Source organism: Tsukamurella sp. DT100, assembly GCF_049844855.1.
Classification (GTDB): domain Bacteria; phylum Actinomycetota; class Actinomycetes; order Mycobacteriales; family Mycobacteriaceae; genus Tsukamurella.
In genome coordinates, this window is record NZ_JBNCLV010000012.1 from 1 (window position 1) to 56,285 (window position 56,285).

The 56,285-nt window shown below is 70.1% G+C and carries 53 protein-coding genes and 1 pseudogene (1 of these 54 running past the window's edge); 31 read left to right on the top strand and 23 right to left on the bottom strand.

What is annotated here, in order from left to right; genetic code table 11:
* Positions 1-240 precede the first annotated feature (240 nt).
* From ACLQ3K_RS23485 to dnaB, 4 genes are all read right to left on the bottom strand, one after another.
* Positions 241-1,344, bottom strand: coding sequence for an AAA family ATPase (locus ACLQ3K_RS23485; RefSeq protein WP_019201592.1), 1,104 nt, complete (start codon positions 1,342-1,344; stop codon positions 241-243).
* The gene (locus ACLQ3K_RS23490) at positions 1,341-3,449 is read right to left on the bottom strand and encodes a helix-turn-helix domain-containing protein (RefSeq protein ID WP_068526171.1); all 2,109 of its coding nucleotides are present in this window, start codon (positions 3,447-3,449) and stop codon (positions 1,341-1,343) included. The genes ACLQ3K_RS23485 and ACLQ3K_RS23490 overlap by 4 nt, the downstream gene beginning before the upstream one ends.
* A 35-nt stretch (positions 3,450-3,484) precedes the next feature.
* On the bottom strand, positions 3,485-4,219 hold the full coding sequence (locus ACLQ3K_RS23495; RefSeq protein ID WP_225536084.1) for a TnsA-like heteromeric transposase endonuclease subunit: 735 nt from the start codon (positions 4,217-4,219) through the stop codon (positions 3,485-3,487).
* Between the two features lie 136 nt (positions 4,220-4,355).
* Positions 4,356-5,723: a replicative DNA helicase gene (gene dnaB, locus ACLQ3K_RS23500; protein ID WP_224645676.1), complete on the bottom strand. Its 1,368-nt coding sequence runs from the start codon at positions 5,721-5,723 to the stop codon at positions 4,356-4,358.
* Positions 5,724-6,310: 587 nt separating this feature from the next.
* Between dnaB and ACLQ3K_RS23505 the strand changes: the two genes are divergently transcribed.
* Positions 6,311-6,811: a hypothetical protein gene (locus ACLQ3K_RS23505; protein WP_224645574.1), complete on the top strand. Its 501-nt coding sequence runs from the start codon at positions 6,311-6,313 to the stop codon at positions 6,809-6,811.
* A gap of 64 nt (positions 6,812-6,875) precedes the next feature.
* On the opposite strand, the gene rplI is transcribed toward ACLQ3K_RS23505, so the two are convergent.
* From rplI to rpsF, 4 genes are all read right to left on the bottom strand, one after another.
* Positions 6,876-7,328, bottom strand: a complete 453-nt coding sequence (rplI, locus tag ACLQ3K_RS23510; protein ID WP_224645573.1) for a 50S ribosomal protein L9 — start codon at positions 7,326-7,328, stop codon at positions 6,876-6,878.
* A 14-nt stretch (positions 7,329-7,342) separates the two neighbouring features.
* On the bottom strand, positions 7,343-7,600 hold the full coding sequence (rpsR, locus tag ACLQ3K_RS23515; protein WP_068526176.1) for a 30S ribosomal protein S18: 258 nt from the start codon (positions 7,598-7,600) through the stop codon (positions 7,343-7,345).
* A gap of 78 nt (positions 7,601-7,678) precedes the next feature.
* Positions 7,679-8,212 carry a single-stranded DNA-binding protein gene (locus ACLQ3K_RS23520; protein ID WP_224645572.1) on the bottom strand — a complete coding sequence of 178 codons (534 nt, stop codon included), beginning with the start codon at positions 8,210-8,212 and terminating at the stop codon, positions 7,679-7,681.
* 29 nt (positions 8,213-8,241) lie between these two features.
* The gene (gene rpsF, locus ACLQ3K_RS23525) at positions 8,242-8,526 is read right to left on the bottom strand and encodes a 30S ribosomal protein S6 (protein WP_068570214.1); all 285 of its coding nucleotides are present in this window, start codon (positions 8,524-8,526) and stop codon (positions 8,242-8,244) included.
* Positions 8,527-8,728: 202 nt separating this feature from the next.
* Between rpsF and ACLQ3K_RS23530 the strand changes: the two genes are divergently transcribed.
* From ACLQ3K_RS23530 to ACLQ3K_RS23585, 12 genes are all read left to right on the top strand, one after another.
* Entirely contained in the window at positions 8,729-9,583 is an 855-nt protein-coding gene (locus ACLQ3K_RS23530) for an MlaE family ABC transporter permease (RefSeq protein ID WP_224645571.1), read from the top strand.
* Positions 9,584-9,704: 121 nt separating this feature from the next.
* Entirely contained in the window at positions 9,705-10,562 is an 858-nt protein-coding gene (locus tag ACLQ3K_RS23535) for an ABC transporter permease (protein WP_426001883.1), read from the top strand.
* 4 nt (positions 10,563-10,566) lie between these two features.
* Positions 10,567-11,736, top strand: coding sequence for an MlaD family protein (locus tag ACLQ3K_RS23540; protein WP_426001884.1), 1,170 nt, complete (start codon positions 10,567-10,569; stop codon positions 11,734-11,736).
* A 1-nt stretch (position 11,737) separates the two neighbouring features.
* Positions 11,738-12,757 carry an MlaD family protein gene (locus ACLQ3K_RS23545; protein WP_224645568.1) on the top strand — a complete coding sequence of 340 codons (1,020 nt, stop codon included), beginning with the start codon at positions 11,738-11,740 and terminating at the stop codon, positions 12,755-12,757.
* Positions 12,745-13,809: an MlaD family protein gene (locus ACLQ3K_RS23550; protein ID WP_224645567.1), complete on the top strand. Its 1,065-nt coding sequence runs from the start codon at positions 12,745-12,747 to the stop codon at positions 13,807-13,809. The genes ACLQ3K_RS23545 and ACLQ3K_RS23550 overlap by 13 nt, the downstream gene beginning before the upstream one ends.
* Positions 13,809-14,918 (top strand): MlaD family protein, encoded by a 1,110-nt coding sequence (locus ACLQ3K_RS23555; protein ID WP_224645566.1) that lies wholly within the window; start codon positions 13,809-13,811, stop codon positions 14,916-14,918. Before ACLQ3K_RS23550 ends, ACLQ3K_RS23555 begins: the two co-directional genes overlap by 1 nt.
* Positions 14,915-15,958: an MlaD family protein gene (locus ACLQ3K_RS23560; protein WP_336672024.1), complete on the top strand. Its 1,044-nt coding sequence runs from the start codon at positions 14,915-14,917 to the stop codon at positions 15,956-15,958. Before ACLQ3K_RS23555 ends, ACLQ3K_RS23560 begins: the two co-directional genes overlap by 4 nt.
* Positions 15,955-16,914, top strand: a complete 960-nt coding sequence (locus tag ACLQ3K_RS23565) for an MlaD family protein (RefSeq protein ID WP_224645564.1) — start codon at positions 15,955-15,957, stop codon at positions 16,912-16,914. The genes ACLQ3K_RS23560 and ACLQ3K_RS23565 overlap by 4 nt, the downstream gene beginning before the upstream one ends.
* Before the next feature lie 14 nt (positions 16,915-16,928).
* Positions 16,929-17,816: a hypothetical protein gene (locus tag ACLQ3K_RS23570; RefSeq protein WP_426001886.1), complete on the top strand. Its 888-nt coding sequence runs from the start codon at positions 16,929-16,931 to the stop codon at positions 17,814-17,816.
* A gap of 18 nt (positions 17,817-17,834) precedes the next feature.
* Positions 17,835-18,050, top strand: coding sequence for a hypothetical protein (locus tag ACLQ3K_RS23575; RefSeq protein WP_224645562.1), 216 nt, complete (start codon positions 17,835-17,837; stop codon positions 18,048-18,050).
* Positions 18,050-18,244: a hypothetical protein gene (locus ACLQ3K_RS23580; RefSeq protein ID WP_224645561.1), complete on the top strand. Its 195-nt coding sequence runs from the start codon at positions 18,050-18,052 to the stop codon at positions 18,242-18,244. The genes ACLQ3K_RS23575 and ACLQ3K_RS23580 overlap by 1 nt, the downstream gene beginning before the upstream one ends.
* A gap of 10 nt (positions 18,245-18,254) precedes the next feature.
* Positions 18,255-19,172 (top strand): oxygenase MpaB family protein, encoded by a 918-nt coding sequence (locus tag ACLQ3K_RS23585; protein ID WP_426001887.1) that lies wholly within the window; start codon positions 18,255-18,257, stop codon positions 19,170-19,172.
* Between the two features lie 10 nt (positions 19,173-19,182).
* On the opposite strand, the gene ACLQ3K_RS23590 is transcribed toward ACLQ3K_RS23585, so the two are convergent.
* On the bottom strand, positions 19,183-20,367 hold the full coding sequence (locus tag ACLQ3K_RS23590; protein ID WP_426001888.1) for a TetR/AcrR family transcriptional regulator: 1,185 nt from the start codon (positions 20,365-20,367) through the stop codon (positions 19,183-19,185).
* 127 nt (positions 20,368-20,494) lie between these two features.
* Here ACLQ3K_RS23590 and ACLQ3K_RS23595 point away from each other — a divergent pair, with 127 nt between their 5' ends.
* Positions 20,495-21,439 carry an oxygenase MpaB family protein gene (locus ACLQ3K_RS23595; RefSeq protein ID WP_426001889.1) on the top strand — a complete coding sequence of 315 codons (945 nt, stop codon included), beginning with the start codon at positions 20,495-20,497 and terminating at the stop codon, positions 21,437-21,439.
* A gap of 24 nt (positions 21,440-21,463) precedes the next feature.
* Here ACLQ3K_RS23595 and ACLQ3K_RS23600 read toward each other — a convergent pair whose 3' ends face one another.
* Both ACLQ3K_RS23600 and ACLQ3K_RS23605 read right to left on the bottom strand, forming a co-directional pair.
* Positions 21,464-22,033 carry a hypothetical protein gene (locus tag ACLQ3K_RS23600; RefSeq protein ID WP_224645557.1) on the bottom strand — a complete coding sequence of 190 codons (570 nt, stop codon included), beginning with the start codon at positions 22,031-22,033 and terminating at the stop codon, positions 21,464-21,466.
* An 83-nt stretch (positions 22,034-22,116) separates the two neighbouring features.
* On the bottom strand, positions 22,117-23,700 hold the full coding sequence (locus ACLQ3K_RS23605) for an AMP-binding protein (RefSeq protein ID WP_426001890.1): 1,584 nt from the start codon (positions 23,698-23,700) through the stop codon (positions 22,117-22,119).
* Between the two features lie 112 nt (positions 23,701-23,812).
* Between ACLQ3K_RS23605 and ACLQ3K_RS23610 the strand changes: the two genes are divergently transcribed.
* Positions 23,813-25,021 (top strand): acetyl-CoA C-acetyltransferase, encoded by a 1,209-nt coding sequence (locus ACLQ3K_RS23610; RefSeq protein ID WP_224645555.1) that lies wholly within the window; start codon positions 23,813-23,815, stop codon positions 25,019-25,021.
* A gap of 33 nt (positions 25,022-25,054) precedes the next feature.
* Positions 25,055-27,226: a 3-hydroxyacyl-CoA dehydrogenase NAD-binding domain-containing protein gene (locus ACLQ3K_RS23615; RefSeq protein ID WP_426001891.1), complete on the top strand. Its 2,172-nt coding sequence runs from the start codon at positions 25,055-25,057 to the stop codon at positions 27,224-27,226.
* Positions 27,227-27,362: 136 nt separating this feature from the next.
* Here ACLQ3K_RS23615 and ACLQ3K_RS23620 read toward each other — a convergent pair whose 3' ends face one another.
* The 3 genes from ACLQ3K_RS23620 to ACLQ3K_RS23630 all read right to left on the bottom strand — a co-directional run bounded on the left by ACLQ3K_RS23620 (position 27,363) and on the right by ACLQ3K_RS23630 (position 29,721).
* Positions 27,363-27,863 carry a DUF805 domain-containing protein gene (locus tag ACLQ3K_RS23620; protein ID WP_426001892.1) on the bottom strand — a complete coding sequence of 167 codons (501 nt, stop codon included), beginning with the start codon at positions 27,861-27,863 and terminating at the stop codon, positions 27,363-27,365.
* A 110-nt stretch (positions 27,864-27,973) separates the two neighbouring features.
* Positions 27,974-28,735: an enoyl-CoA hydratase-related protein gene (locus ACLQ3K_RS23625; protein WP_426001893.1), complete on the bottom strand. Its 762-nt coding sequence runs from the start codon at positions 28,733-28,735 to the stop codon at positions 27,974-27,976.
* Positions 28,732-29,721: an NAD(P)H-dependent flavin oxidoreductase gene (locus ACLQ3K_RS23630; protein ID WP_426001894.1), complete on the bottom strand. Its 990-nt coding sequence runs from the start codon at positions 29,719-29,721 to the stop codon at positions 28,732-28,734. Before ACLQ3K_RS23630 ends, ACLQ3K_RS23625 begins: the two co-directional genes overlap by 4 nt.
* 78 nt (positions 29,722-29,799) lie before the next feature.
* Here ACLQ3K_RS23630 and ACLQ3K_RS23635 point away from each other — a divergent pair, with 78 nt between their 5' ends.
* Entirely contained in the window at positions 29,800-31,290 is a 1,491-nt protein-coding gene (locus tag ACLQ3K_RS23635) for an aldehyde dehydrogenase family protein (protein ID WP_426001895.1), read from the top strand.
* Positions 31,291-31,300: 10 nt separating this feature from the next.
* On the opposite strand, the gene ACLQ3K_RS23640 is transcribed toward ACLQ3K_RS23635, so the two are convergent.
* Entirely contained in the window at positions 31,301-31,849 is a 549-nt protein-coding gene (locus ACLQ3K_RS23640; protein ID WP_426001896.1) for a hypothetical protein, read from the bottom strand.
* A 113-nt stretch (positions 31,850-31,962) separates the two neighbouring features.
* Here ACLQ3K_RS23640 and ACLQ3K_RS23645 point away from each other — a divergent pair, with 113 nt between their 5' ends.
* The gene (locus ACLQ3K_RS23645) at positions 31,963-32,805 is read left to right on the top strand and encodes a CPBP family intramembrane glutamic endopeptidase (RefSeq protein WP_426001897.1); all 843 of its coding nucleotides are present in this window, start codon (positions 31,963-31,965) and stop codon (positions 32,803-32,805) included.
* Between the two features lie 48 nt (positions 32,806-32,853).
* Positions 32,854-34,197 (top strand): annotated as a pseudogene (locus ACLQ3K_RS23650) (hypothetical protein); the annotation flags it as partial.
* Here ACLQ3K_RS23650 and ACLQ3K_RS23655 read toward each other — a convergent pair.
* The 3 genes from ACLQ3K_RS23655 to ACLQ3K_RS23665 all read right to left on the bottom strand — a co-directional run bounded on the left by ACLQ3K_RS23655 (position 34,089) and on the right by ACLQ3K_RS23665 (position 38,972).
* Entirely contained in the window at positions 34,089-35,774 is a 1,686-nt protein-coding gene (locus tag ACLQ3K_RS23655) for a glycosyltransferase family 87 protein (protein ID WP_426001898.1), read from the bottom strand. The pseudogene ACLQ3K_RS23650 and the gene ACLQ3K_RS23655 overlap by 109 nt on opposite strands.
* Positions 35,771-38,509, bottom strand: coding sequence for a transglycosylase domain-containing protein (locus tag ACLQ3K_RS23660; RefSeq protein WP_426001899.1), 2,739 nt, complete (start codon positions 38,507-38,509; stop codon positions 35,771-35,773). Before ACLQ3K_RS23660 ends, ACLQ3K_RS23655 begins: the two co-directional genes overlap by 4 nt.
* 64 nt (positions 38,510-38,573) lie before the next feature.
* Entirely contained in the window at positions 38,574-38,972 is a 399-nt protein-coding gene (locus tag ACLQ3K_RS23665; protein WP_426001900.1) for a DUF5318 family protein, read from the bottom strand.
* Between the two features lie 229 nt (positions 38,973-39,201).
* On the opposite strand from ACLQ3K_RS23665, the gene ACLQ3K_RS23670 reads away from it, so the two are divergent.
* The 3 genes from ACLQ3K_RS23670 (at position 39,202) to ACLQ3K_RS23680 (ending at position 41,755) form a co-directional block, all read left to right on the top strand.
* A complete protein-coding gene (locus tag ACLQ3K_RS23670; protein ID WP_068526204.1) occupies positions 39,202-39,738 on the top strand; it encodes a PadR family transcriptional regulator in 537 nt (178 codons plus the stop codon).
* Positions 39,739-39,749: 11 nt separating this feature from the next.
* Entirely contained in the window at positions 39,750-40,847 is a 1,098-nt protein-coding gene (locus tag ACLQ3K_RS23675) for an inositol-3-phosphate synthase (protein WP_224652111.1), read from the top strand.
* A 161-nt stretch (positions 40,848-41,008) separates the two neighbouring features.
* Positions 41,009-41,755, top strand: coding sequence for a DUF1542 domain-containing protein (locus ACLQ3K_RS23680; protein WP_426001901.1), 747 nt, complete (start codon positions 41,009-41,011; stop codon positions 41,753-41,755).
* A gap of 13 nt (positions 41,756-41,768) precedes the next feature.
* Here the strand turns inward: ACLQ3K_RS23680 and ACLQ3K_RS23685 are convergent, their stop codons facing one another.
* From ACLQ3K_RS23685 to ACLQ3K_RS23700, 4 genes are read right to left on the bottom strand one after another with little or no spacing between them, the layout of a single operon-like run.
* The gene (locus tag ACLQ3K_RS23685) at positions 41,769-42,536 is read right to left on the bottom strand and encodes an AIM24 family protein (protein ID WP_224652116.1); all 768 of its coding nucleotides are present in this window, start codon (positions 42,534-42,536) and stop codon (positions 41,769-41,771) included.
* On the bottom strand, positions 42,533-43,234 hold the full coding sequence (locus tag ACLQ3K_RS23690) for an AIM24 family protein (protein ID WP_224652117.1): 702 nt from the start codon (positions 43,232-43,234) through the stop codon (positions 42,533-42,535). Before ACLQ3K_RS23690 ends, ACLQ3K_RS23685 begins: the two co-directional genes overlap by 4 nt.
* Before the next feature lie 5 nt (positions 43,235-43,239).
* The gene (locus ACLQ3K_RS23695) at positions 43,240-43,860 is read right to left on the bottom strand and encodes an AIM24 family protein (RefSeq protein WP_224652119.1); all 621 of its coding nucleotides are present in this window, start codon (positions 43,858-43,860) and stop codon (positions 43,240-43,242) included.
* 43 nt (positions 43,861-43,903) lie between these two features.
* Positions 43,904-45,193 carry a TerD family protein gene (locus tag ACLQ3K_RS23700; protein WP_426001902.1) on the bottom strand — a complete coding sequence of 430 codons (1,290 nt, stop codon included), beginning with the start codon at positions 45,191-45,193 and terminating at the stop codon, positions 43,904-43,906.
* A gap of 186 nt (positions 45,194-45,379) precedes the next feature.
* On the opposite strand from ACLQ3K_RS23700, the gene ACLQ3K_RS23705 reads away from it, so the two are divergent.
* From ACLQ3K_RS23705 to ACLQ3K_RS23745, 9 genes are all read left to right on the top strand, one after another.
* Entirely contained in the window at positions 45,380-45,955 is a 576-nt protein-coding gene (locus ACLQ3K_RS23705; protein ID WP_224652065.1) for a TerD family protein, read from the top strand.
* A gap of 102 nt (positions 45,956-46,057) precedes the next feature.
* Entirely contained in the window at positions 46,058-46,633 is a 576-nt protein-coding gene (locus ACLQ3K_RS23710) for a TerD family protein (RefSeq protein ID WP_224652068.1), read from the top strand.
* A 95-nt stretch (positions 46,634-46,728) separates the two neighbouring features.
* On the top strand, positions 46,729-47,877 hold the full coding sequence (locus ACLQ3K_RS23715; RefSeq protein ID WP_224652070.1) for a DUF475 domain-containing protein: 1,149 nt from the start codon (positions 46,729-46,731) through the stop codon (positions 47,875-47,877).
* 13 nt (positions 47,878-47,890) lie between these two features.
* Positions 47,891-49,087 carry a hypothetical protein gene (locus tag ACLQ3K_RS23720; protein WP_336672042.1) on the top strand — a complete coding sequence of 399 codons (1,197 nt, stop codon included), beginning with the start codon at positions 47,891-47,893 and terminating at the stop codon, positions 49,085-49,087.
* Complete coding sequence (locus ACLQ3K_RS23725) at positions 49,084-50,250, top strand: HpcH/HpaI aldolase/citrate lyase family protein (protein ID WP_426001903.1); 1,167 nt, start codon at positions 49,084-49,086, stop codon at positions 50,248-50,250. Before ACLQ3K_RS23720 ends, ACLQ3K_RS23725 begins: the two co-directional genes overlap by 4 nt.
* Positions 50,250-51,485: a phosphoribosyltransferase family protein gene (locus tag ACLQ3K_RS23730; RefSeq protein ID WP_426001904.1), complete on the top strand. Its 1,236-nt coding sequence runs from the start codon at positions 50,250-50,252 to the stop codon at positions 51,483-51,485. Before ACLQ3K_RS23725 ends, ACLQ3K_RS23730 begins: the two co-directional genes overlap by 1 nt.
* Positions 51,482-52,606 (top strand): cysteine protease StiP family protein, encoded by a 1,125-nt coding sequence (locus ACLQ3K_RS23735; protein ID WP_426001905.1) that lies wholly within the window; start codon positions 51,482-51,484, stop codon positions 52,604-52,606. The genes ACLQ3K_RS23730 and ACLQ3K_RS23735 overlap by 4 nt, the downstream gene beginning before the upstream one ends.
* Complete coding sequence (locus tag ACLQ3K_RS23740; RefSeq protein WP_426001906.1) at positions 52,603-53,445, top strand: HAD family hydrolase; 843 nt, start codon at positions 52,603-52,605, stop codon at positions 53,443-53,445. Before ACLQ3K_RS23735 ends, ACLQ3K_RS23740 begins: the two co-directional genes overlap by 4 nt.
* Positions 53,442-54,827, top strand: a complete 1,386-nt coding sequence (locus tag ACLQ3K_RS23745) for a TerD family protein (RefSeq protein ID WP_426001907.1) — start codon at positions 53,442-53,444, stop codon at positions 54,825-54,827. Before ACLQ3K_RS23740 ends, ACLQ3K_RS23745 begins: the two co-directional genes overlap by 4 nt.
* Positions 54,828-54,890: 63 nt before the next feature.
* Here the strand turns inward: ACLQ3K_RS23745 and ACLQ3K_RS23750 are convergent, their stop codons facing one another.
* On the bottom strand, positions 54,891-56,285 hold the 3' portion of the coding sequence (locus ACLQ3K_RS23750) for an OPT family oligopeptide transporter (protein ID WP_426001908.1). 588 nt of this gene lie beyond the right edge of the window; 1,395 of the gene's 1,983 nt are visible here — the last part of the coding sequence; its start codon lies off the right edge, out of view — the gene reads right to left on this strand; it ends in the stop codon at positions 54,891-54,893.

Genomic DNA, 56,285 nt, shown 5'->3' on the forward strand with positions numbered 1-56,285 from the left:
TCTAGCGGCTCAGGGCCCCACTCAGGTGGGGCCGAATGAAACCGCCCTACCGGGGCCAGATCAACTTGACATAGCCAATCGTCCAGGGCGGGTACCCAAGACCTGCAGGCGCAGGTATGTCGACTGCGTCGAGAAGGTCTCCCCACGCTGAGTCGGCGCGGAAGGCGATCGCTTCGAGCCAGGAATCGATCGCTTCGCCCGGCACCGGGTCCACCCTGAAGGGAAGCGAACGTGGCACTGTCATCCGGCCCTGCCGATGCGAGTTCTCAGGCAGCCGTTGTCGAATGCCAGGCGCAGTTCTTCGCGAGCCTTCTCCGATGCCTCGTCGATCTTGACCCGATCGAGCAGTTCCTCGTCGAGGCGCTCATACCCAGTCCGGACCGCGCGCTGACATCCCCGGTTGATCAGGGTCATCAGTGAGCCGATCTGGCCGGTACACCGGGCATACAGGTAGTCAGAGAGATCGTCGGCGATCATGCCCGGATACTTTTCGGCCAGAACCACCCGCTGCTCGATCGCCTTGAGCGTCTGACGCCATGCCCGGCGCCCAGCATCATTGGTGACACCGAAAGGATCCATTGTCAGCCGCGTTGTACGCCGGCCGGTCTGCGCGAGAAGAGCATCTCGGTCACTACTGCCCTCGGAGAACAGTCCCCGCGCCTCCAAACCGACGCCAGCGAAGATCACCGTCAACGGGAACTCGTTGGCGATGTACTTGAAGTGGTTGCTGACCTCGACACCGGAGGTGGACTGCAGCCGCAGGAAGTGCAGATCATCGACGATGAGGATCTTCGTTTCGCATGCCAGCACGCAGTCCAGGGCTCGGTGGGCGAAGTCGGCGGCGTTGCCGCGGCGGCCGCCTGGGTGGGCGTAGAACGCGAGCATCGCCCGGTTGAACTCGCGTAGGCCAGTGTTGCCGGTCAGTCCCACCCGGCACACCGGCCACCGTTCATGACCTTCCTCGGTCGTAGTGCCGTTCTCGGCTACTTCGCGGCGGTGGAACGCGCGGGCGAAGCTCAATACCGCGGTGGTCTTCCCTAGTCCGGGTACTGCGTCGATCGCAACGGCGCCTTTCGGTTTGTCTCCGTCCTGGGCGTTGGAGTCGATGACATCCCAGAGGTTTTCGTGCACCTCGACCAGCTGTCTGGTCTTGAGGGGCCCGAGGTTCGCGTGCCACTCGCGGCGCTCACGGTCGTAGTCGGTGCGCTCCTTGTCGGTCAGTCTGTCGAGTTCATCGCGGTTCAACGCCTCCGGTGGAACACGTGCGGGGGTGTTGACGAACTTCTGCCACCCTTCCTTTCGGGCGAGGGTCAGATTGTCGAGTGTCGCGGCGGTTTCGGTCATACGTCCTCCAGCGCGTCGGAGTAGAAGTCATCGATGTTTTCCTGGTCGAATCGATCGTCGTCACCTTCCTCGCCGGCGTAGTCGAGACCGCGATCAATCGCGGTGTCCTCTGCTTGCACATCGCTTTCGTCCTGGTCGGGAGCGAGCACGCGGGCGACCGACGGCAGTCGATCCACACGCGCTTCGCCCTGCGGTCGCTGCGACAGTTCGGTCTCGCGTGACATTCTCAATGCAATGCGCCGTTCCACTCGGGTCGAGCCCAGGCCGATGTTCCACCGCTCCAACAAGTCAGCTACCGCAAGGCGGTCGTTGGGGAATCGGTACTTCGATGCTGCTAGCTTCCTTGCGTAGAGCAGTGCATCCTCGCTGAACGGCATATCGATCGACGGTGCGTGCTCCCACACCAATGTGTGCCAGGTCCGCTCATCTGGGCGCCGGAAGTACACCTTGGTGATGTCGTCGGGATCGCAGTGGATCGGCCATCGTCCCTTGGCCTCGCCGGTGAACCGGCTCGCGAGGTTACGGTAGCCGTTGAGCCCGTCTCCGTTGTAGCGGCGGCCTCCGATCTCGACACCGTAGTGAAGAATTTTCCGCCATACCGGCTTGAGGAACTCGAATGCCAGGTCCGGATCGCGAGGCGCCTCAATGTATCCGGCGCGAGAAACACCGTGCTCGAACATCGCGGCGGGCGACATACGTAAGCCCGGAACTCGCGGGTCGAGCAGGCTCGAATGCTGGCGGTGGTGGTAGACCTGCGCAACCCACTCGCGGATGATGCTTTCGAGCTCGTCGATGTAGAAGAACGCTCCGCCCTCAGGATCCTCGCCGCGGGAGTGGACATCAGGTCCCTTGTACCCCGGCAAGGCCTGGAGGAGATCTTCACGAATAGTACGAAAGAACCGCTCAACTGGCCCTTTGTCGCGGCCGGTTCGGAGCCGAGCTGGCTGCACCGAAATCCCGAAGCGCTGGCACACACTCATCACGTGGTTCGAGAGGTAGACCTTGCCATGGTCCACGACCAGTGTCTCAGGGACAATAGCTGGTCCAGCGGCCGCATCCGCTGGCCGCTCCGCGGTGACATCTACAAGTACCGACCGCGGTACTCCGTGAGCTGGCCACACCGCGTATTCCGGCCAGTCCGCGCCGGCCGGACGTGGGCTGAAAACCTCGTACATCACGGTCGCTACATCAACCGATTTCGTGGAAACCGGGGTCAATCGCAACCCGGTGATGCAGCGGGTGTACCAGTCCATCGCGACGGTCAGTTCGACCTGCACCCATCGCAGCGTCAGAGGATCGAGCCCGAAGACATCGAGCCTGGTTGTGTCCATCAGCATGTACTCGCCAGGCCGAGTTGGACGGAGCTTGCCGTACACGCCTTCTGGCCGCTCAGCGATGTCGCGATTTCGCTTGGCAGACAGTCGAAATGTGGGATAGCGCTGTTCCAGATACTCGAGAACGCGGAAAGCATTTGTCCGAGACGGGATGGCGACGACCCCTTCTCCGAATCGCGCCAAGACCCGTGCCTCCGCGCGTGCCATCACCATCGTGCGGGACGGTTTCGACTCGGTGGCGTGCTCAACCATGACTTCGACAGCTGTGTCTAACCACCGCCGATCGACAGACGGGAAGGGCTCCGCCTCTCTCGTACGTCGCGCGTCTACCAGGCCTGCGGGCCCTTCAGTGCGGAACTTGGACACCCACCGCTCCACAGATCGCAAGCCGACGCCCAGTTCGCGCGCCTTCGCTGCGTAGCGGTCAGTGAGCGGGCGGTCGCCGGAAAACTCCGGCCTGGGCTCCCCCTTGCTCGCAGTCTCCGCGCTGCCAGATCTGTACCCGGTAAGAATCTCGCGTACGTGCCCCGCGCGTTCCGTCACCTTCTGAAGCTCTGCCGCGGACAACTCACCGAAGATGACGCCTGCAGGCTCGGTTGCATCAGTGCTCGAAACGCCAGGGCCGGTCGGGAGGACCCGACCCCGGACCGAAGACAGCAACTCCGCGAGGCCAACTCGCATGTACTGCCCTGCAGCGCTTTTCCCCAGCACATCGACGACGCCCTTAGCCGTGGCGAGCTCCACGATCTCGAACGCCTCGCCGTCGTACATGTACCGTCCGCCAACCTCAACCCGCTCAACGCCACTCACAAGACCCTCGAAATCTGAGTGCGACTAGTGATTGCGGCGTCAATGTCGACGTGCAGCCGACGCCGCCATATCAAGTGCAGCACCGCCGCTCGCACGCTCGCGTCAGGACGATCTGGCATCCGATCGATGAGAGCACCAATCGTCAATCCCACCTGAGCGACCGCCTGAACCGCCTCGCAATGGTCAGGCACGATTGCACTCTCGCGCCGATAGCCAGCGAGGAATCTGACATTCGCGGCCCTCCGCGGCGGCGGCTCGGTGGCGACCTCGTATCGCCACCCCTTGGCCTCGACGACATCCCGAGTCAAGTTCAAAACCCTTGCAACATCATCATTATCAAGCCGTCGAGCAGGCTTTACGTCAACGACGACCGGGCCGGAATCAGTATCGAGTAGGAAGTCCGGAACGTGCCTCCGCAGGACACCATCGACCTCAGTCGCGAGAAGGAAAGGCTGGGCCACGATGCCCCGAACCCGATCGTCGAAGTCTGCGAGCATCAGGTTAGCGAGCTCCAGGCGGGACTCATAGATCACCAGATCGCGGGTAGTGCTCGACCAGTACCACCCCGAGTAGTGTTTCTGCCCTCGATACCAGCGAAATGTGCGCCACGGCGCTGCCTCGCGAAGGTCCTCCATTGCGGCCGACTTCCACTCCACGGTCCGCTCACAGAGGTCCTCACCGCGGCGGAACGATACTTCCACCGCGGTCCCCGCGGAGCTGCCGGGCGACATGGTCTTGACGGTGCCACTTCCGCCCTCAGATGCGGGGACGTGCCCCGGCGTGTCCCAAACAGTTGGCGGATCCGCCAACTGTCCGCCACGTAGCTTGGGATTCCGCCACGGAATCTGGGACCCTACAAGGACGCTGTCAGCCCTTGGCCATGTCCACGAAGCGGGAGTAGTGCAGCTGGTGGGCGACGGTGACGGTCGCGGTGGGGCCGGCGCGGTGCTTGCCGAGGATGAAGTCGGCCTCGCCGGCGCGGGGGTCGTCACGCTCGTAGGCGTCGGGGCGGTGCACCAGGACGACCATGTCGGCGTCCTGCTCGAGCGAGCCGGACTCACGGAGGTCGGCGACCTGGGGCTTCTTGTCGGTGCGCTGCTCGGGACCACGGTTGAGCTGTGCGACGGCGATGAGCGGGACTTCGAGCTCCTTCGCGAGCAGCTTGAGCTGCCGGGAGAACTCCGAGACCTCCTGCTGACGGGATTCGACCTTCTTGCCCGACGTCATCAGCTGCAGGTAGTCGATGACGATGAGCTTGAGGTCGTGCCGCTGCTTGAGCCGGCGGGCCTTCGCGCGGATCTCCATCATCGTGAGGTTCGGCGAATCGTCGACGAAGAGCGGCGCTTCGGAGATCTCCGACATGCGGCGCGCGAGGCGGGTCCAGTCGTCGTCGGACATCTTGCCCGAGCGCATGTCGGCCAGCTTGATCCGCGCCTCCGCGGAGAGCAGGCGCATGACCACCTCGGTCTTGCTCATCTCGAGGCTGAACAGGACGCCTGGCATCTGGTGCTCGATGGTGCAGGACCGCAGCACGTCGAGCGCCATCGTCGACTTACCCGCACCGGGACGGCCGGCGACGATGATCATCTGGCCGGAGTGCAGGCCGTTGGTGAGCGCGTCGAAGTCGGTGAAGCCCGTGGGCACGCCCATGCTGACGCCGCCGCGGGAGGCGATGGCGTCGATCTCGTCCATCGTGGGCTGCAGCAGCTCCTCGAGGATCACGTAGTCCTCGGAGGCCTTGCGCTCGGTGACGTCGTAGACGGCCGCCTGGGCCCGGTCCACGACCTCGGCCACGTCGGCACCGTCGGACCCCGAGTAGCCGTACTGGACGATCCGGGTCCCGGCCTCGACGAGGCGCCGCAGGATGGCCTTCTCTGCCACGATCTCCGCGTAGTAGCCCGCGTTGGCCGCGGTGGGCACGGTGGAGATCAGGGTGTGCAGATAGGGGGCGCCGCCGACGCGCTTGAGCTCGCCCTTGCGGTCGAGCGTGGCGGAGACCGTGACCGCGTCCGCGGGCTCCCCCGCGCCGTAGAGGTCGAGGATCGCGTCGTACACCGACTGGTGCGCGGGACGGTAGAAGTCGCCCGGGCTGATGACCTCGAGGACGTCCGCGATGGCGTCCTTGGAGAGCATCATGGCGCCCAGCACCGACTGCTCGGCGGCGATGTCCTGCGGGGGCTGGCGGCCGAAGTCCTCGGCGGGCGGACCGTCGGGCCGGGGCTCCGGACGACCCACGGGCCCGGGCCCCGGAGTGAACTCCTGCTCGTCCGTGACCGACACCGCGCACCCACCTCTCTCGCGTCCCGGCCGCCGAGCGGCGGCGAGGACTCACCCGTACTGCGATCGGTCTACCGCGGACCCCTGACAGGTTTTCGAATAGCAAACCTCGCACGGGAGCGCGACCGACGCACGTGAACGCTAGGCCCTCCGCTCGACACCGCAAAGCGGAGCTGTGGATGGATCTGTGAGTGGATTGTGGATGGCGCGCGGTCAGGGTGGGGACGCCGGTGTGGACCGATGGGGAAAACTTGTGGAAACTCGGGAGGGCGTTCGGCGTCGCCCCAGTTCATATCGGGTAATGAGGGTGGGTACCGTTGTGGATCGAGATTCCTCCGCGTGTCGCACCGACTTGACATTCGGGCGTGTCGTGAGTGAATCGGTCACCGTCGGGCTGCGAAAACCACCCTCAGTTGTTACCGACCGGTCACCTGCCGTGCCCCCTACCAGCGCGAACGCGTCACGCAACACCGGTGCACCTTCTTCCGGCCCCGGTGGCCGCGTATTCTGATCGGTGCATCAATCACTGCGGAAGGATCCACCCGATGAACACCTCCACGATCTCGGCGCGCACGGCCGGCGTCGCGGTCGCGCTCGCGGCCGTCGCCACGTGCGCCATCGGATCCGCGGGGGCGGCCCCGACCCCCGCCCCCAAGCCGAAGCCGAAGCCCGCCTCGGTGTCCGCCACCTGCACGAGCGCGAACCCCATGTTCGTGGTCGGAGGCCAGATGCTGACCTGGAAGGTGACCGCCACCGTCGGCGCCCCCGGCCAGATCCTGGTCTCCGCGACCGGCAACGCGGGCGCCCGCGACCTCGTCCTGAGCCAGTTCGCCTCGTCCGCGAGCCTGTCGTGGAACAACACCACCTCCGGCAAGTTCGGTAGCGCCAAGCTCAACGGTGTCGGCCCCCTGCCCACCCTGAACAAGACGCCCATCACCACCGGCAAGGGCGCCGTGACCTTCAACCTGGTCATCAAGGCCGGCGCGGGCAGCGAGTGGATCGGCACCCAGACCAGCACCCCCTGCGTCGGCACCATCACCGTCTGACCGACCCGGACACGGAAGAACCCCCACCGCCCGGAGGCGATGGGGGTTCTTCTCGTCTGTGCGACTACTGCGCGGCGACGGTGAGCGCGAACTTCGCGCGCACGTCCGGGTGCAGCACCACGACCACCGGGAACGAGCCCGTGGACTTGATGTGCCCCTGCGGCAGCTCGATGCTGCGCTTGTCGACGGCGGGGCCGCCGGCGGACTTGAGCGCGGCGGCGACATCGGCAGCGGTGACCGAGCCGAAGAGCTTGCCCGAATCGGCGGTCTTCACGGTCAGCGAGACGGACTCCAGGCCCTCGATGGCCTGCTTCAGCTCGTTGGCGTGATCGAGGCCGCGCACGCGCTTGGCCTCCTGGCTGCGGCGGATGCCCTCGACCTGCTTCTCGGCGCCACGGGTGGCGACGATGGCCAGGCCGCGGGGCAGCAGGTAGTTACGGCCGTAGCCGTCCTTGACCTCGACGGTGTCGCCGGGGGCGCCCAGGTTGTCGACGTCGGCGGTGAGGATGAGCTTCATTTCTTCACCCCTCCTTAGCGGGTCGTCGACGTGAACGGCAGCAGGGCCACCTCACGCGCGTTCTTGACGGCGATCGCGATGTCGCGCTGGTGCTGGACGCAGTTGCCCGTCACGCGACGGCTGCGGATCTTGCCCCGCTCCGACAGGAACCGACGCAGCAGCGTCGTGTCCTTGTAGTCGATCTTGGTGTTCTTCTCCTTGCAGAACGTGCACGCCTTGGCCTTGACGGCCTTCTCGACGCGCACCTTCCGGCCATTGCCCTTACCGGCCATGGTGTTGGTACTCCTTGATGAGGTCTACTGGGCGCCCGGCGAGCCGGTTGCGCCCTTCACAGTGTTCGATCCCGGGGATCAGAACGGCGGATCGTCGTTGCCGCCGCCGAAGCTGCTCCCGGCCGCGGGGGCACTGCCCCACGGATCGTCTGCGGGCTGGTTCTGGCGCGGAGCCTGCTGGGCGGGCTGGCTGTAACCGCCACCGCCGCCCTGGTTGCCGCCACCGAAACCGCCGCCGCCACCGCCGCGCTGCGTGCGCGTCGGCTTCGCCGTCGCATACCTCAGGGAGGGGCCGATCTCGTCGACCTCGAGTTCCACCACCGTGCGCTTGTTGCCGTCACGATCGTCGTAGGACCGCTGCTTGAGCCGGCCGGAGACGATGACGCGCGTGCCCTTCGTGAGCGATTCGGCGACGTTCTCCGCCGCCTCACGCCAGATGTTGCAGCGCAGGAACAGCGCCTCGCCGTCCTTCCACTCATTCGAGTTCCGGTCGAACGTGCGGGGCGTGGAGGCGACGGTGAAGTTGGCCACCGCCGCACCCGACGGGGTGAAGCGCAGCTCCGGATCCGCCGTCAGATTGCCGATGACCGTGATGATCGTGTCGCCTGCCATGGTGTCTTCTCCCTGTAGTTAGTGCGCGACTAGTTCTGCCGCAGCACCTTAGTGCGAAGCACCGACTCGTTCAGCTTGAGCTGACGATCCAGCTCGTTGACGGTCGCCGGCTCGGCGGTCAGATCGATCACCGCGTAGATGCCCTCGGCGTTCTTCGAGATCTCGTAAGCAAGACGGCGCTTGCCCCAGATGTCGACGTTCCCGATCGATCCGCCGTCCTTGCGGACCACGTTCAGGAAGGTCTCCAGCGAGGGCGCGACGGTGCGCTCATCCAGGCTCGGATCCAGGATCACCATCAGTTCGTAATTACGCATGGGCTTTTCGCCTCCTCCTATGGACTATGCGGCCGTGGACTCTCCACGGCAGGAGCGTTGCCCTCAAGGCAACCGGACCAGGGTACCCCAACCCCCTGCCACCAGCGAAATCAGTCGACTGACGAGTCGGCCCGGAAAATCATCGCAAAACCCTGCCGAGATAGAGAACATTCCCTAACATGTGCCAGGAAGGAGGTGAGCTATGGCATCGCGATCGTCTCAGGAAGCGCCCACCGCGCGACCCGGCGCACTCGACGCACTCCGCAGGAATCTCGACGACAACGCGCTCGGCCCGGTCCGCACCCTCGGTCGCACCGTCGAACTCGTCCTCCACTCCCTGGTGTCCATGGTTGCCGACCTCCTCCGGGGCCGCGTCCAGTTCCGGGAGATCGTCGTCCAGGCCTGGTTCCTGGTGAGCGTGACCGCGATCCCCGCCTTCCTCATGGCCATCCCGTTCGGCGTCATCGTCACGATCCAGATCGGCAGCATCGTCAACCAGATCGGTGCGGGCTCGCTGATGGGCGCCGCGAGCGGCCTCACGGTGATCCAGCAGGCCGCCCCCATGGCGGCCGGGCTGCTGCTGGGCGGCGCCGGCGCCTCCGCGATCGCCGCCGACCTCGGCTCCCGCACCATCCGCGAGGAGGTCGACGCCATGCGCGTCATGGGCATCGACCCCGTCCGCCGGCTCGTGGTGCCGCGCATTCTGGCGGCAGCCTTCGTCGCGCCGCTGCTCTGCGTCTTCATCACCGTCGTCGGCATCGGCGCCGCGTACTACCTGGCCATCGCCGGACAGGACGTCACGCCGGGCAGCTACTGGCTCAGCTTCGGCGCCTACGCCACCACCCGCGACTTCGGGTTCGCACTGTTCAAGGCGGTGATCTTCGGGATCATGATCGCCGTCCTCGGCTGCCAGCACGGTCTCGAGGCGAAGGGCGGCGCGCGCGGGGTCGCCGACGCCGTGAACACCACCGTCGTGGTCTCCACCGTCGGGATCATCGTGCTCAACTTCGCGCTCACCCAGATCTACACGACCTATTTCCCCATGAGGGTGGGCTGACATGCACCTCCACGCACCTCACACACATCTCTCCACGTCCCGCACGAGGGTGGGCTGACATGCACCTCCGCGCACCTCACACACATCCCTCTCCGTCCCGCACGAGAGGTCGGCTGATTCCGTGACGATCGCGCCCTACCGCCCGAGAGGGTTCCGCACCCTCGGCAGGCTGACGGATTCGCTGCGCGGTGCCCTCGCGCGCCTCGGCCAAATGGTGTCCTTCGTCGTCGCCTCGGTCACGCTCATCCCGCACGCGCTGCGGAACTACCCCAAGCAGACGGTCCGCACCATCACGGACCTCACCTGGGGCCGCGGCGCGGTGATCGTCGGCGGCGGAACGTCGCTGATGATGGTGGTCCTGGGCCTCGCGGTCGGCGGCACCGTGGCGATCCAGGCCTTCGCCTCCCTCGACCTGCTGGGCATGGGCCCGCTCACCGGCGTCATCGCGGCGCTGGCCAACACCCGCGAGTTCGCGCCGATCCTCGCCGCCGCCGGCTTCGCCGTCCAGGCCGGCTGCCGCATGACCGCCGAGATCGGCGCCATGCGGATCACCGAGGAGATCGACGCGCTGGAGGCGCTCGGCCTCCGCTCGATCTCCTTCGTGGTCAGCACCCGCATGATCGCCGGCGTGGTCGCGATCGTGCCGATCTTCCTCATCGCGATCATCGTGAGCTTCTTCGCCAGCAGCACGATCGTCACGCTCGCCCAGGGCGACGCGGCGGGCACCTACGAGCACTACTTCCAGCAGTTCCTCTCGCCCGCCGACCTCATCGCCTCCATCGCCAAGGTCGTGGTCTTCATCTGTGCCGTGATCCTCATCCACTGCTACCAGGGCTTCTTCGCCGCCGGCGGGCCCGAGGGCGTGGGCGTCGCGTCCGGGCGCGCCGTCCGCGCCTCGATGGTGGCCATCGTGGTGCTCGACATGCTGATGACCCTGGGCATCTGGGGTGCCAGCAGCGAACTGGTCTTCCGGGGGTGACGACGTGACGACGCGATGGCCCTCGCCGGTGACGGGCATGATGACGCCCGGCCCCGTGCTGCTGCGCCGCGGCATCGCCGCGGTCCTCGTGGTGGTCCTGGCCGCCACCACGATCTGGGCGGTCCGCGCGATCATGACCACGCCGCCGAAGACCCTGACCCTGGTGGTGCGCAACGTCGCTCCCGGCGTCGGGCCGGGTACCGCCGTGGAGATGGACGGACTCCGCGTCGGCGAGGTCACCGACATCGTCGACCGCGGCGCCGGCCGGCTCGGCGTCGCCATGCGGTTCAACGGCGCCGCCGACGATCTGGTGACCGACGCCGTCAAGGTCGCCTTCGCGCCGGGCAACATGTTCGGCATCACGGTCGTCGCGCTCACCCCGGGCCGGGGTGGCCGCGCCCTCACCTCGGGCGCCTCCTGGGAGCCGCTCTCGGCCCCCGACGACGGCACCATGGCGTCGCTGCTCCGGTCCCTCAGCACGATGGAGCGCGAGAGCTTCCGCCCGCACATGGCCGAGCTCATCGCCCAGTTGGACACCACCACGCGGCAGTTCCTGCCCTTCCTCGGCGCGGTCGGCGCGATCGCGGAGGCGAACGCCGATACGCAGCGGATCCCGACGTCCGAGACACTGCCGACGATCGCGTCGACGCTCGGCGCACTGGACTCGTCGGTCAAGCGGATGCTGCCCGGTCTGCGCGCGCTCTGGTCCTGGTCGGGTCCGGACACCCCCGGCTACCCGGAGCGGCAGAAGGGCACGATCGACGCCATCTCCCACGACTTCTCACCCGCACTCACGGCTCTGCTCAGCGCGCCCAACGTCGCCGCGCTCACCGAGGTCCTGGTGCCCGTCCGCGAGCTCGCCACCCGGGCGGTCACGAGTTTCCCCGACGCCGCGCGCAACGGCCGCCAGCTCGAGGAGCTCATCGAGCGGATCCGGCGGTCCATGCCGGACAACGGATCCGGTCCGGTCCTGAATCTCGACGTCACGTTCCAGCAGTTCCCCGCGATCGCGTCGCTGTTGCCGCCCGTACCCCAGTTCTCCGTGACCCCGCCCGGCAGGCCCGCCCCGCCGAAGGTCACTCCCGCGCCGAAACCATCACCCGGTGCGACGGCGACCGCCACCACCGGCGTCGCACCGACCACGACCGCGCCGACCACGACGAGGGGCCGCTGACGTGCGCACCGCCCGCAATCCCGGAACCCTGCTGCTCATCTTCGTCGTCCTCATCGCCGTGGGCGGGGCGTTCACCGTCCGCGCGCTCACGCGACCCGCGCAGGCCGCGCAGTCGCCGTACACGGCCATGTTCACCAACGCCTCCGGTCTCCGTTCCGGCGACGACGTCCGGCTGCTCGGGGTGCAGGTGGGCAAGGTCAGCGATGTCACGCTCGACCAGGACGACGCGACGCGCGGCTCGCTGGCGCGGGTCGCGTTCACAGTGAACCGCGACCAGCGGATCACCACCGCCACCACGCTGTCGATCCGATTCCAGAACCTCACCGGCCTGCGGTATCTGGACCTTTCGCCGAGCGACGCGCAGGCCGGCACCGTCGACCCGAAGTCGACGATCGGGACCGACCGGACGGTGCCCTCGTTCGACGTCACGACGATCTTCAACGGCCTGCAGCCGGTCCTCGCCGCGATGCAGCCCGAGCAGATCAACCATCTCGCGCAGTCGATCGCGGCCGTCGTCGAAGGCGACGGTTCCGGCCTGGGGCCGCTGCTCGACGCGCTGCAGACGCTGAGCCGGTTCACCAATGACCGCTCCGCGCTCCTCCAGACCCTGGTGCGCAACCTGAAGACGATCAACGACAGCCTCGGCGGGAAGTCCGGCTCCCTGCCCACCGTGATCGGCTATCTGAAGGGCATCGGCGAGGTGATGCGGAACGCGGCGCCGTCGACGAAGATCCTGTCCGATCAGGGCGCCGAACTGATTTCGGCCGCGGACTCGCTCCTGCGCGGCGCGGGCCTGCAGCCCGCCGGCAGCTCGCTCCTCGAGCTCGCCCGCCCCGAACTACCGCGCCTGCAGAGCCTCGTGGACCTCGCCGCGCTGCTCCCCGGACTGTTCGCGAACCTGACCCAGCAGCAGGTCCCCTCCGCCGGCGGGGACACCGGCTGCAGCCGCGGCGAGGCCCAGCTACCGGCCGGCGTCCTCGTCTTCCTCCGCGGATCGAAGGTGACGCTGTGCAAGCGCTGAACCTGCCCGTGAACCTGCTGCGCGACGGCTACGGCATCGCGACGAAGCTCGCCTCCGGCATCGAGGAGGCCTGGGCGCAGCCGAGTTCGAAGAAGCGGCAGCTCACCTTCGGCGTCCTCGGGGTGGCGTTCGCGCTCGTGCTGATGATCGCCAGCTCGGTGCTCGCGGTCCGTCCGATCGGCACCACCACCTACACCGCGAACTTCCCCGAAGCGGGCATGGTCCGCCCGGGCGACGACGTCCGCGTGGCCGGCGTCTCCGTAGGTTCCGTCGCGGGGGTGGCACTGGAGGGCGGCCACGTGAACGTGGGCCTGCGGATCAAGAAGAAGGTGCACATCGGCGATCAGTCCCGGGTGGCGGTGAAGATGCTGACCGGCGTCGGCGGGTACTTCGTCGACATCGACTCGATCGGCACCTCCTCGTTGGGCGCTACGGCGATCCCGCCGGCCCGCGTGCGAATCCCGTACAGCCTGGTGGAGACCTTCCAGCAGGCCGATCCGAAGATCCGCGCGATCGACCCGACGCCGTTGCGCGAGTCGCTCGCCCAGATCCAGCGGGCGACGAGCGGCAACTCCGGGCAGATGAAGGAGCTGCTGTCCACCCTGCAGGGCGTGGTGCAGAGCATCTCGACGCAGAAGGACGAGGTCGGCGGCTTCGTGCAGACGCTGTCCGAGTACTCCGCCGCCATCGACCGCAACGGCGACGTCCTCACCCAGGTGATGCGCGACATGAACATCTACTTCTCCACCGCGCGCCTGAACGTCGCCGGGTACAAGCGCTTCATGAGTTCGCTCGATCTCGTGCTCAAGCGGATCATTCCGCCGGCGAACTTCTACCAGGAGAACCTCGCCTCGATGGAGGCCCAGTTCAACCTCATGTCGGGCCAGATCGGCGCACTGCTCACCAAGTACCAGAAGATGATCGACGACGCGATGGCCCTGCTGGGGCGGATCCAGTCCTCGGTGAAACCGGACGGCACCATCGTCTTCGACGGCTCCGTCCCCACGATCTCGTCCCAGTACTGCATCCCGCTGGAAGGGGCACCGTGCTGATGATCTCCAAGATCCTGGGCTCGAAATGGTTGGTCACCGCGATCGCGATCACGGTGGTCGGGTCGATCATCGCCGGCGCGCTGTACGTCGCGCGGACTCCCGAGAAGGCGCAGACGCGGTACTGCGCGCTGATGCCCGACGCGATCGGGCTCTACGTCGGCAACCCGGTGACCCGGCTCGGCGTTCCGATCGGGAGGGTCACCGCGGTGAGCCCCGAGAACGCCGCGGCCCGAGTGGAGTTCGACGTCGACGCCGACCAGGCCGTCAGCTCCGGCACCGGCGCGGTCACCGTCGCCGCCTCGCTGATCGCCTCCCGACAGCTGGCGCTCATCGACGATGCCCGCAAGGGCCCCGCGCTGCAGGCGGGGACGTGCCTGACGGACACCAAGACCCCGCAGTCCCTGAGCCGCAGTCTCAGCTCCCTCGGCGACGCGGCCGCCAAGCTCACCACCGGCGGCGGGCCCGAGCAGACCAAGCAGGTTCAGGATTCGCTCACCTCGCTCGCGGCGGCCGTCGACGGCACCGGGCCCGACGTCAACGGTGTCATCGAGAGCCTCGCCGCGCTTCTCGACGATCCGGGGCCGGGTATCGGCGACGTGGGCCGCAGCATCGACTCGCTCTCCTCCCTCACCGGCGGCATGACCGCGAACTGGAACCCGCTCAAGCAGCTCCTCCTGACCACCCCCGACGGCCTCGCCGACATCATCGTGCCGACCGCGAAGACGACCGAGACCCTCGCCGAGGCCCTGATCCCGCTCGGAAAGCTGCTGCGCGACCTGATCTCCCACTACGGTCACAATCTCTGGCCGATCCTGGACACCGTCATCCCGGCGTCGCGGCTGGTCAGCGCCGGCGTCAAGAACTGGGGCGATCTCCTCGGCTTCCTCCCGCCGCTGATCGACGCCTTCAACGTCTCCTTCGACCAGCGCACCCTCGGCCTCAAGATCGTCTTCACCCCGCCGCCGACGAAGATGGTCGCCCGCAACCCGGAACTGACCTGTGCGAACGTCAACCGGATCGCACCGGGCCAGTGCAAGGTCGTCGACCCCGGCCACATCGATGTCGACCTGATCTCGGCCATCCTCCGCGGGACGGGAGCCGCCCGATGAACCGCCCCACACTGCGCAGCCGCATCACCCGCGGCCTTCTCCTGTTGGTCGTCCTCGGACTCGGCGTCGTCGGTGTGCTCCGGGCGAGCCCGTCGACGTTGCCCGATCCGACCACCTGGTCCACCTCGGGATGGCCGTTGCGCGTGGAGTTCTCCAACGCCCTCAACCTGCCCGACCAGGCGCAGGTCCGGTTCAACGGCCGCTCCGTGGGCCGGATGGAATCGGTTCGGCTCGACGGCGACCGCGCCGTCGCGACCCTGAACATCAGCGAGCCGGCCACCATCCCCACGGACACCACCGCCGAACTGCGGCAGGACACGCTCCTCGGCGATGTCTACATCGCCCTCGTCTCGGCGCCCACCTCGACCGCGCAACCGCTGCGCGCGGGCGGGCTCATCCCCCTCGCGCAGAGCCGCCCGCCGGATCACATCGAGGACCTCATGACCAGCCTGTCGGGCTTCCTCGGCAGCGGCGGAGTCTCGCAGCTGGGCAACACGATCCAACGGATCGACGGAGCCTTCCCCGACGATCCGGCCCGCACCCGCAAGATCACCGACAACCTGGCGTCCACGATCATGGCCTGGGCCAACGACACGAGCTCGCTCGACACCGCGCTCCGCTCCGTCGTCGGGGTCACCGGATCGCTCGCGGCCGAGCACGCGATGCTCAGCGAGTACCTCGCGCCCGAGGGCCTCCGCCGCTGGGGCATCATCTCCGAGACCGCCCGCGTGACCGAGGTCTACGCCTCGCTGGCGCCACTGCTGAAGAACGCCGCACCGCTGACCCCCGGCATCCGTGACCTCGCCGCCCTCTTCACCCAGGTCGTCAGCCCGCTGCTGCTCCTCGACCGGCCGGTGGGCGCCACCCGTCCGGACAACCTCATCAATCTGCGGAACCTGTTTCGGGACACCATCATCCCGTGGGTCGAGCACGGCCCCAAGGTGAACGTCGTGAAGGTCTCCGACGGGCCCGCGGTACCCACCGCGGAGAAGGCGGAGCAGGCGCTCCGCGCGATGCGCATGATCGGGGCGGTGCGATGAAGAAGGAACTCCTCGCCAATGCGGTCACCTTCACCGTCGTCCTCCTCGTCGGGCTGTTCATCCTCCTCGTCGGGTACATGGGGCTGCGGCCGGGCGTGACGTACACGACGCTGTCCCTCAAGCTCGCGCACACCGGACAGCTGGCGACCGGCTCGCCGATCCTGCTGCGCGGCGTCCGGATCGGCGACGTCACCGCCGTCGAGCCGTCGACCGACGGGGTGCGGATCGCGCTCCGCTACCCGTCGGACTACCGCATCCCCGTCGACTCGGCCCTGTCGGTCGAGCAGCTCAGCGCTCTCAGCGAGCCCTATGTGGAGTTCGCGCCCCGCTCCTCCGGCGGCGCCGTCTTCGCGTCCGGCGCGGAGATCCCGGCGACCGCGGTCACCCAATCGCGGTCCGTGAGCGACGTCTTCCAGGCGCTCGCCGCCCTGAACCGCACGGCCGACGCGGGAGCGCTCGGTGGGATCGTCAAGACGGCGTGGCAGGCCACGTCGGGCCGCGAGGACGACCTGACCACGCTCAGCCGGGCGGGCCAGTTGCTCAGCTCGACGGTGCTCAGCCGGATGCCGGCGATCCGCAGCATGTTCGCCAACACGCAGGTCTACTCGGCGGATCTGGACTGGACCGCGAACGCCGTGCAGCGCCTGGGCGCCGAGTTCGAGAACACCGGGAACGTGGTGCTCAGTGCGGTGCAGGCCGTGCAGCGGATGGTGTTGACGCTCAACGCGCCGGACCCGTTCGTGAACACCGTCGACCCCTTCCTCAGGCGGCTCAAGCCGTACCTGGACGAGCTGTTACCCGCGCTCGCCACCACCGGCGGGCCGTTCATCTCGATCTTCTCGGCGCTCAATCGCACGGTGCCCCAGATCGATCTCAGCACGCTCCTGTCGAACGCCCTGCAGGTGGCCGGTACCGACGGTGCCGCCCGCGTCACCCTGACCCTTCCCCGCCCCTGACTCGAGAGGACCCCATGGCGCAGGAGCACGACGGCCCCGACGAGGCCGCCGCCGGCACGCCCGAGACCGACCCCCGCGGCACCGCCGCCGAAGCCGAGGCCGCTCCGGTGGCCGCGGACTCGACGGACTCCACGGAGGACGCCGACGCGACGCCGGGCCCCGTGGTCTCGACCGAGAAGAAGCGGACGACGAAGCCGCCGTCGGCGGACCGACCCGCGGGCACGTCCGGCGCCGCACGGACGAAGGCGCGTACGGAATCCCCCGCGACCGCCGGACGGACGACGTCGGGCACACTGCGGACCGTGCTCGCGACGGTGGTCGTCGTGGCGCTCGTCGCCGTCTCCGTGCTCCTGTATCTGCAGACCCGGACGCTCTCCACCGAGCGCCAGGAGGCCGCGGACCGCGCCCGGGCGGAGCAGATCGCCTCCGACTACGCCGTGAAGGCGGCGACCATGGACTACCGCGACCTGACCCCGTGGCTCAACGGCGTGAAGGCCGGGGTGACACCGGAACTGGCGAAGAAGTTCGACTCGATCCTCGACGTCATGCGCGAGGTGGTCACGCCGCTGCGGCTCACCTCCAGCGGGCGGGCGTCCTTCGCCAAGACCACCTCCGAAGTGAACGGCATCTATCAGGTGAAGGTCGCCGTCGACGTCTCCTCGCAGAACATCCAGGCGCCGCAGGGCACCATCAGCACCAGCACCTACTCGGTGAGCCTCGACCGGAACCGCGACTGGATCATCACGGAGGCGGGCGATCCCGCGAACCCCAACGCCGTGCTCAACGGCCTCGGCGGCACCGGCACGACACCGTCCGCGAACCCGTCCGCCGCGGCCACCCCGCAGCCTCCCGCCACCCCGACCATGCCCGCACTCCCGGCACCGTCGGGCACCCCCAACTGACCGTCCGGAGGACGAACGATGTTGCAGCGCTTCCTCGACTACGAGATGAAGGTCTCGGAGTTCCTCGGCTTCCTGATCCTGGTCGGCATCCCCTACGGGATCATCGGCCTGGTCTGGTCGCTGACGCACATGGACCACCTCGGGAACCTCAGTGGAATCGATCGCATCATCTCCTTCCTCGGCGCCATCGTCTGCTGGCCGGTGCTGCTCTTCTCGAACGTGACGATGCAGTGATGGCCCTGGTGTGGATCATCGACGTGGTGGTCCAGTACGTGAAGATCCTGGGCGGACGGCAGCAGGTGCCTGCCGTCGTCCGCATCGCGGCCTGGCTGCTGCTCGTCGCCGTCGTTCTCGCGGCCGCCGCCCTCGCGGTCGTGGGGCTGGTCCGGCTCAACGACCACCTCGCGACCCTCCCGCCGACCCGATAGGAGCACCGCCATGTCACGCTCGCCCAGCCCCGCCGGCGACGTCGGCTCGCCCGACGGTGCGCCACTCACCCTCGAGCGCACCAGGATCGCGATACCGAGCACCCACCGCAGGTACACGAAGCGGGAGCTGGCGGTCACCGATGCGCTCGACTTCTGGGGGTTCGCCGGCGCCGCCGCCAACGTGGCGATGCAGATGATGAGCCCCGGGGTGGGGCACGGCGTTGCGGAATCCCCGGTGGAGAGCGGCGCACTGATGAAGCACCCGTGGAAGCGCGCGCGCACCACGACCCAGTACCTCGCGGTCGCGATCCTCGGCACCGACGCGGAGAAGGAGGCCTACCGTGAGGCGGTCAATGCGGTGCACCGGCACGTGCAGTCGAAACCGGGAGCCCCGGTCAAGTACAACGCCTTCGACCGGAACCTGCAGCTCTGGGTCGCCTCGTGCCTCTTCGTCGGATTCGAGGACACGTACCAGATGCTCAACGGCAAGCTCCCCGAGAATCAGGCGGAGAGCTTCTACCAGTCCTGCGCGACGCTCGGCACGACCCTGCAGGTGCCGCGCGACATGTGGCCGGCGACGCGCGCCGAGTTCGACGAGTACTGGGTCCGCGCGTGCGCCGAGACCCGCCTGGACGAGCCCATCGCGGCGTACATCGACGATCTCCTGAACCTGCGGATGATCAACTGGCCGATGCGGCTGGTGTTCGGCGGCCTGCTGAAGTTCCTCACGGCCGGGTTCCTCGCGCCGTACTTCCGGGAACAGATGCACGTCGAGTGGACGGCGGCGGATCAGCGCCGGTTCGACAACCTCTTCGCGTTCGTGGCGTTCGTCAACCGCTTCATCCCGCGGTTCCTGCGGTTCGGGCCGACGCGATCGGTGTTGCTGGAGGTGCGCGTGCGGATCGGCGCCGGCAAGTCCCTCGTCTGAGCGCGCGCGGTCAGGCGGGGAACAGCACCGCGCAGACGAGGGCGTACACCTCGGCCTGGAAGGCGGGGTCCGTGTCGAAGCGCCGGGTGCGGCCCACGTCGAAGACCACGGCGAACGCCGCGTGCACGAGGAACGTGGCCTCCGCGGACGTGAGCTCGGGTCGCACGGCGACCACCGCGTCGGCGAACGCCGCGATGTTGGCCCGCTGGATGCCCGCGAGCCGGCTGCGGTCGGCGTCCGGGACGTTGCCGATCTCGCGGAAGTAGACGGTCATCAGCTTCGACCGCAGGAAGGACAGCTGCACGTAGGCCTGCGCGAGCGCGGCGAGCCGGTCCGCGGGGTCCTGCACCGAGGTGGAGACCTCCGCGATCGCCCCCGCAACGCCCTCCGCCGCCTGATCGAGGGCGCTCACCAGGATCCCGGCCTTGCTCGGGAAGTAGCGGTACATGCCCGACGGGACGATCCCCGCTGCGGTCCCGATCTTGCCCATGCTCACGTTGTGGAAGCCGTGCTGGAAGATCTGCTCGATCGCCTCGACCAGCACCTGCTCCTGGCGGCCCGCCTCGGGCGCGGGCTCGGCCGGCGGCGCGACCGTGTAGGGCACGCGCGGCGCGGGCAGCGCCAGCACCTGCCGCGCGGCCGCGCCGAGCACGGCCTCGGCCCGCTTCTGGGCCAGGACCGTCCGGTGCGCGGTGACGCTGCCGGTCACGCTGATCAGCGCGACGCTGCGCAGGTCGATCTCGGCCCGGGCGACGCCCGGGAGCGCGGGCTGCGCGGCATCGGCGACGGTGCCGATCATCGCGGTGAGCTGCTCGCGGATCCGCGCCCGGTCCTCGCCCTCGAGGAGGCGCTGCTCCCACCGGAACAGCCCCCCGGTGTTGCGGCGCTCGAAGGAGACCCCCAGGGCCGCCTCGACAATCGCGTCCACGCGCTCCCCGGGCTCCTTCCCCTCCGTGGCCTCGGCCGCGTCGTCGACGGCGTGGCACAGCGCATCGGAGGCCGAGGTGATGGCGTGCTCGAGCAGCGCGTACTTGTTGGGGAAGTGCCGGTAGACGGCGGGACCGCTGATGTCGAGCGACGCGGCGATCTCCTCGATCCCGACGCCGTGATAGCCGCGCCGGGAGAAGTCCTCAGCGGCGACCCGCGCGATCTGCTCGCGCCGGTCCTTGGGCCGCTTCCGCCGCGCCTGGGTCACGTCAACTCCTCTTCCACCGTCCGCATCGAGGCTACTCACTGTCGCGCGCCCGTCCGCGGTGTACCGTCAACAGTATAAGTAAGTGAACATTCACACACCGAATCGGTGGAACAACTGAGAGGACCGCATGACCACGAGCGCCGAGCCGAACGCCACGACCGCCCCGGCGACCGGCGCCGCACCATCCGCACCGCCCGCGCGCGCCGTCGACCCGGTCTCGGAGGGCTACCGCATCGCCGTCAGTACGCCCGTCCGCCCGGCGCACGTCCTCACCACGTTGTCCGACGCGGCGGACGTGACCTCGCTCGGCGCGGGCGCCGCCAACGTGATCATGCAGCTGGTGAACAAGCCCGTCGGCTACGGCGTGATGGAGTCGAAGGTCGACTCGGGATCGCTGTACAAGCATCCCGTCAAGCGCACCCGCACCACGATCACCTACCTCGCCGTCGCGGTGCTCGGGACGGCGACCGACAAGCTGCGCTACCGGGAGGCGGTGAACACCTCGCACCGGCAGGTCCGCAGCACCGCGTCGAGCCCGGTCAAGTACAACGCCATGGACCGCGGCCTGCAGCTGTGGGTGGCGATGTGCCTGTACATCGGCTTCGAGGACACGCACCAGCTGCTGCGCGGCCGCATGAACCGGGAGCAGCGCGCGCTGTTCTACCGCGATGCGGCACCCCTCGGCACCACGCTCCAGGTCCCCGCCGACCTCTGGCCGGCGACCCCCGACGAGTTCGACGCCCTGTGGGTCGAGCTGTGCGCGACGAAGATCAACCCCGACGGACCCGCCCGCGAGTACCTGCGCCAGTTGGTCGATTTCACCTTCGTCGGCGACCTCCCGCAGCCGGTCAAGTCGTTCAACCGCTTCCTCACCGCCGGCTTCCTCGCGCCCAAGTTCCGGGAGGCGATGGAGGTCGAGTGGACCGACCGCGACCAGCGGCGCTTCGACGCCCTGTGGCGCCTCGTCGCCTTCAGCAACCGATTCACCCCGCTCGCTCTGCGGCGCCTGCCGTACCACCTGCTCCTCGTCGACATGCGCCTGCGCGCGAAGTTCGGTCGTCGGCTGGTCTGAGCCGATGCCGGACAGCCGGCGGAGCTACCGCTCCACCCGCACGTACGGCTCGTCCGGATGCAGATCCATGACGTCGTGGAGCCATTCCTCGTCGAACGCTGCGCTTGGAGCGGTTCCGCCCAGCAGGCCTATGAGATAGCTGATCATGCCGTCACCGTCGAAGTCGATTCCTGCACCGTCGGTGGCGATGACCGGCCAGCGGTCGGGATCGGCGGCGCTCGTGCGCCACAGCAAGCTCTGGCCGCAGCCGGAGACGCCGAAGACGAGGTAGCTGTCGGTCGCGCGCCCATAGATGTCGTCTGCTGAGGCGCGACCGGCCACGGCGACATGGTCTGAACGCGCGTCCGCCTCTCCCTGCAGGAATGCAACTGTCCCCTGCGCCGACCGATCCCCAGTGGCGGCGATCCATTCCGGAGGAGCGATGCCGAGCTCGCCTCCCCAGAAGCGGCCCGCCCCGTACACGTCGATGAACAACTTGTAGTCGGCCGGTAGCGGTCCGAGCCGACATTCGATCTCCGACCAATCGCGATCCACCGCGGGTGGGCCCGCGGGTGGAGGCACTATCCGTGCGAGATCCGCGAGCTGCGCCTTCATGAGTTCAACGATATGCGCGGGCCCCGGACGCCCGCTGCAACCCGCCCGACGGGCCGGGCGGCACCGTCGGGCAGGGAGGACGGTCAGCCGAACTGCTGGCGCAGGACCGGCTTGGTGACCTTGCCCGTGGGGTTGCGCGGCAGGGCCTCGATCACGACGACGTGGCGCGGGTGCTTGTAGCGGGCGATGTGGTCGTTGAGGAACTCCGAGAGCGTCTCGACGGTGAGCGCGGCACCGTCGCGCAGCTGCACCACCGCCACGACCGACTCGCCGAAGCGCTCGTCCGGCTTGCCGATCACGGCCACCTCGGTGACATCGGGGTGCGCCGCGACGGCGTTCTCCACCTCGACCGAGTAGATGTTCTCGCCGCCCGAGATGATCATGTCCTTGGCGCGGTCGATGACGTAGACGAAGCCCTCCTCGTCCATCCGCACGAGGTCGCCCGAGTGGAACCAGCCGCCGTGGAAGGCCTCCTTCGTGGCCTCGAGGTTGTTCCAGTAGCCCGACATCATGTTGGGTCCGCGGTAGACGATCTCGCCCACCTCGCCGCGCGGCACGTCGTTGCCCTCGGAGTCGATGACCCGGGCCGCGACGGTGCGCACCACCTTGCCGACGGAGCCGAACTTGCGCAGCGCGTCGGCACCCGAGAGCGCGCAGGTGACGGGCGACATCTCGGTCTGGCCGAAGACGGCGCAGATCTCGGCGTCGGGGAAGGTGGTGGCGAGCTCGCGGAGCAGGGTCTCGCTGGCGGGGGCCGCGCCCCACCACACGAACTTGAGCTTGAGGTCGCGCGGGCGCTGCTTCTGCTCGTTCACCGCGAGCTGCCACTGCATCGGCACCATGAACATGCTGGTGATGCCCTCGCGCTCCAGCGCGTCCAGGGTCTGCGCCGGGTCGAATGCGCCGAGCGGGAAGATCACCGAGGTCAGGCCCTGCAGGAAGGCCGTCGCGAGCACGCCGAAGCCGGCGATGTGGAACAGGGGGACGGCGACGGCGCCCACGGCGTCGGGGTCCACGACGCCCGGCGCGACGAGGTTGGTCCAGCCCTGCGCGGTCATGTTGACGTGCGTGAGCACCGCGCCCTTGGGGCGGCCGGTGGTGCCCGAGGTGTACATGATCAGCGCCGGGGAGTCCTCGGGGACGTCGGCGTGCGGGTCGGGGCGGCCCTCCGCGACGAGGTCGTCGTAGCCGAGGGCGCCGGCGGCCTCGTCGGCACCGTCGAACCGGATGCGCAGGCCGAACTCGGCGCCGGTCCCGGCGACGCCCGCGATGAGCGGGTCGAAGAGCGCCTCGTAGACGACGGCGCTGCACATCGTGTCCTGCACCAGGAAGGCCACCTCGGGCGGCGCCATCCGGAAGTTGACCGGGACCGCGATCGCACCGAGGGCCGTGACGCCGAGCGCCGCCTCGACGTACTCGATGCGGTTCAGGCCCAGGATCAGCACGCGGTCGCCGGCGCCGATGCCGCGCTCGCGCAGCGCGCCGGCGAAAGCCCCCACCCGCTCGGCGAGGCCCGCCCAGGTGACCTCCTTGTCGAGGTACCGCAGGGCCACCTGATCGCCGCGCATGACGGCGTGGTTGCGGACGCTGTTGTTCCAGGTGTTGCGCTGCGAGCTGCGGGGTTCCTCAGTCCGGGGGAACCAGGCGATGTTCTCAAGTGCGGTCATGTATGCGATTGTGTTCTAGAACATGTTCGTCGGGAGCAGAATCGCCGAAAGTTAGAGAATAGTGATTCACTTGTAATCATCCCTAACGGACAGCACACCAGGAAGGAACACCGTGTCCGACGCTTTCATCTACGAGGCCATCCGTACGCCACGCGGCAAGCAGCGCGGCGGATCGCTCCACGCGACCAAGCCGATCGACCTCGTCGTCGGCCTGATCGACGAGGTCAAGAACCGTTTCCCCACCCTCGACCCGGCCGATGTCGACGACATCGTGCTCGGCGTCGTCTCCCCCGTCGGTGAGCAGGGCGGCGTCATCCCGCGCGCCGCGGCGATGGCCGCGGGCCTGCCGGACACCGTCGCGGGCGTGCAGCTCAACCGCTTCTGCGGCTCGGGCCTCGAGGCGACCAACACCGCGGCGCAGAAGGTGCGCTCCGGGTGGGACCAGCTCGTCTTCGCCGGCGGCGTCGAGTCCATGTCGCGCGTGCCCATGGGGTCCGACGGTGGCGCGATGTTCCAGGACGTCACCACGAACTACGACACCTACTTCGTGCCGCAGGGCATCGGCGCCGACCTCATCGCCACCATCGAGGGCTTCACCCGCGACGACGTCGACGAGTTCGCCGCGCAGTCGCAGGCCAACGCCGCGAAGGCCTGGGAGGAGGGCCGGTTCGCGAAGTCGGTCGTCCCCGTCAAGGACCTCAACGGCCTGACGGTGCTGGACAACGACGAGCACCGCCGCCCCGGCACCACCGCCGAGAGCCTGGGCAAGCTCAAGCCGGCCTTCGAGGGCATCGGCGCGATGGGCGGCTTCGACGCCGTCGCACTGCAGAAGTACTACACCGTGGAGAAGATCAACCACGTCCACACCGGCGGCAACAGCTCGGGCATCGTCGACGGTGCCGCCCTGCTGCTGATCGGCAACGAGGCCGGGGGCAAGAAGGCGGGCCTGACCCCGCGCGGCCGCATCGTCGCCACCGCCGTCACCGGCTCGGACCCGACGATCATGCTCACCGGCCCGACGCCGGCCACCGAGAAGGCCCTCGCGCTCGCGGGCCTCACCAAGGACGACATCGACGTCTGGGAGCTCAACGAGGCCTTCGCCTCCGTGGTCATGAAGTGGATGAAGGACTTCAAGCTCGATCGCGAGCAGGTCAACGTCAACGGCGGCGCCATCGCGCTGGGCCACCCGCTGGGCGCCACCGGCGCGATGCTGGTGGGCACCGTGCTCGACGAGCTCGAGCGCACCGGCGGCCGCTACGGCCTGATCACCCTCTGCATCGGCGGTGGCATGGGCATCGCCACCATCATCGAGCGCCTCTGACCGGCCGGAAAGACTACGGAGACAACAATAGACATGGCTGAGAACATGATCCGCTGGGAACAGGACGCCGACGGCATCGTCGTGCTGACGATGGACGACCCCACCAGCTCCGCGAACACCATGAACGACCTGTACCGCGAGTCGATGGGCGCCACCATCGACCGCCTGGAGGCCGAGAAGGACTCCATCACGGGCGTCGTGCTGACCTCCGCGAAGAAGACCTTCTTCGCCGGCGGCAACCTGAACCAGATCCGCCAGGCGCGGCCCGAGGACGCCGCGACCCTGCGCGACAACGTCGAGTCGATGAAGGCCGCGCTGCGCCGCCTCGAGACCCTCGGCAAGCCCGTCGTCGCCGCGATCAACGGCGCCGCCCTCGGCGGCGGCCTGGAGATCGCGCTGGCCACGCACCACCGCATCGCCGCCGACGCGCGCGGCTCGCAGATCGGCCTGCCCGAGGTCACCCTGGGCCTGCTCCCCGGCGGCGGCGGCGTGACCCGCACCGTGCGGCTGCTGGGCCTGCAGGGCGCGCTCATGGGCGTCCTGCTGCAGGGCACCCGCATGAAGCCGGCCAAGGCCAAGGAGGTGGGCCTCGTCCACGAGGTCGTGGGCACCGTCGAGGAGCTGATCCCGGCCGCGAAGGCGTGGATCAAGGCCAACCCCGAGGGCGGCGTGCAGCCCTGGGACGTCAAGGGCTACAAGATCCCCGGCGGCTCGCCGACCTCGCCGGCGATCGCCGCGAACCTGCCCGCCTTCCCCTCGAACCTGCGCAAGCAGCTCAAGGGCGCACCCATGCCCGCGCCGCGCGCGATCATGGCCGCGGCCGTCGAGGGCGCCCTGGTGGACTTCGACACCGCCAGCGTGATCGAGGGCCGCTACTTCATCTCGCTCGCGACCGGCCAGGTCTCGAAGAACATGATCAAGGCGTTCTTCTTCGACCTGCAACACATCAACGGCGGCGGCTCGCGCCCCGACGGCTACGACAAGTACACCGCCAAGAAGGTCGGCGTCATCGGCGCCGGCATGATGGGCGCGGCCATCGCGTACGTCTCCGCCAAGGCGGGCATCGAGGTCGTCCTCAAGGACATCGACCTCGACGCCGCCAAGCGCGGCAAGGCCTACTCCGAGAAGCTCGAGGAGAAGGCACTGGCCAAGGGCCGCACCACCGCCGAGAAGTCGGCGGAGCTGCTCGCGCGCATCACGCCCACCGTCGATCCCGCCGACTTCGCCGGCGTGGACCTCGTGATCGAGGCCGCGTTCGAGTCGGTCGAGGTGAAGCACAAGGTGTTCCAGGAGATCGAGGACATCGTCGAGCCCGACGCCATCCTCGGCTCGAACACCTCGACGCTGCCCATCACCATCCTCGCCGAGGGCGTCAAGCGCTCCGAGGACTTCATCGGCATCCACTTCTTCTCCCCCGTGGACAAGATGCCGCTGGTCGAGATCATCCGCGGCGCCAAGACCTCGGATGCGGTGCTGGCCAAGGTCATCGACTACACGCTGCAGATCAAGAAGACCCCGATCGTGGTCAACGACTCGCGCGGCTTCTTCACCTCCCGCGTGATCGGCACCTTCGTCAACGAGGCCATCGCGGCCGTCGGCGAGGGCGTGAACCCGGTGCTGATCGAGCAGGCGGGCCAGCAGGCCGGCTACCCGGCCGCGCCGCTGCAGCTCATGGACGAGCTGACGCTCACCCTGCCGCAGAAGATCCGCAAGGAGACCCGCGCCGCCGCCGAGGCCGCGGGCAACCCGCTGCCCGCGCACGGCAGCGACGCCGTGGTCGACGCGATGGTGGACGCGGGCCGCACCGGCCGCAAGGACGGCGCCGGCTTCTACGACTACGTGGACGGCAAGCGCACCGGCCTGTGGCCGGGGCTGAAGGATCTCCTGCCCGCCGGGCAGGACATCCCGCTGCAGGACATGATCGACCGGATGCTGTTCGCCGAGTCGCTCGAGACGGTGCGCTGCTTCGACGAGGGCGTCATGGACTCCGTCGCCGACGCCAACATCGGCTCGATCTTCGGCATCGGCTTCCCCGCCTGGACCGGCGGCGTGCTGCAGTTCATCAACGGCTACACCGCCCCGGACGGCACCGTGGGCCCGAAGGCCTTCGTCGCGCGTGCGCAGGAGCTGACCAAGTACGGCGCGCAGTTCACCCCGCCCGCCTCCCTGGTCGCCAAGGCCGAGGCCGGCGAGACCTACGAGTAGGACGCACCGCTAGGCCGTAGCGCGAAGGGCCCGGCACCGTCGTTCGACGGTGCCGGGCCCTTTCGTCTCGGTCACAGCGCGAACCGCGCAGGAGCGGCCGTGGCCGAACATCTTTCGAGGCGAAAGGTGCTGCCGATTACGACCGGGAGTCGAAGCGGATTCCGGCGGGGTTGCTCGGCAGCACTCCGATCACGATGATCGCGATGTAGACGAGGAAGCCGACGAGCGGAATCGGTCCCAGTAGGAAGATCGGCAGGTACCACCAGCCGGAGGCGTTGATGTCGTGCAATCGCCGAATGGTCAGGCAGATACTGCCGAGGCCGAAGACGAAGCCGCTCACCAGGAGGACCACGACGCCGATGATCGTGGGGAACATGGCGGCACCGCTCCCGTCGTCCCCCGTGATCGCATTGCCGATGGCGATGAGCACGATGCCCACGGCGGACACGCCCGCCGCCGCCAGCGCCACCCACCAGAACTCACTCCGCGACGCACGGCCCGCGGACGTGAGGTAGCTCGCGAAGAAGCGGCGAAGCGCCTGCCCGAAGGTCGCGCCGTAGAGCGGCGATGTCAGATCGTCAGGATTGCGCGTCCCGGCGGTCGGTACCTCGTACTGCTGCTGATAATAGTCCGTCATCTGATTCCCCCTGGTCAATTGGCCGATGTTCGACCGTCGGGGAGAAACTTAGAGCGCCATAAGACGACCGTGCAATATGCTTTACATCACCCTGGGTTGATCAGGGGCCGTCAGTCGGTGAAGCGGGCGGGGCGCTTGTTGAGCATGGCGTCGACGCCCTCGCGGTGATCCTCGGTCTTGAGCAGGATGACCTGGGACTCGGTCTCGCGGCGCAGGGCGTCGTCCAGGCCGGCGAGGGTGGAGGCGTTGACGGCGCGCTTGGTGGCGGCGATGGCCTCCCGCGGGCCGGACGCGAGCTTCGCGGCGGCCGCGGCGACGGCACCGTCGAGCTCCTCGGCGGGGTGGACGGCGGTCACCATCCCGGCGGCGAGCGCTTGCGGCCCGTAGACCCGATCGCCCAGCAGCGCCATCCCCATCGCGCGGGTGCGTCCGATGGCGGCGGGCACGAGCGCGGTGGTGCCGGCGTCGGGCAGCAGCCCGATGCCCACGAAAGGCAGCAGGAAGTACGCGGTGTCGGCGACGAAGGTCAGGTCGGCCGAGAGCGCGAGGCCCACCGCCATGCCCGCGCAGGGCCCGTTCACCTTGGCGATCACCGGGATCGACGCGCCCACGATCGCCCGGATGTAGGCGTTGACGGCCTCGAGCGCCTCCTGCGGCTCCGCGGCCTCGCCGGCCAGGTCGGCGCCGGTGGAGAAGGCCCGGCCCTCGCCGGTGACCACGACGACGCGGATCGCGGGGTCGGCGTCGGCCTCCTCGATGATGCGCGCGAGCTCCCACGCGGCGCGAATGCCGAAGGCGTTCATGCGCTGCGGGCGGTCGATGGTCACCGTCAGGACGCCGCCGTCGACGATGCGTCGGAAGTCCTCGCTCATGCCACGCCCTCCGCGACCCTCGCCAGCGGCGCGAGCCGCCGCTCGATGATGGACGAGCCCTCGGAGACCATCCGCTCGATGAGCTGCGCGCACGTGGGCACATCGCGGATGATGCCCTGGCACAGGCCGACGCTCCAGATGCCGGCCTCGACGTCGCCGTCCTCGAAGACCTTGCGGCCCCGGGCGCCCGCGACGAGGTGCCGGATGTCGTCGAACTCGCAGCCCTGCGCCTCGGTCTCGACCACCTCGACGGACACCGAGTTCTTGGCGACCCGGGCGGTGTTGCCGAGCGTGCGGAAGATGAGCTTCGTGTCGAGCTCGGAGTTCTCGACGATCTGCGCCTTCACCTCGGGCGCGATCGGCGATTCGACGGTGCACAGGAAGCGGCTGCCCATGTTGATGCCGTCGGCGCCGAGGGCGATCGCGGCGACCAGGCCGCGGGCGTCCGCGATGCCGCCGGAGGCGAGGATCGGGATCTCCAGCGCGTCGGCCGCGGCGGGGATCAGCACCAGGCCGGGGATGTCGTCCTCGCCGGGGTGGCCCGCGCACTCGAAGCCGTCGATGGAGACCGCGTCGACGCCGATGGCCTGCGCCTTGAGCGCGTGCCGGACGCTGGTGCACTTGTGGATCACCTTGACGCCGTTGTCCTTCAGGTACGGCAGGAACTTCGCGGGGTTCGAGCCCGCCGTCTCGATGATCTTCACGCCCGACTCGACCGCGGCGCGCAGGTACTCGTCGTAGGGCGGCGGATCGATCGTCGGCAGCACCGTGAGGTTCACGCCGAAGGGGCTCGCCGTGAGCTCGCGCGTGCGCGCGATCTCCTCGCGCAGGTCCTGCGGCGAGGGCTGGGTGAGCGCCGTGAGGATGCCGAGGCCGCCGGCCTCGGAGACCGCGGCGGCGAGGCGGGCGCGACCCACCCACATCATGCCGCCCTGGACGATCGGGTACCGGACGCCGAACTGCTCGGTGAAGCGTGTGGAGAACATGTTCCGAAAGCTAGCACAGATGAGAGAACAGTCTCTAACATATCTGCCAGATACCTGTTCCGATCCTGGAGGACCGTCATGACCGCACCGTCGAAGACCGCGACCGGCGACCTGATCTCGACCGACCCGCGCACCGGCGCGGAGGTCGCCCGCTTCCCGATCGCGGACACCGCGGCCGTCGTCGCCGCGGTCGACACCGCCCGGAGCGCCGCGACGTGGTGGGGCGGCCTCGAGCCCAAGGCCCGGCGCAACTGGCTGCTGCGCTTCCGCAGCGAGCTCGCCCGCCGCTCCGAGGAACTGGCCGGCGTCGTCGCCGCCGAGACCGGGAAGCCGCACGACGACGCGCTCCTGGAGGTCATGCTCGCGATCGTCCACCTGGACTGGGCCGCGAAGAACGCCGAGAAGGTGCTCGGTCGGCGCAAGGTGGGCACCGGCATGATGGGCGCCAACCTGACCGCCACCGTCGAGCACCGGCCGTTCGGGGTGATCGGCGTGATCGGGCCCTGGAACTACCCCGTCTACACCCCGATGGGCTCGATCTCGTACGCCCTCGCCGCGGGCAACGCGATCGTCTTCAAGCCCAGCGAGCTGACGCCGGCCGTCGGCCGGTTCCTCGCCGACACCTGGGCCGCCGCGTGCCCCGGCCAGCCCGTGCTCCAGGTGGTGCACGGCTACGGCGACACCGGTGCCGCGCTCTGTCGCGCGGGCGTCGACAAGCTGGCGTTCACCGGCTCGGCCCGCACCGCGCGCACCGTCATGGCCACGTGCGCGGAGACGCTCACGCCCGTCACGATCGAGGGCGGCGGCAAGGACGCGATGATCGTGGACGCCGACGCGGACATCGACGGCGCCGTCAAGGCCGCGGCGTTCGGCGCCTACGGCAACGGCGGGCAGACCTGCGCCGGCGTCGAGCGGGTGTACGTCGTCGCGGACCGGTACGACGAGTTCGTCGACAAGCTGGCCACCGCGTCCCGCGAGATCCACGGCGGCGAGTCCGACGGCGTCGACTACGGCCCCGCGACCATGCCCAAGCAGCTGCAGATCATCGCCTCGCACATCGACGACGCGCTCAGCCGCGGCGGCCGCGCGCTCGTCGGCGGCCGGGAGTCCGTCGGCGAGCGCACCGTCCAGCCCGTGCTCCTCGTCGACGTCCCGGACGATTCGACCGCCGTCACCGAGGAGACCTTCGGCCCCACGGTGGTGGTCACCCGCGTGAAGGACATCGACGAGGCGATCGACAAGGCCAACGACAGCACGTACGGACTCTCCGCCGCGATCATGACGAAGAACCTCGCCCGCGGCCAGGAACTGGCCCGCCGGCTGCGGACGGGCGCCGTCGCGGTGAACTCGTTCCTGTCCTTCGCCTCCGTGCCCGCGCTGCCCTTCGGCGGCATCGGCGACTCCGGCTTCGGCCGGATCCACGGCGCCGACGGGCTCCGCGAGTTCAGCCGGCCGCAGTCCGTGGCCGCGCAGAAGTTCGCACTGCCTATGGACCTGCTCTCCTTCACCCGCAAGGAGCGCGACATGAACTCCGTGCGGATGATGCTCAAGCACCTCTACGGGCGCTGAGCGCCGCGGCTCAGAAGGTCGTGGTGTTCGCGACGTCCACGCTCACGCCGCGGGTGCCACGGGTGAACACGGTCTTGCCCGCCGACGCCGCGATCGTCCACCCCGACGCCGTGTAGACGTGCCCGTACCGGACCGTGGTGGCCGGGGTGGCGACCGACATGTTGCCGTAGTACCACTCCAGCCCGCTGACGGAGTAACGGAAGCCGGTGGCCGGCTGCCCCGCCTCGGTCCGGTAGGTGCGGCCGAAGTCCGGCGACTGGCAGTCGACGTACTCGGCGTAGACGTTGCAGGTGGTCTTCCCCGACTCGGTGACCACCCGGGTGACGCCCGTGCCGGTGACCGGCAGCGGCGTCGGGGCGGCCGGGGTCGCACCGGCCGTCGCGGTCACCGTCGTCCCGCCGGACGATGCACCCGTGCCGGGCTCCTGCGCGCCCACGGTCGCGCTCGGCCCCGCGGTGACGGTCACCGTCGGGGCGGCCGACGGGCCGTCGTCCCCGCACCCCGCCACCAGGCCCGCGGCGCACAACAGCGCGGCGGCGATTCCGATCGATCGATGCATGACAGATCCTCCCCACCGTCTCCCCGTGATCCGGCTACCCCCTGATCGACCGGCGGCACAAGATCGTTAACAGAGGTCTGGACATTCCTCGTCGCCGCACGCACAGTAGGGGCGTGAAGGCGTGGGCGGGGCGGACGGTGGCGGTGCTCGGCATCGGCGCGATCGCCGGCTCCTCCCTGGTCGCCGCGACGACGGGGCGCGGCCTGCGGTACACCGCGGACTCGCCGGACACGATCCCGTGGTGGCAGCCCTGGGCCCCGGTGGTCGCGGGCCTGCTCGTCGCGCTCGCCGTCCGCGCGCGCGGCACGGCGGCGGACGGGACCGGGACGGCCGCACCGTCGAACCCGCGGCCCCAGGCCCGGATCCTGCTGGCCTGCGGCGTCGGTTTCGCGGCGGCGCTGATCGTGCTCGGCCCCGAGGAGCCGAAGTACACGGCGCTCAAGCTGGGGCTGCTGCTCGCGGTGCCGGCCGCGGTCTTCGCGCTCGACCGGCGGTGGGGCCGCCGCTGGCCGGACCCGACGGCGCGGGCCGGGTGGACGCCGGTACCCGCCGTGATCGCCTACCTGGCCGTGTACCTGGCGCTGAGCGACCGGAGCGAGAACTTCCTCGCCGGGGTGCCGCTGCTCGATGCGGCGCTCCTGCTGCTCGTCGGCTTCGCGATCAACGCGCTGCTCGAGGAGGTGTTCTACCGGCGGTGGCTGCTCACCCGCTGGCACGCGGTGCTCGGGCCGTGGGCGGCCGTCGCGCTCTCCGCGCTGGTGTGGGCGTCCTGGCACGTCGCCATCCAGGGCTCCGGCGACCTACCCCTGGACGCCATGAACGTGCTCGCGAACCAGGGCGTGAGCGGGCTGTTCCTGGGCTTCCTGTGGCTGCGGTACCGCGTGATGTGGCCACTGCTGGTGATCCACGGCATATGGAACGCGAACCCGCTGCAGTTCCTCGCGTCCGGATCGTGACGGCACCGTCGACCTGGGCCGTCCGCGCAGGCGGATAGGGTGGGGCGCATGTCCCGGCCCAGTTTCCGCCCAGATCGGGTGGCGTGGACCGTGCTCGGTCTCACCGTTCTCGCGCTCGTCATCGGCTATCAGATCAAGGCGCAGTGCACCGGCGCGCCCTTCGACGAGTTCGGCCGCTCCGAGGGCTTCGCGTCGACGCCCGGCCGGATCTGCTACTCCGACATCCAGTTCCTCTGGACGGGCCGCGAGGTCAACAACCACGTCTTCCCGTACCTGACCGGCTGGATCGACGGCGACGGCAAGCTGCAGGGCGGCGCCATCGAGTACCCCGTGCTCAGCGGCCTCCTGTTCTGGGTCGGCGCGATCGGCGCTCACAACGACGCCGAGTTCCTCCTGCACATGGCGCTGCTGCTGGCCCCGTTCGGGCTGCTCACCGGCTGGGTGCTGGCTAAGGTCTCGGGCCGCACCGCCGCGCTGTGGGCCGTGGCGCCGCCGCTGGCGCTCTACGCCTTCCACAACATGGAGCTACCGGTGGTCGCCGCGGCGACCGTCGGCTTCGGCATCATGGCCTGGGCCGACAGGACCGGCGGGTCGATCCGGATCCCCGCGATCGCCACGGCCGCGGTGCTCGCCGTGGGCTTCGACCTCAAGATCTATCCGGGCCTGTTCGTCGCGCCGCTGGTGCTGTACGTGCTCACCCACGGCAGGTCGGGCACCGTCGCCCTGCCCGACGGTCCCGGGCGGCGCGCCCGCGTCGACTGGCGCCTGCTCGACTGGGTGGGCGCCGCGGCCACGGCCGCGACGGCCGTGGTGGTGGCCGTCGCGATCAACGTGCCCTTCATGGTCTTCGGCTTCGAGGGCTGGCGGGCGTCGCTGAAGTTCCAGGAGCTGCGCACGGCCGACCTGTCGACCAACTCGATCTGGTACTGGGGCGTGCTCAAGGCCTTCGACGACCCGAAGGACTACGACGCCTTCGTCTCCTCCGTCTCACCGCTGCTCATCGTGATCTCGATCGCGGCCCTGCTGGTGTACGGCTGGCTGCGCTACCGGAGCACCGGCGTGTATCCCTGGCTCGGCGTGAGCGGCGCGATCCTGGCCGCGTTCATGCTGTTCCACAAGGTGCACTCACCGCAGTACGTGCTGTGGCTGCTGCCCTTCTTCATCCTGCTCAGGGTCGACTGGCGGCTCATCGCGGCGTACCTGCTGTTCGACCTGAGCCTCGAGCTCACGGTGTGGAACTACTTCTCCGAGCACGCGGCGCACCTGCCCATCACCTGGTGGGTTCAGTGGGGCGTCTGGATCGGCGTCTGGGGCCGGGCCGCCCTGCTGGTGGTCTTCATCTGGTACCTGCCGCGCTGCGCGCTGCGGCTGCGCAGCGAGGAGGAGTCCGGCGCACCGTCGAGCACGCCTCCCGCCGGGTCGTCGAGCGGCGGCGAGTACGGGCCCGGGAACGTCGACCGGACCAGGTCCTCGTCGGGCCGGTAGATCTGCCGGATCACCAGCGCGCACAGGCCGATCACGGCGAGGTCGCGCAGGAGCACGGTGGCCGTGAAGGCCTGCTCCGGCAGGCCCCTGTTCTGCATGCCGAGGAAGTACATCATCCGCGGCACCCAGACGAGGGCGTCGATGGTCATCCAGGCGAGCAGGATCCGGGTGTGCGGAATCGCGAGCACGGCCAGCGGCACCAGCCACAGCGAGTACTGCGGGCTCCACACCTTGTTCACCAGCAGGAAGCCGGCCACCAGCAGGAAGGCGAGCTGCGCGACGCGCGGCCGCCGCGGCGCCTTCAGCGCGAGATAGCCGACGCCCGCGATGACCGCGACGAAGAGCAGCAGCGTGATCCCGTTCGCCAGCGACGAGGCGCCGCCGCGCGGGCCCTGGCCGCCGAACACCCAGCCGCCGGTGAAGGAGCTGATCACGGCGTAGATGGAGTCCATGTCGACGGCGCGGATCGAGTTGCGGTGGAAGAACTCCCACCAGCCGCGCGGCGCGGCCACGAGGATCGGCAGGTTCACCGCGATCCACGTCGCCAGCGCCACCGCCGTCGCCGTGAACCAGGGGCGCAGCCGGCCGGCGCGCAGGCACAGGAAGAACAGCACGATCAGCAGGAAGGCGGGGTAGAGCTTCGCCGCGGTGCCCAGCCCCAGGACCAGTCCGGCCCAGGCGTGCTTCTCGCGCGACCACAGCAGCATCCCCACGGCCATCGCGGCCACGGCGATCGCGTCGAAGTTCGTGAACGCGTGCACGATCACCAGCGGCGACGCGGCCATGAGCATCACGTCCCACGGGCGGCGCGCGGCGGGGCGCGACGGGGAGGCCGCGCCGCCGGCTAACCGGGTCGTGGCCCACACGGCGATCAGCCAGAACAGGGCCAGCCCGACGGCGGCCACGGTGAAGAACAGCACCACCTCGATCGCCGCGGGCACGCCCCACTTCTCGTGCAGGGTCACCCACACCTTGGCGACCTTCATGGACGCGTACTGGTACATGCCGGTGAGCACCGGGTACTCCATGTAGCGCTCCTGGCGGGCGCCCGTGGGGTCGGTGTCGAAGAACTGGGTCACGTAGGGCATCAGGCCCTCGTTGAGCCGCTCCGCGCCGTACAGCGGCACGGTGTCCGAGTAGCACATCGCGGCGTACGGCCGGTTGCCCGACCAGTCCAGCACCAGCTGCCCGCCGTCGGACTTCTGCTGCAGGCAGCCGGCCTTGGTGGTCCAGCCCAGGGCCAAGAACAGCACCGCCACCAGCAGGATCAGGCGCAGCGGCGTGAAGAACCGCTGGAAGCCGACGAGCGCGTGCGCGCCCACCGGGCCGCCGAGCACCGTCGAGAAGTCCCGCGCGACCGCGTCGGTCCGGCTCGGCACGTCCCGGTCGGGCTCGATGACCGAGGCCGGGTCGAACGGGCCGGGGCTGACGTGGAGGCGATCGTCGTCGTCCGCCTCGGTCGCCGCTGCGCGGGGTTCCGTCACGGCACCGGGTTCGTCACCCGCGGTGCCACCGTGCGGCCGCCGTTGCCGGGGACCGTCCCGTTACCGTTCCCGGCACCCGGCCGGGGCCGGGTGGTCGGCCCACCGGGGTTGGTCGGGTTACCGCCGGGCTGCGTGGTGGTCGGGTCCCACGGGAAGGTCGGCAGCGGCACGCCGGGCAGGCCCGGCACCGTGCGGGTCGCCGACCCGCTCTCGCCCGCCGACGCCGACGCGGACGCCGATCCCGTCGACGAGGGCCGCACCCGGGTCTCCACCGGGACGCCCGCCTGGCCGCCGATCATGCCGGGGGTCGGGAAGGACTCGTAGTCGGTGTCCGAGAGGGCGCCGTCCATCGTCTGCTTCCACACGGTCGACGGGACGCCGGAGCCGTAGATCGGCCCGCCCCACCCGTTGCTGATCGGGCCGCCCTTGTCGTTGCCGACCCACACCGCGGTGGAGATCGACGGGGTGTAGCCCACCATCCAGGCGTCCTTGTTCTGGCCCGTGTCCTGGTACTGCGCGGTGCCGGTCTTGGCGGCCGAGGCGCGGCCGCCCGCCAACCCGTTGCCGTTCGAGTACGAGGCGATGGGCTGCAGCGCGGCGGTCACGTTGTTCGCGACGTCCTTGCTGAAGCGGCGCTCGCCCGGATCGTTCTGCCGGTCCAGCAGCGTGCGGCCATCGGCGGTGGTCACCTTGGAGATCAGGTGCGGCGCGCGGTAGATCCCCTCGGCGGCGAAGGTCGCGTACGCGGACGCCATGTCGATGGGGCGGCTCTGGTACTGGCCCAGGACGACGCCGCCCTCGACGCCGCTGCCGTCGGTCTGCTGCAGGGTCTTCTGGATGTTGCCGAAGCTCTCGGCCACGCCCGCCTTGTGCGCCGCGTCGGCGACGTCCTGGGCCTGGTTGTTCAGGTCCATCATCAGGCGGTAGTAGACCGTGTTCAGCGACATCTTCATGGCGGTCGCCAGGTTGCAGCTGCCGCAGGACTCGCCGTCGGAGTTGTTGACGGTGACACCCTGCGCCTTGAACGGCGAGGAGGAGTAGACGCGGGAGAGGCCGATGCCCTGCTCCAGGCCCGCGACCAGCGCGAAGACCTTGAACGACGAGCCCGTCTGCAGGCCGGCCTGGACGCGGTCGTAGCCGTTGCCGTCGCTGCCGCCGTAGTAGGCGAGGACGCCGCCCGTCTTCGGGTCGACGGAGACGATCGCCGTCCGCAGGTCCTTCGGCTGGTTCTCGGTCATGTTCGCCGCGGCCTTCACCGCTGCGGCCTGCGCCTGGGCGTCGATCGTCGTGGTGATCTTCAGGCCCTGCGTGCTGAGCGTGGACTCGTCGATGCCGGCGTCCTTGAGCTCGCGCAGCACCTGCGTCTTGATCAGGCCGTTCGGGCCGGCGGACAGGTCGTCGCCGGCGCCGCGCCCCGGGGCGATCGTCTTCGGGAACTGCAGCTTGGCGCGCTGCGCGGGGTCGAGGGTCTTCATGTCGACCATGCCGTCGAGCACGTAGTTCCAGCGACCGGTGGCATCGGCCAGGTGTGTCGTGGGCTCGTACAGCGACGGTCCGCGGACGAGGCCGGCGAGGAGCGCGGCCTGCTCGGCCTTGAGGTCCTTGGCGTTGACGTTGAAGTAAGCCTTCGACGCCGCCTGGATGCCGTACGCACCGCGGCCGAAGTAGATCGTGTTCAAGTACGCCGCCATGATGTCGTCCTTGGACCAGGAGTTGGACATCTTGGTGGAGATGATGAGCTCTTTCCACTTGCGCGACAGCGACGATTCGTCGCCGACCAGCGCGTTCTTCACGTACTGCTGCGTGATGGTGGAGCCGCCGCCGGCGTCCTCGCCGTCGCCGGCGACGCCCGGGATGCGCTTCCACACGGCGCGCGCGAAGCCCTTGAGGGAGAAGCCGGGGTTGGTGGCGAAGTCGCGGTCCTCCGCGGCCATGATCGCGTTCTTCATGACGTCGGGGATGTCCTGCGCGGGCAGGATCTCGCGGTTGCCCTCGGGCGGCACCACTCGCGCGATGGGGGTGTTGCCGTCCTTCATGACGATCGTCGCGACCTGGTTGGTCTGGATCTCGCCCGGCTGCGGCACGTCGGTGCGCCAGTAGCCGACGAGGAAGGCCAGTAGCGCGACCACCAGGATCAGGGCGACCGCGGCCACGCCGCCGGTCACGACGCGTCGGAACAGTGAACCGCTCACGAGCGCTCGCAGTCCCTTCTTGTCGGAGTCGTCATGGTCGCCGTCGTCCGGCTCGTCGGGGCCGTCACCGTCGCCGCCGCCCGGCCCATCGCCGCCGGGGCCGTCGCCGCCGGGGCCGTCACCGCCCGGTCCGTCACCACCGGGGGCGGGCGCGGCGGGGGCCGCCTTGCGGATCACGACGGGCTGCTCGGCCGGCGCGGCCGGGCGCGACGGTGCGCCGCGGTCGGCCTCCGCCGCGAGCTCGGCACCGTCGACGGGACGGCCCGAGAGCGGCTGGTAGGCGGTGCGCGGCTCGCCCGGGCCCGGGCTCGACGGTGCGCGGCCCGCGCCCGGGGCGGCGGGCGGGGTCGGTGCGGCGGGCGGGGTCGGGGCGGCGGGCGGGGTCGGGGCGTCCTTGCCGCTCGGCGGGACCACGGGGAACTGCGTCGTGGGCGCCGCCTGCGGCGTCGCGGGGCGCGGCGGAACCGGCGGGGTGGGGCCTCCGGGCCGCGACGGCCCTCCGGCCGCCCCGTTCCGCTCGTCCTTGCCACCCGGGTTCGTCACCGCTGGTTCTCCGCTCGTCTCATCGTCGTCTCGTACGTTCCGTGCCGGTCCGGCCGCCGCTCGTTCAGCCGGGGGCCGCGCGGCGCTTGCGCCGCGGTCGCGGCGGGAGGCCCGCCACGTACGACTGCACCAGATGATTCCAGTTGCACGACCTGCACACTTCCACGACATGCACGGAGAACTCCACCCGTGTGGATTCCATCTCGCTGAGCTCGGCGTCCGTCCGGGCCGAGCCCGAGGCGTCGCCGAGGGATTCACCGAACACCCAGGACACCAGGGTCAGCTGCTCCTTGCGGCAGATCGGGCAGAGCACCTCGGACGGCCGGCCGTGGAACTTGGCCGCACGCAAGAGGTACGGATCGGCGTCGCACACCGCCTTGACGGCGGTGTGCCCGGCGTTGACCGACGCGAGCAGCGATCGCCGCTGCAGCGCGTAGTCCACCGTTTGCCTCTGCGTCCGCACGGATCCAATGTACGTGTCCGCGCCGGGAGACGCCGCGACAAGGGCATACCGCCCGGGACCGTCCGCCCCGGTCGCGGGCCCCGGACGTCGCGTGGCGCCGCCTGTCGTTCATCACCGGTTCACCCCTGAGGTATCGTTCTATATATCGGCGCGATACAACTGCCGATCGATTGATGAGATAGATCCACTCGCGTCAGCCGCTCGACGCCGCGCACGGAAGGAGGCAGCAGTGCTCGAACTCGCAGTTCTAGGACTCCTGCACGACTCCCCCATGCACGGCTACGAGATCCGCAAGCGGCTGACGGAACTGCTGGGCCCGTTCCGCGCGTTCTCCTACGGATCGCTGTACCCCGCCCTGCGCCGCGCGCAGGACGCCGGGTACATCGCCGAGGAGGACGGACCGGGCCCGTCGAAGCGCCGCGCGCGCCGTGTCTACGGCCTGACCCCGGCCGGCAAGGAGCGGTTCTCCGCCCTGGTCGCCGACACCGGTCCGCAGAACTACACGGACGACGGGTTCGGCGTGCATCTCGCCTTCTTCACCGCCACTCCCGCCCAGGCCCGGCTGCGCATCCTCGAGGGTCGCCGCCGGCAGGTCGAGGAGCGGCGCGAGGAACTCCGCCGGGCCCTTGCGGCCGGCGGGACCAGCGAGACGTACACGCGGCAGTTGCACGAGCTGGGACTGGAAACGACGGAGCGCGAGGTGCGGTGGCTCAACGAGTTGATCGCCGCCGAATCCCGCTCCGACGCGAAGACCGACACCGACTGAAGGGAACAACGGTGACTGACAACTCCACCAAGGTGCGCGTCGCGATCGTCGGCGTGGGCAACTGCGCCTCGTCGCTCGTGCAGGGCGTGCACTACTACAAGGACGTGGCCGACGACGCCACCGTGCCGGGCCTCATGCACGTGAAGTTCGGCCCGTACCACGTGCGCGACGTCGAGTTCGTCGCCGCGTTCGACGTGGACGGCAAGAAGGTCGGCTTCGACCTCTCCGACGCCATCAACGCGTCCGAGAACAACACCATCAAGATCGCCGACGTGCCGCCCACCGGCGTCACGGTGCAGCGCGGCCACACCCTCGACGGCCTGGGCAAGTACTACCGCCTGACCATCGAGGAGGCGCCGGGCGAGGGTGTCGACGTCGTCCAGCAGCTCAAGGACAACGAGGTCGACGTGCTCGTCTCGTACCTGCCCGTGGGCTCCGAGGAGGCCGACAAGTTCTACGCGCAGTGCGCCATCGACGCGGGCGTGGCCTTCGTCAACGCGCTGCCCGTCTTCATCGCCTCCGACCCGGAGTGGGCCGCGAAGTTCCGCGACGCCGGCGTCCCGATCGTCGGCGACGACATCAAGAGCCAGGTCGGCGCCACCATTACCCACCGCGTGATGGCGAAGCTGTTCGAGGACCGCGGCGTCACGCTGGACCGCACGTACCAGCTCAACGTCGGCGGCAACATGGACTTCAAGAACATGCTCGAGCGCGACCGCCTCGAGTCGAAGAAGGTCTCCAAGACGCAGGCCGTCACGTCGAACCTGACCGGTCCGCTCTCGGGCAAGGTGCACGACAAGAACGTGCACATCGGCCCGTCGGACTACGTCGAGTGGCTCGACGACCGCAAGTGGGCGTACGTGCGCCTCGAGGGCCGCGCCTTCGGCGACGTGCCGCTGAACCTGGAGTACAAGCTCGAGGTCTGGGACTCGCCCAACTCGGCCGGCATCATCATCGACGCCGTGCGCGCCGCGAAGATCGCCAAGGACCGCGGCATCGGCGGCCCCGTGATCCCCGCCTCGGCGTACCTGATGAAGTCCCCGCCCGAGCAGATCGCCGACGACGTCGCGCGTAAGCAGCTCGAGGAGTTCATCATCGGCGCGGACTAGTCCCCGCCCGGCCGGCACGTCCGGCCACCGTCGTAGGGCCCGTCACCCGTGGGGTGGCGGGCCCTCGTCGTGCCCGAGCGACCCCTTCGCCCTGGGTGAAAAGTCCGGATCGCACAGCTTCTCGTCAGCCTCGCAGCGGGCGATCTCGGTACCGTCGGGTCATGGACCCCGTGCTGATCCTCGTCGCCGTCGCCGTCCTCGCCCTGATCGTGCTGCTCGTGACCCGCGGCAACCGGAACCGGTCGACCGCGCTCTCCGACGCGCAGGCGGACGCCCGCGCCGCCATCGACCGGCTGGCCGGCCAGGTGAACAACCTCGTCGGCTCGAACGACGCCGCCCGGCAGGCGCTCGCCGACGCGGGCGAGCGGTACACGGCCGCCGGCGCGCAGGTCGGGGGCGCGAACACGCCCGCGCAGGCCCGCTTCGCCAAGCAGACCGCGCTCGAGGGCCTCTACTACGCGCGCGCGGCGCGGGTCGCGATGGAGATGGACCCCGGCCCGCCCATCCCCGAGCTCGACGGCCAGCGCACCGCGGGCTCCGTGTCCGAGGACCGGACGGTCGACGTCGACGGCCGCGCGCTCACCGCCTCGCCGTCGCCGTCGGACCGCACCCCGAACTACTACCCCGGCGGCGTCGTCGCGGGCCGGCCGGTGCCCGCGGGCTGGTACAGCGAGCCCTGGTGGAAGCCCGCGCTCGTCGCCGGAGCCTGGGGCATGGGCAGCTACCTGCTGTTCAGCTCGATGTTCGTCGGGATGGCCGGGGTCGGCCCGGCCGTCCTCGCCGACCCGGGGGTCGACGGCGCCGCCGACGCCGGTGCCGACGGGGGCGGCGACTTCGGCTCCGACGGGGGCGGATTCGGTGACTTCGGCGGCGGGGACTTCGGCGGGGGCGACTTCGGCGGCTTCTGACCGCCGGCCCGGGCTATTGCTGCTGCCCCAGCTGCTGCTGGACGGACGCGTTGATCTCGCGCAGGCCGCCCGCCGAGAGGCCGGGGAGCTGCCCGGTGATGTTGCGGACCACGTGCCGGTCGTCGAGCACCTTCTCGCTGGACTGCACGAGCACCGTGCCGGAGCCGGTGAAGTCGAACTGCCGCTCCTCGCCCGAGCTCACGCCGAACGCGCGGCCCGCGGCGGCGACGAAGCTCGTCACCCACGCCTGGTCGTAGTGGTGGCTCGGCGAGGGGCAGTCGGCCCAGCCGACGAGCGCCTCGGGGTCCACCCGCACGGGCGGCTCGACGAACATGACCTGCCCGTTCGACGAGGCGAGGAACCGGCCGGTGCCGATCAGCGTCACGAAGCCCGGCACGATCGACTGCTGCAGTGAGAGGTTCGGCTCGAAGGCCAGGAGGTTCGCGGCGCGGATCGTGAGGTTGCCGTTGTCCTCGAGGTCGTAGGCGTTGATGTCGTTGCCGCGGTCGCCGATGATCAGCTTGCCGTGGCCCTCGGCCACGACGTAGTCGCCGAGGTACAGCGGCGCCGAGAACTGCTGCGCCACCATCTGCAGCAGCTGCCCCTGCAGCCCGTGCTGCAGGGAGGTGAAGGTCATCTGCCCGTAGTGGGCGATCATCGCGCCCTTGGACAGGAACCAGGGCTTGATCAGGTCGATGCAGTACGAGTACTGGTTGCCCGGGACGTTGTCGCCGCCCGCGGGGAGGGTGTGCGGGTTCCACACCGTGTCGAGTTCGCTCACAGGCGGTGCTCCGATGCTTGGACGTAGACGACACCCTGACCGGTGCAGTCGAGCTGGAAGGCCTCGCCGCCGGTGCGGCCCATGTTCCGTAGGCTCACGGTGGAGCGCAGGTTGGTCTGGACCGGGCCGAGCGCCGCGGCGAAGGCCTGCGGGTCGACGGTGACCGGACGGTTCGGCGCGACCTCCAGCGTGATGAAGCCGCCATGCCCGAGGATCGCGGCAGCTCCGACGCCGCTGAGCTGCGTGGTGAACATGCCCTGCCCCGTCGCGACGCCGCTCGCCGCGGACCGCAGCGCGCCCATGATGCCGCCCCCGCCGCCGCCCCCGCCCGACGCGGAGGTGGAGACGATCGAGGCCTGCAGGCCCTGGGTGTAGGCGAGCAGCCGGGAGGCCTCGACGCGGAGGTCGCCGCCCTGCGGCATCTCCACCACCTCGACCTCGAGGCCGCGGAAGCCGTAGTGCACGGTGCCGTTGCCCTGCGCGACCATGGTCGCCTCGTGCTCGCCCTGCATCATCCGGCCGGCCATCCCGGCGATGCCGCCGAGCGCGCCGCCCATGCCGCCGCCCATGCCGGGGATCTGGTGCGGCTGGAAGAAGACGTTCCCCGTGTAGAAGAGCATCGCGCCGCGGCGTGCGATGACGGGGCCGGAGCGCGTGAGGTCGATCGAGACGACCTTGCCGTTGACCTTGGTGAACACCGCGCCTACCTCTCCGCCGGCTGGATCGAGACCACGCCGGAGCCGTCCCAGCGCAGGGAGAAGGCCTCGCCGCCGCCCTGGCCCATGACGGACCGCCACGACACGTCGGTCACGAAGGACTGCGAGAGCTGCCCCCGCGCGCAGACGAAGGCGTCGGGGTCCACTACCAGGGGGTACTGCGGCGAGACCTCGAGGTGGATCAGCGGCCCGCCGAGCGAGAGCAGCGCGACCTGGCCGTGCCCCGTCACCGTCGTGGTGAACAGGCCCTGCCCGGACGCCCCGCCGCGCACGCCGGCGAAGGTCACGTTGGTCGAGAGCTGCGGGGTGAGCGCGAGCAGCTGCTCGGACTCGACCTGCAGGGTCTCGCCGTTCAGGTCCACGACGGTGACGGTGGCCGCGTCCTGCGCCAGGTACACCACCCCGGTGCCGGTGCACTCCATGAGCGAGAGGCCCTCGCCCGTCGCGCGGCGCTTGAGCCCGGCCACCACGCCGTCGCCCCCGCCGAAGCCGGCCGACTTGAAGCTGACCTGGCCCTCGTAGGCGATCATCGAACCGCTGATCGCGCGGATCGAGCTGTTGTTCAGGTGCGCCTCGACGACGCGTTTCGTCTTCGATCTCAGCTGCATGGGCTCCCCTCCCCCTCCTCGTACGCCGCCACTGTAGGGGGCGTCACTTCCTCCCGGGCGTGAAGTTCAGCCCCCAGTTGTAGGCCTCGGCGACGGCGCGCTGCGAGCCGTGGATGTATTGCACCTCGCGGGTCACCGTGAGCTCGCCGTTCACCACGTGCAGCTGCGCGATGGCGCAGGAGATGGCGCGCCGGTCCGGGTTGTCGAGGCGCACCTCCACCTCGGGCCCGCCGGGCGGGAAAAGGGTGACGACGCCGTTCGCGGACGCCCAGTTCGGTGTGCCCTCGTAGATGTAGGCGAAGATCAGGATCCGCACGAAGTCGTCGAGGTGCGCCAGGTTGATGTGCAGGTTCTCGCCGCCCTGGGACCGGCCGGAGCGGTCGTCGGCGTCGAGCTGGATGAACGGCGGCCGGTCGATGCTGCCGAACGAGTTGCCGAGCGCCTGCACGCCGCCGCGGTCGCCGTTGCGGAGTTCGTAGAAGCACGCCAGGTCCAGGTCCACGGCGTTCCCTCCGCCGAACAGGCCCTTCTTGCCCTGGGTCCAGTTCAGGTTCACGCGCATGGTGCCGGTCGGCCGCTCGGAGGACTTCGCCAGCGAGACGGTGGGCGCGGACTTGGTCAGCGTGATCTTGGAGAGGTTCACCGGCGGCGCGGCCGGCGCCGGGGCCGGGGGCTGCTGGTAGGCGGGCTGGGCCGGCGGGTACGCCGGTGCCGGCGGCTGCTGGTAGGCGGGCGGCTGGTACGCGGGCGGCTGCTGATAGGTCGGCTGGGCCGGCGGGGGCTGGTACGCCGGCTGCGCGGGCGGGTACGACGGTGCCGGGGGCGCGGGCGGCGCGGCGGCGGGCGGCGGACCGTCGACGGTGACGCCGTGCTCGGTGAGCAGGGCGACCAGGCCGCGGTCCCAGCCGGCGCTGACGTTGCGCACCTTCCAGGCCCCGTTCCGCCGGTAGACCTCGGCGAGCACGGCGGCCCGCTCACTGGTCAGACCGGTGGCGGGGCAGTCGTCGGCGCCGACGCGCGCGCTCAGCCCGGGGATGGCGGCGAGCGACCCGGGCACCTTGTCGTCGAGCGCGACGGCGAGCCGGACGGTGCTGATCGACGCCGGGACCAGCGCGAGGTCGAGGGTGAGGACGTCCGGTCCGGTCAGCCGCACGGCCCCCTCGGGCGACGTGGGGCTGTTGAAGAAGACCAGGTCGGCGTCGCTGCGGACCCGTCCGTCGTCGGTGACCTGGATGGCGAACAGGTCCACCGAGCCCGGGGCGACACCGGAGATGGAGACCGGGACGGAGGTCTGGGACAGGGCCGCGTTCTGACCGCGTGCGAGTGACGTCACGATGTCGATTGTTGCAAGAATCCGGCGAATCGGCGCGGAAGGACGTGAAAAGCGAGTGACACGTCGCTCACCATCGGGGCGGCCCCGTCGAACCCGGCGCCGCGCGCCCGAGATCGCGTACTGTGAATTTCGCGACCACGTCAGCGGGCGGCGGTGCGCCGTCGCCTTTTTCTCGGGAGGAATCACATGGGAGTCAGCCTCAGCAAGGGTGGAAACGTCTCGCTCAGCAAGGAGGCGCCCGGCCTGACCGCGGTCGCCGTCGGCCTCGGCTGGGACGCGCGGAGCACCACCGGCGCCGAGTTCGACCTCGACGCCAGCGCCCTCGCGGTGGACACCGCCAAGCGGGTGCTCGACGATCAGCACTTCGTCTTCTACAACAACCTGCGTTCGCCCGACGGCTCGATCGAGCACACCGGCGACAACCTCACCGGTGAGGGCGACGGCGACGACGAGGTCATCAACGTCAACCTCGCGGGCGTGCCGCCGCAGATCGACGCGGTGGTCTTCCCGGTCTCGATCCACGACGCCGACAACCGCGGCCAGTCCTTCGGCCAGGTCCGCAACGCGTACATCCGCGTGGTGAACCAGGCCAACGGTCAGGAGATCGCCCGCTACGACTTGTCCGAGGACGCCTCCACCGAGACCGCCATGGTCTTCGGCGAGCTGTACCGGCACGGCACCGAGTGGAAGTTCCGGGCCATCGGCCAGGGCTACGCCTCGGGCCTCGCGGGAATCGCCCGCGACTTCGGCGTGAACATCTGACCTTTCGCGAACTTCGTCCGGATCGGGTATCCGAAACGTCGGTATAGTTCGAATCACACGCGGGGGCGGTCGGCGTCGTCGTGCTACCAGGAGGAACCAGGTATGGGTGTCAGTCTCGTCAAGGGCGGCAACGTCTCGCTCACCAAGGAGGCCCCCGGCCTCACCGCGGTGTCCGTCGGTCTCGGCTGGGACCTGCGCACCACCACCGGCACCGACTTCGACCTCGACGCCAGCGCGATCGGCATCGACGCCAACAAGAAGGTCGCCTCGCCCGAGAACTTCGTCTTCTTCAACAACCTGCGGACGCCGGACGGCTCGATCGAGCACCTCGGCGACAACCTCACGGGTGAGGGCGACGGCGACGACGAGGTCATCAAGGTGAACCTCGCCGCGATCCCGCCGAACGTCGAGGGCATCGTCTTCCCGGTCTCGATCTACGACGCCGACAACCGCGGCCAGTCCTTCGGCCAGGTCCGCAACGCCTTCATCCGCGTGGTGAACCAGGCCAACGGCCAGGAGATCGCCCGCTACGACCTGTCCGAGGACGCCTCCACGGAGACCGCGATGGTCTTCGGCGAGCTGTACCGCAACGGCGCGGAGTGGAAGTTCCGGGCCGTCGGCCAGGGCTACGCCTCGGGCCTCGCGGGTATCGCTCGCGACTACGGCGTCAACGTCTAGTACTGCACCTCTCGAGCCACAGCGCGTAGACCCGGCGAGCGGACCCCCGCACGCCGGGTCCTCGCGCTCCGCACCCCTTCAGTCGAAAGGCCGATGTGTTCCGCATCTTCGGACTCTCCTTCTTCGTCACGATCGCCGCCCTCGTGGCCGCGTTCTTCTACGGCGGCCCCGAGGCCCTGATCCTCACCCTGATCCTGGGCATCCTCGAGGTCAGCCTCTCGTTCGACAACGCCGTCATCAACGCGACCGTGCTGCAGCGCATGAGCCAGTTCTGGGTGCGCATGTTCCTCACGGTGGGCATCCTGATCGCGGTCTTCGGCATGCGCCTGGTGTTCCCGCTCGCGATCGTGTGGATCACGGCCGGCCTGAACCCCGTGCAAGCCCTCGATCTGGCGCTCAACCCGCCGGCCGACGGTGCCCACTACTTCCCGGACGGCAGCGCCAGCTACCAGACGCTGATCGAGGCCGCGCACCCGCAGATCGCGGCCTTCGGCGGCATGTTCCTGCTCATGCTGTTCCTGGACTTCATCTTCGATCCCGAGCGCGAGATCACCTGGCTCAGCTGGATCGAGAAGCCGCTGCAGCGCATCGGCCAGCTCGATCGGTTCTCGATCATCGTGGCCCTGGTCGCGCTGCTGGCCACCGGCGTCTGGGCGGCGCACACCGTCGACGAGTCGAAGACGGTGTTCATCGCGGGCCTGCTCGGCCTGGTCACGTACATCGTGGTCAACGGCCTCGGCGAGTTCTTCCACGTCGAGGAGATGGAGGAGGAGGCGGAGCTCGCGCGCTCCGGCCCGTCCGAGCTGGCGAAGGCCACCGGGAAGGCCGGCTTCTTCCTGTTCCTCTACCTCGAGGTGCTCGACGCGTCGTTCTCCTTCGACGGCGTGATCGGCGCGTTCGCCATTACGGCGGACCCGATCATCATCGCCCTGGGCCTCGGCTTCATCGGCGCGATGTTCGTCCGCTCGCTCACCGTGTACCTCGTGGAGAAGGGCACGCTCTCGGAGTACGTGTACCTCGAGCACGGCGCGCACTGGGCCATCGGCGCGCTCGCCGGCATCCTGCTGTTCTCGATCTACACGCCGGTTCCCGAGCTGGTCACTGGCCTCGTCGGCGTTGTGCTGATCCTCGCGGCGCTCTTCTCGAGCATCATCCGGAACCGACGCGAGGGCGACGGCGAGGGCGACGGCGCACTGGTCGCCGACGGCCCGACCGTGTCGACCTCGCAGACGATCGAGTCCTGAGCTCCCCGAGATCGTGGCAGCGAATCCGTTCCGCAGGCTGTTCGGCGGGGACCCGGCAGGGACCCCGCCGAGCCCGCCCGCGGGCGGCGACACGGGGCTGACCAGCGCCTTCCTCGACGCGGATCGCCGGTTCAGCTCCCTGGACGAGGACGTCCGGACGCTGTCGGCACAGAACCCGACCGCGTCGGCGGTGCAGCAGTGGCCCACGATCCGGGACCGCTTCGGCGGCGCCACGGAGCGCTACCTGTGGGCCAGCGGCAGCCAGCCCGGCACGCGCCCGCCCACACCGCAGGACCGGGACGCCACCGCGCGCGAGCTGGCCGATCTGGTCTCCGTGCTGGACCGGTTCCACACCGATCACGAGCGAGCACTGACCGTCGCGCGGGGGGCGCGCGCCAGCTCGGCGGCGCAGGAGCAGGCGGCCCGCGTGGCCGCCGAGCGCGCCACCGACCTGCTGGCGGCACCGTCGACGGCGCCCTACCTCACGCTGCGCCCCGTGGTCCGGGCCACCGACGGACTGGTCGAGGCGGTCCGGCAGCTGGACACCGCGCCGGACCTCGTCGCGCGCGACGCGGCCGCCCGGGCGGTGCAGGAGAAGGCCGCGGAGCTCACCGCCGCGGTCGAGGCCGCGCCCCGGATCGGCGACGACGCCCAGCGCTCCCTTGCCGCGGCCGGCACCCGCCTCCAAGCGGTCCGGAACCGGGCGAGCGACCTCACGGACACCCGGTCGGCGCTGCTGCGCGAGTTCAGCGCGGCCTGCTCCGCCGACCTCGTCGACAACGACAAGACCGCAGCGCGCGAGTCCGCCGCCGCGGAGGCAGCCCTCGCAACGGCCGCCCTCCGCCTCCGCGAGGGCACCCCGGACCTGGCGCTGGAGGACGTGGGCACGGCCCGCGACCATCTGGACACCGCCGACGCCGCGGTGAACGCCGTCGGCGAGCGGCTCCGCACGCTGCGCTCCGCCAAGGCCGACCCCACCGCCGTCGCCGCCCGCACCCGCTTCGCACTCCGCGACGCGCAGCACCTCGCGGTGCAGAAGCAGCAGGTCCATCGCTGGGGCACCGTCCTCGACGCGCAGCACGCGCGGATCGAGCGGGCCATCGCGGACCTCGAGCGCGTGCACCCCGACTACTGGCAGTACCTGCAGACCCTGGCCGACATCGACCGGGTGATCGCCGACGCCGTGGACCGGATGCGGGGGCGCGCGTGAGCGGCGCCCTGCATCACTTCGACCAGCTGCCGGAGGAGGTGCGCACGCGCCTGTTCCACCGCCCGCCGCAGCCCTTCGACCGCTCCGCGCCGCGCGAGCAGCTCGCGCACGCCCTCGGCGCCACCCTGTACGTGCCGGCGACCCGCGCCGACCTCGCCGGGACCATCCGCCGGCGCCGGGACGACGGGGTGCTCTCGATGGTCATCGACCTCGAGGACGCCGTCGCCGACGATGCCGTGCAGCACGCGATCGACGCCGCCACCACCGCTCTGGCGGAGCTCGCCGACGCCGCGGATCCGTTGCCGCTGCTGTTCATCCGGCCGCGCACCACCGCTGAGACCGCCGAGCTGCTGGACCACCTGGGCGACGGTGCCCTCGCCCTCACCGGGGTCGTCCTCCCGAAGTTCACCGCCGCGGCGGGCGGCGCCGCCCTCGCCGCGATCGCCGACCGCGCACCGTCGTACCAGCTGTACGCGATGCCCGTGCTCGAGACGCCCGAGATCGTCTACCGCGAGACGCGCGACGAGCAGCTCGCGGGCATCTCCGACGTGCTGCGCGAGCACCGGGAGCGGGTCCTCGCGGTGCGGATCGGCGCCACCGACATGTCGGCGCTGTTCGGCATCCGCCGCGACCGCGACCTCACGATCTACGACGTGCACGTGGTGGCCGAGACGATCTCGGCGATCGTCAATCGTCTCGGCCGGGCGGACGGCAGCGGCTTCGTCGTGACCGGTCCGGTGTGGGAGTACTTCGCCGACCACGAGCGCATGTTCCGGCCGCTGCTGCGCGCCACGCCCTTCGAGCGCAACCACGCCGCGCGGTTCCGCGAGCAGCTCGTGGGCCGCGACCTCGACGGTCTGCTGCGGGAGACCGCCCTCGACCGGGCGAACGGCCTGCACGGCAAGACGGTGATCCACCCCTCCCACGTCGCGGCCGTGCACGCGCTCTCGGCCGTGACCCACGAGGAGTACGAGGACGCCCTCGACATCGTCGGCGGCGAGGCGGGCGGCGTGGGGGCCTCCAGCTACCGCAACAAGATGAACGAGATGAAACCGCACCGCAATTGGGCGCGGCAGACACTGATCCGCGCGGACGTCTTCGGGGTGACCCGGCCCGAGGTCGGCTTCGTCGACCTGCTGACCGCGCTGGTGGAAGGACGGTAATGGCGCCCACCCTGTGCGCGGACCTCGGCATGCACGTGCGCGGCGACGCGGAGCTCGCCGAGCTGATCGTGCCGGGCCTGCGGCGCAATCCGCGGCGCGCGCACCTGCTGGTGTCGACGGTCCTCGGCAAGCACATCCCGGCGGACCCCGCCGCGGTGCGGGCGGCGGCGGATCGCCTCGCCGACCTGGTCGCGGAGCGCCTCGACGGGCCCTGCGTGGTCTTCGGCTTCGCGGAGACGGCGACGGGCCTGGGGCACTGCGTCGCGGCGCGCCTCGGCGCGGCGGTGTACCTGCAGTCCACGCGCCGCCCCGGCGCGATCACCCACGGCGAGTTCACCGAGGGGCACTCGCACGCGACCTCGCACCTGCTGCAGCCCACCTCGCCCGGCCTCCTGTCCGCCGCCGACACGCTGGTGCTCGTCGACGACGAGATCTCCACGGGCGCCACCGCACTCGATTCCATCCGCGCGCTGCACGGTCTCGCCCCGCATCGTCGCTACGTGGTCGCCTCGCTGGTCGACCTGCGCTCGCCGGAGCACGTCGTCGAGAACGAGCGCGTCGCCGCCGCGGCCGGGCTCGACGTCGCCTTCGTCGCGCTGGCGCGCGGCACCGTCGAGCTGCCCGACGGCCTGCCCGCGCGGGTCGCGGACCTTCCGGCGACCCCGTCGAATCCCCGCGCGCCGCACCCGGGCACGGTGCGGGTCGTGCACGCGGCGTGGCCGCAGGACGTGCCCGACGGGGGCCGGCACGGCGTGCTCGCCGCCGACCAACCGCGACTGGAGGAGGCCGCCGCCGCGGTAGCCGCCGCGATCGCGCCCGAGCTGGACGACCGCCCGATGATCGTGGTGGGCCACGAGGAGCTGATGCACCTGCCGCTGTGCGTCGCGGAGTCGCTCGCCCGCAGCGGTTTCCGGGTGCGCTTCCAGACCACGACCCGCTCCCCCGCCCTGGTCCGGGACGAGGACGGCTACCCGCTGCGCCGCGGCTTCGAGTTCCTCTCCCCCGAGACGGACGAGGAGGCGACGCGCCGGCACCTGTACAATGCCGCGTGGCCCGGGGAGGACGCCCGGATCGTCTTCGTCGCCGACTCCCCCGCCGACACCGACCGCCTACGCGCCCCCGGCGGGCTGCTCGACGTGGTGACGGCCGCCGGGCACGACGTGCTCGCGGTGATCGTGCCCGCGTCGGATCAGGCCGCGCTCGCAGCGGCCCGCGCCGGGGCGGCCGCCCGATGACGCCGGCCACGCCGCCGCTGCGCGGACCGGGTTTCGGCTCGTACGCGCCCGACGAGGTGACCTGGCTGCTCAAGGACCTCTCCCACGTGGCGCTGGAGGCCGATATCGCCGAGCGGGAGCGGCGGATCCAGTCGGGAGAAGCGCACTACGCCGAGTCCCTGCCCATCGAGTACCAGCCGAGCGCCGAGTACCGGGAGCTCTTCGACGTGGCGCTCGCCACCTCCGCGCCGCGCCTCGCCGAGGCCGTGGGCACGGTGACGGAGCTCCTGCTCGCCGAGCGCGGCCGCGACCTGGTCCTGGTCTCGCTCGCCCGCGCGGGCACGCCGATCGGGATCCTCATGCGGCGCTGGGCGCAGCGTTTCCACGGGTTGGACCTGCCGCACTACGCCGTGTCGATCGTGCGCGGCCGCGGCATCGATCACGTGGCGCTCGATCACCTGGTCGCCCATCAAGATCCGGCGTCGATCGTCTTCGTCGACGGGTGGACCGGCAAGGGGGCCATCACCCGCGAGCTCGCGGCGGCCCTCGACGAGTACGCCGCCGCCACCGGCGCCCGGCTGAACCCGGACCTCGCGGTGCTCGCCGACCCCGGTCACTGCGTGCGCACCTTCGGTACCCGCGACGACTTCCTCATCGCCTCCGCGTGTCTCAATTCCACGGTCTCCGGCCTGGTCTCGCGCACCGTGCTCAACGCCGACCTGATCGGGCCGGCGGACTTCCACGGCGCCAAGTTCTACGCCGAGCTCGCGCCGTACGACGTCTCCGGCGTGCTGCTCGACACCGTGACGGACGCCTTCGACGGTGCCGCCCCGGCCGCGCGCGCCGAGGCCGCCCGGCTCGCCGCGGATCCCGCTGCGCGGGAGCCCGATTGGTCCGGCTGGGCGACCGTGGAGCGGGTGTGCGCGGAGTACGGCGTCACGACCGCCAACCTGGTGAAGCCGGGGATCGGCGAGACCACCCGGGTGCTGCTGCGCCGGGTGCCGTGGCGGGTACTGCTGCGCGACCCCGACGATCCCGATCACCTGCACATCCGCCGCCTCGCCGCGGAGCGCGACGTGCCGGTGGAGATCGTGCCCGGCCTGGCCTACGCGTGCATCGGCCTCATCAAGGAGGACTCGTGACCGCCTTCGTCACCAGCGACCTCGACCGCACGCTGATCTACTCCCAGGCCGCCGCGGGCCCGGCCTTCGCGACCGCCGACCCGATCTGCGTGGAGATCTACCGCGACGCGCCGCTGTCGTACATGGCGCTGGCCGCACACGCGGGGGTCGCCGCGCTCGCCGCCGCGACGCCGGTGGTGCCCACCACCACCCGCACCCCCGAGCAGTACCTCCGGGTGCAGCTCCCCGGCGCGCCCTTCCGCTTCGCCATCTGCTCCAACGGCGGCGAGATCCTCGTCGATGGTGCGCCGGACCCGCAGTGGCGGACCCACATCCGCGGCCTGCTCGCCGCGCTGCCCGCGGACCTCGACCGCATCGCGGCGCAGCTGGAGACCCGCCTCGCCCCGGACTGGGGCGCGCGCCTGCGCCTGGTGCCGGGCCTGTTCGCGTACGTGGTGTCCGAGGTGCGCGTCCCCGCCGAGGTGGTCGACGAGTGGCGCGCGTACTGCGCCCCGCTCGGCTGGAGCATCTCGCAACAGGGCCGCAAGCTCTACACGATCCCCGAACCCGTGACCAAGTCCCGTGCCGCCCTGGAGGTCCGGCGGCGCCTCGAGGAGGCCGGCGCGCTCGAGCCGGGCGCGCCCTGGCTCGCGGCCGGCGACGGCGCCCTCGACGCCGACCTGCTGGAGGCGGCGGACGCCGCGATCCGCCCGCGGCACGGCGAGCTCGAGGAGCTCGGCTTCGCGCTCCCGCACCTCACGCTCACCGAGGGCGCCGGCATCGCGGCCGGCGCCGAGATCGTCGAGTGGCTCGCCGCCACCGCAGACCCCGTCCCCGATCCGATCAAGGAGATCCGATGACCGCACTGTCCAAGGGCCAGAACGGGCCGCTGCCCGCCGGGCCGGTCTCCGTCACCGTCGACGTCCCCGCCCCCGCCGACGTCTCCGCCCTGCTCGTGACCGAGTCCGGGAAGGTCCGGTCCGACGCCGACTTCGTCTTCTTCAACCAGCCCACCGGCCCCGGCGTGAGCCTGGCGAACGGAGCTCTCCGCATCGACGGCGCCGGCCTCCCCGCCGACATCGCGCAGGTGCGCGTCGCCATCACCCTCGACGACGCCTCCTCGTCCTTCGGGCGGTTCGGCGCGCCCGTCGCCCGGGTCGCCGACGGTGCGGGTGCCCCGCTGTACGAGTACCCGATCGACGGCCTGAGCACCGAGTCCGTGGTGATCGCGGTGGAGATCTACCGGCGCGGCGCCGACTGGAAGGTGCGGGCCGTGGGCCAGGGCTACGCGGGCGGCTTCGCCGACCTCGTGCGCGATCACGGCGTCAGCGTCGACGACGCCCCCGCCACACCGCCCGCCGCCGCACCGGCATCGGCGCCCGCCGCCTCAGCACCCCCCGCCCCCGCGCCGCAGGCACCGTCGAACCCGGCCCCGCCGGCGCAGAACCAGCCGCCCGCGGCATCCGGCCAGCCGATCGACTACTTCGCGAGCGGGACGGCACCGTCGGCCCCGGCGGGCAGCGCCCCGATCGACTACTTCAACACCCCCGCGCCGCAGCAGAACCCGGCCCCGCAGCCGCCGGCGCAGCAGCCCTTCACGCCGACCGCGCAGCTCGCGGGCCAGCAGCCGGCGGCCGGGTCGGGCGAGATCAGCCTGACCAAGAACAAGCGCGTCGACCTCACCAAGGGCCAGAAGGTGGTGCTGCGCAAGGACGGCGGCGTCCAGCTGACCCGGATCGCGATGGGCCTCGGCTGGGACCCGGTGCGCAAGCAGGGCCTGTTCGGCTCGAAGGCCAAGGACATCGACCTGGACGCCTCGGTAGTGCTCTTCGCCGGGCAGCAGCCGGTGGACGTGGTGTACTTCGGCCAGCTGCGGTCGAAGGACGGCTCGATCCAGCACCTGGGCGACAACCTCACCGGCGCGGGCGACGGCGACGACGAGGTGGTCAACGTGGACCTGCCCGCGGTGACGCCGCAGGTCACCTCGCTCGTCTTCATCGTGAGCTCGTACCAGGGGCAGCGCTTCGACCAGGTCGACAACGCCTACTGCCGGCTCGTGGACTCGACCACCGGCGTCGAGCTGGCGCGGTTCGCGCTGGCCGGGGGCATGCCGTACACGGGGATCGTCATGTGCACGATCGCCCGTCAGGGCGGGGAGTGGAAGCTGCAGGCGATCGGCGAGTGCATCAACGCCAAGACCCCGCGGGACGCGATCCCGCAGCTCGCGCCCTTCCTCGGCTGAGAACGTGTGTGGGATCGTGCCCGCTGAGCGGACACGATCCCACACACGCCGGAACCGCGAGGACTACGCGGGTTCCGCGGCGACCTTCTTGGTGCGGGTGTACAGCCAGGCGCAGATCGCGGCGAAGAGCACGACGCCGAGCGCCTCGCCCCAGTGCAGCCAGCCCTCGCCGATGAAGGGCAGCGCCAGCGGCTCGTCCTTGTCGGTGGCGACGACGATGCCCGCGTAGATCACGCCGAACAGCGACTCGCCCACGATGAGGCCGGTCGCGAGCAGCGTGCCCAGGCGCTTGCGCCCCTCGGCGGCCTCACCGGTCGCGGAGCCGTCCGCCCAGCGGTTGTAGAAGTAGCCCAGCAGGGCGCCGACGGGGATCATCAGCGTCACGCTCATCGGCAGGTACATGCCCATGCCCACGGCCAGCGGCGGCAGGCGGAACTTCGAGGTCCGGGACAGCACCTCGTCGATCAGGATGACGACGGCGCCGATGATCGCGCCGAGGCCGATGAGGCCCCAGTCGAGATCGCCGCCGAAGACGCCCTTCGACAGGCTCGACAGCAGCGAGGCCTGCGGCGCCGCAAGGGCGCTCTCGCCCGCGCCCGGTGCACCGACGAAGCCGAAGCCCTCCTGCAGCAGGTCGAGCACCGGCGGGATGATCGCGGAGCCGAAGGCCACGCCGATCACGAGCGCCACCTGCTGCTTCCACGGCGTCGCGCCGACGAGCTGACCCGTCTTGAGGTCCTGCAGGTTGTCGTTGGAGATGGTGGCGATGCTGAAGATGATCGCCGCGGTGAACAGCGTGTACGCGACCAACGCGTTCGCGGTGTCGCCCTCCGACGGGCCCCAGACCGCGCGGATCAGCAGCGCCGCGGACAGCACGACGAGGATGCCGACGCCGGAGACGGGGCTGTTGGACGCGCCGATGAGGCCGGCCATGTAGCCGCAGACGGACGCGACCACGAGGCCGAGGACCAGGATGTAGACGATGCTCAGGGTGATGATGCCGCCGGCCTGGCCCTCGAGCGCGGTGCCGCTGGTGAAGGTCCACAGCAGCACACCGATCGGCACGAGGGAGGCGATCACGATGCCCGCCACGTACGGGAAGGGCATGTCGCGCTCGGTGATGTCGACGAGCTCGCCCTCGCGGCGCTTGCGGGAGGACGCGATCGAATCGGCGATGCCGCGCAGCACCGGGCCGAGGATCTTGATCAGGGTCCACACGGCGGCGATGGCGATCGCGCCGGCGCCGATGAGGCGGACCTCGGTGCTGAACGCGGTCGAGATGACCTTGGTGATGCTGCCCGTGTCCGGGAGATCGCCCGCGGTCCACATCGGCAGCAGCACGAAGTAGGAGATGACGAGGCCGACGATCATCGCGAAGCCGACGGTCACGCCGACCAGGTGGCCGACGCCGATGAGCGCGAAGGACAGGCCCGGCACGAACAGGGTGCCGCCGTTGCC

What these genes read in the sequence shown, in the direction of transcription:
- ACLQ3K_RS23485 (WP_019201592.1), bottom strand. Translation starts at nt 1,344, where the DNA reads ATGACCGAAACCGCCGCGACACTCGACAATCTGACCCTCGCCCGAAAG.
- ACLQ3K_RS23490 (WP_068526171.1), bottom strand. Translation starts at nt 3,449, where the DNA reads ATGTACGACGGCGAGGCGTTCGAGATCGTGGAGCTCGCCACGGCTAAG.
- ACLQ3K_RS23495 (WP_225536084.1), bottom strand. Translation starts at nt 4,219, where the DNA reads ATGTCGCCCGGCAGCTCCGCGGGGACCGCGGTGGAAGTATCGTTCCGC.
- ACLQ3K_RS23505 (WP_224645574.1), top strand. Translation starts at nt 6,311, where the DNA reads ATGAACACCTCCACGATCTCGGCGCGCACGGCCGGCGTCGCGGTCGCG.
- rplI (WP_224645573.1), bottom strand. Translation starts at nt 7,328, where the DNA reads ATGAAGCTCATCCTCACCGCCGACGTCGACAACCTGGGCGCCCCCGGC.
- rpsR (WP_068526176.1), bottom strand. Translation starts at nt 7,600, where the DNA reads ATGGCCGGTAAGGGCAATGGCCGGAAGGTGCGCGTCGAGAAGGCCGTC.
- ACLQ3K_RS23520 (WP_224645572.1), bottom strand. Translation starts at nt 8,212, where the DNA reads ATGGCAGGCGACACGATCATCACGGTCATCGGCAATCTGACGGCGGAT.
- rpsF (WP_068570214.1), bottom strand. Translation starts at nt 8,526, where the DNA reads ATGCGTAATTACGAACTGATGGTGATCCTGGATCCGAGCCTGGATGAG.
- ACLQ3K_RS23530 (WP_224645571.1), top strand. Translation starts at nt 8,729, where the DNA reads ATGGCATCGCGATCGTCTCAGGAAGCGCCCACCGCGCGACCCGGCGCA.
- ACLQ3K_RS23555 (WP_224645566.1), top strand. Translation starts at nt 13,809, where the DNA reads ATGATCTCCAAGATCCTGGGCTCGAAATGGTTGGTCACCGCGATCGCG.
- ACLQ3K_RS23560 (WP_336672024.1), top strand. Translation starts at nt 14,915, where the DNA reads ATGAACCGCCCCACACTGCGCAGCCGCATCACCCGCGGCCTTCTCCTG.
- ACLQ3K_RS23565 (WP_224645564.1), top strand. Translation starts at nt 15,955, where the DNA reads ATGAAGAAGGAACTCCTCGCCAATGCGGTCACCTTCACCGTCGTCCTC.
- ACLQ3K_RS23570 (WP_426001886.1), top strand. Translation starts at nt 16,929, where the DNA reads ATGGCGCAGGAGCACGACGGCCCCGACGAGGCCGCCGCCGGCACGCCC.
- ACLQ3K_RS23575 (WP_224645562.1), top strand. Translation starts at nt 17,835, where the DNA reads ATGTTGCAGCGCTTCCTCGACTACGAGATGAAGGTCTCGGAGTTCCTC.
- ACLQ3K_RS23580 (WP_224645561.1), top strand. Translation starts at nt 18,050, where the DNA reads ATGGCCCTGGTGTGGATCATCGACGTGGTGGTCCAGTACGTGAAGATC.
- ACLQ3K_RS23585 (WP_426001887.1), top strand. Translation starts at nt 18,255, where the DNA reads ATGTCACGCTCGCCCAGCCCCGCCGGCGACGTCGGCTCGCCCGACGGT.
- ACLQ3K_RS23595 (WP_426001889.1), top strand. Translation starts at nt 20,495, where the DNA reads ATGACCACGAGCGCCGAGCCGAACGCCACGACCGCCCCGGCGACCGGC.
- ACLQ3K_RS23600 (WP_224645557.1), bottom strand. Translation starts at nt 22,033, where the DNA reads ATGAAGGCGCAGCTCGCGGATCTCGCACGGATAGTGCCTCCACCCGCG.
- ACLQ3K_RS23605 (WP_426001890.1), bottom strand. Translation starts at nt 23,700, where the DNA reads ATGACCGCACTTGAGAACATCGCCTGGTTCCCCCGGACTGAGGAACCC.
- ACLQ3K_RS23615 (WP_426001891.1), top strand. Translation starts at nt 25,055, where the DNA reads ATGGCTGAGAACATGATCCGCTGGGAACAGGACGCCGACGGCATCGTC.
- ACLQ3K_RS23620 (WP_426001892.1), bottom strand. Translation starts at nt 27,863, where the DNA reads ATGACGGACTATTATCAGCAGCAGTACGAGGTACCGACCGCCGGGACG.
- ACLQ3K_RS23625 (WP_426001893.1), bottom strand. Translation starts at nt 28,735, where the DNA reads ATGAGCGAGGACTTCCGACGCATCGTCGACGGCGGCGTCCTGACGGTG.
- ACLQ3K_RS23630 (WP_426001894.1), bottom strand. Translation starts at nt 29,721, where the DNA reads ATGTTCTCCACACGCTTCACCGAGCAGTTCGGCGTCCGGTACCCGATC.
- ACLQ3K_RS23635 (WP_426001895.1), top strand. Translation starts at nt 29,800, where the DNA reads ATGACCGCACCGTCGAAGACCGCGACCGGCGACCTGATCTCGACCGAC.
- ACLQ3K_RS23640 (WP_426001896.1), bottom strand. Translation starts at nt 31,849, where the DNA reads ATGCATCGATCGATCGGAATCGCCGCCGCGCTGTTGTGCGCCGCGGGC.
- ACLQ3K_RS23680 (WP_426001901.1), top strand. Translation starts at nt 41,009, where the DNA reads ATGGACCCCGTGCTGATCCTCGTCGCCGTCGCCGTCCTCGCCCTGATC.
- ACLQ3K_RS23695 (WP_224652119.1), bottom strand. Translation starts at nt 43,860, where the DNA reads ATGCAGCTGAGATCGAAGACGAAACGCGTCGTCGAGGCGCACCTGAAC.
- ACLQ3K_RS23705 (WP_224652065.1), top strand. Translation starts at nt 45,380, where the DNA reads ATGGGAGTCAGCCTCAGCAAGGGTGGAAACGTCTCGCTCAGCAAGGAG.
- ACLQ3K_RS23710 (WP_224652068.1), top strand. Translation starts at nt 46,058, where the DNA reads ATGGGTGTCAGTCTCGTCAAGGGCGGCAACGTCTCGCTCACCAAGGAG.
- ACLQ3K_RS23730 (WP_426001904.1), top strand. Translation starts at nt 50,250, where the DNA reads ATGGCGCCCACCCTGTGCGCGGACCTCGGCATGCACGTGCGCGGCGAC.
- ACLQ3K_RS23735 (WP_426001905.1), top strand. Translation starts at nt 51,482, where the DNA reads ATGACGCCGGCCACGCCGCCGCTGCGCGGACCGGGTTTCGGCTCGTAC.
- ACLQ3K_RS23745 (WP_426001907.1), top strand. Translation starts at nt 53,442, where the DNA reads ATGACCGCACTGTCCAAGGGCCAGAACGGGCCGCTGCCCGCCGGGCCG.